The sequence below is a fragment of the Blautia sp. MSK17_66 genome (assembly GCF_020538025.1).
Classification (GTDB): domain Bacteria; phylum Bacillota; class Clostridia; order Lachnospirales; family Lachnospiraceae; genus Blautia_A.
This window is the reverse complement of record NZ_JAJBNQ010000027.1, coordinates 1-56,247: the sequence shown is the minus strand read 5'-3', so window position 1 is coordinate 56,247 and position 56,247 is coordinate 1. Positions and strand designations below refer to the sequence as shown.

The following is a 56,247-nucleotide window of genomic DNA, read 5'->3' as shown; positions in this document are numbered from 1 at the left end:
ATCCCGCATAAAATCAAGGTATATTAGAATGTAGAATTTACTTTTTCATTCAAGCTTTTCAAGACAGAGTTTTGACAGAATTTTGGGAATACAGGTAGAACAAAGCATATCTTTGGAAAAAAAAATAATCAGAGAAATCTCTGATTATTTGAAGCAGCCAGTACGGGAATCGAACCCGTGTTTTCGCCGTGAGAGGGCGACGTCTTAACCCCTTGACCAACTGGCCTTACTCTCTCTGCCGGTTCTATGCTCTCACTCCGACAGAATCGTATATGTAGTTTGTTTTAAGAAGTAAGAACTTCTTAAGCAGCCAGTACGGGAATCGAACCCGTGTTTTCGCCGTGAGAGGGCGACGTCTTAACCCCTTGACCAACTGGCCTTACTGCTCTCTGTCGGTTCTGTTCGCAACCGACTTGTTTAGTATATACCAGCCTTTTCAAAAATGCAAGTACTTTTTTTAATTTTTTTAAATTTTGAAAATGTCAATATTAAATGCGACACTTTTTTAACTTTTTTCAACTGATTTTCCGGATCTCTTCTTCAAACAGTTCGCCCGCCGAATGATAGTCGTGGATCTTCCGCGGATAATTATTCACCCAGCTTTCAATCGCAGATATTTCTTCATCCGTTTTTTCATCGAAGTTTGTTCCTTTCGGAATATGTCTTCTTATCATTTTATTTGTCACTTCGTTGCTTCCTCTTTCGTAGCTGCTGTATGGATGACAATAATATGTCTTTGTCCTGCTGCCTGCTCCCAGTGCTGAACGTTCAATTCCTTCACAGTCTGCAAATTCGCTTCCGTTATCCATTGTGATCGTTTTGAATACTTGTTTGAACATATCGCCCCACTTTCTTTCGATCGCGTCCAGCGCGTTGACAACTGCTGCCGCCGTATGTTCTGGCAACTTCATCACAATTTCATCGCGTGTTTTTCTTTCAGTCAATACCAGAAGACTGTTCTTCGATTTCCCGCGCTTTCCTTTTACTGTGTCCATTTCCCAGTGTCCAAACTCTTCGCGTGTTTCAATTTCTTCCGGTCTTTTTTCTATGCTTTCACCTGCTGATGCTCTCGCTTGTGTTTTCTTAACTTTTTTATATGTACGTTTCTTATTCTTTTTAACCGGAAGATTTTTATTTGTCAGGTGCAGAAAGATCCCTTTGTCAATATAGCTGTACAGTGTTGTTGTACAGATCATCACACTGAATTCACTTTCTTTTTGTTGCGCCTTAATTTCCCCCAGCACCGCCGCCGGACTGTAATCTTCTTTCATGATCTTTTCTTCAATATAATTCGCCAGTCTGATGTCATTCCCGATCTTCAGACTGCCCCCTTTGCTTTTCAGATTTTCTTCATATTTATCATGTGCAATATCAGGGCTGTATCTTTCTTCCGTTGTCAGATCTGAATTAAGCGCAGTAAAACGTCCTCTTTTTAACTCTCTGTATATCGTGCTTCTATGCACATGTAGCATGTCCGCGATCTCTTTGATTTTTACTCCCGCTTTTATCAATGCTTCAATTCTGATCCGGTCTGCTTTTGTCAAATGTTTGAACGTTCTTTCCATCTCCGCTTTCTCCTTCTATAAAAGAAGCCGCAGGCGATGATCATGATCGTCTGCGGTTCCTTGTAATTTATACAGCCTTATTTATCCCTTAATATTTTTTCGACAATTAGTTTTTCAATATAGTCAGGGCAACTTCTTTCCCCATTTTCCCAGTTTGTCAGCGTTCTATATGGAATTTCTAGCCACTCTGACAATTCTCTTCTGCTCATATTTTTCTGTTTGCGTGCTTCTTCTATTTTCATTCTATTCGCTTCCTTATATTCTGCATTCTTTTTCAATCATTTCATTGATAACGCTTTCGTCATACCCTCTTCCGTAATATTTGAAGATAACGCTTCCATCGTCAAATACTATCCAGTCACAATTAGTATCATTTAAAATTCCATCAAGTGCAACATCAGTCGGCAGTTCATGCCCGAACATTGAAAAATAACCAGCAGCTTCATCTATTGATGCAAAACTAAAAACTTCCCCGCCTTCTTCTTTGCATATCATGATATAATCATGCTTTGTGTATCCTTTTACAGCTTTCATTTTCTTTGCACCCCTTGTCTTTTATTTTTTTCCTGCTATAATCTAATTAAGCACTTGGGGCGGTTAGCAGGAATGTTTAGGTATCCGCCCCCTGTGTGATCCCTTATTCTATTTTATTTTCTTATTTCTTCAAGTATCTTGTCAATATGTTCCACGGTATGTATTTCTCCGTTTGTCCTTGCTACTTCTCTAATTGATACCAACATCGCTATTAAATCGGCTTTGCTCATTTCTTCGTTCTCCATTGTTTTCTCCTTTCCTGCTGTTCCCTTGTTACAATTATATTATATACCCATTGAGCCTATTTGTCAATCTTTTTTTACTCATTGAGCTACTTTTTTACAAAGAAAAAACACTATGATTCCATAGTGTCATCTTCTTCAAGCAGATCATCAACCGTCACATTCAAAACCTTTGCAAATAGCTTCAGTTCGTAATCGGTCACAAACCTTGTCCCTATTTCAATTCTGCTTATACTGTCGCGTTCCAGTGTTATCCCTTGCAGCTGAATTTTCGCAGCCAGTTCCATCTGCGTCATTCGCTTTTTCAATCGTTCAATCCGAATCCTGTCACCGCATAGATTCTTTTTGCCTTTATAGGTGTATATCTTCATCCTTCATTCTCAATCCCTTGTGTTAATGTTCAGCATCATTCTTGACATTAGCACTTTTTTCACCTATATTTGTGTTAATGATCAGAATTGCAGAAAACTGATCAAATATTATTATATAACGAAGGGGGCTTTTCCTATGTTTGGTAAAAAAGCAGATGACAAAATCGCCAAGAAACAGGCGGAGCAGGAAGCAAAAGACAAGGCGGCTATGGAAAAATTCGGTGTTGATTTCGACAGTTACACTTCGGACGACATCAAAGAAAAGAATGTCGCATCCCTTAAAGAAATCGCATCCAGTCTTGCAGGTTCAAAAATGTATTCTTTCGGAAGTCTTTTAAGTGGAAATTCAAATGAAACTTTCGCACTGGAAATGTCACGCGCACAGGTTGAACAGAATTTCATTCTTATGCGTCAGAATGAAGAAATCATCCGCCTGTTGAAACAGATCGCAGAAAAATAATTTTCTTCTTTTTTGTACATATTGTCATCGCATAGATTCCGATCAGCGTCATGTATTTGATCTGTTTTCGTGATATTGCACAAAAGGCAGCGACCGTTCTTTGATCGCTGCCTTTTCATTATTCCATTTTCTTACCTTTTAGGTACTCACAAAACAGCTTGTCTTCCTCTTCGTCCGCTTTCTTCGCTACCGCTGTTATTGATAACATGAAAATAGTTGTCACAGATCCAAACGCCGCAGACACGATTGCTGTGACGATGTATGATACCGGAACCATCGTTATTCCTCCGGAATAAATTCTGTGTGTTCTGGATCTCCCGAAATCCAGTATCCGTCTGTCGTCTTATAAAGTACCCTGTCACCGATCTTTGCTTTCTTCTCGACTTTCTTTTCATCAAACATCGTCACGCCACAAATCGCATCGTCTTCAAACGAAGGTCTTCTGCGAAGGCGAAGTCTTCCTTCAAACACTCTGCGGATCGTTCCATGTACTTCTTCTTCGCTTCTGGCTGCTGCCGCCGCTGCTTCAACGTCTTCTGCTGTGATTTCGTCCATTATTTCTTTCACTTCTTCAGCCGAAACTTCACCAACTTTTTCTCCGGTTTCATCATATGCATTCACAGATCCATCCGGTTTTTCTTCCAGTGCTGCATCATCTGGAACGTCATCTGTCACCTCAACTTTCAGCGGATACAGTTTTACACCTTCTTCATCCCATACTGACAAGCCATCCTTTTCTGCTGCCTTTTTTGCGTTCTGGATTGTTTTGTATCCCTTATTCGCTTTTTCATCGAAAGTGTTTCCAACATAAAACATCTGTTTCCCTCCTTCTTATTTTGCTTTCAGGTAACTGATTGAACTGAATCCGATATACTCCACTCCATCAAGCGTCACAGTAATGTATAACCATTTCGTTCCATTCGATGTATTATAATAGCCGTAATTATGCACTGTGGTTCCTTTCGGAATACAGCACAAAGCCTTTTTGTTCTTTCCAGCGTCGTTTCTGCAATACAGATCAGCTGTTGTGACGTAGGATCCCGCCAGCTTCTTGTCGTACTCTCTCGCATAGCATGTTGACTTGACGGTTTTGCTGATGGTCTGATCTGCCGGCTGTGGCTTCGTAGTTGTTGCCGCTGATCCATTCAGAATTCTGTTTACTTCTTTCTGAATAGCATCCGGATCATAACCACTTGCCGAAAGTGCTTTTCTTCTTGCTTCTCCGTTCCCCCACTGTCCCGCAATTACTTCATGCGCTACGGTTGACACGCTCTTTCCCGGTGTATTTACTGGCTTGCTTTCCGCCTGATCACTGTCATATTTTGGTGTGATAAATCCTCGAATATATCTTCCATTCAGTGATACGGTTCTTTTCTTAACGCTGTCGCTGTAATTGCCTTCGGTAACGACAAAATATCCTGCTGCCTGATTAACATATGTAACCGTTCCAACATGATCCGGTGTTCCGGTATTATCGCCCACGCCGTTATCCTGCCAATCATACAGCACCGCTTCGCCCAGCTTCGGAACGTGTGCGTCATTTTCTTCCCATACGCCCATCTGCTTCGCTCTTTCAATCAGATAATAGCAGCTGATTTCAATCGGCATAATTGCCGTATATTTCAACGCGACGGCAAGTGCTGACCAAGTGCAAGCGCACCACGCCCATCCATACGCCATTTTTGTCCCGCGCGGGAATGCACCTGTGAAACTATTGTAAATATCAATAATTGATTTATATGATCCATCCGCTTCATTTTTTCCGATCCAGCTTTCTACCAGATCCACAACCGCCTGTCTTGAATACATTTTTGTACCTTCTTCCCCTGATTTATCCACATTGTCCACAACATACTGTTTAATCCACCGCACGCAACACTGATGTCTGCTTTCAAACTTTTTATCCCCCACCTGATTATCATTGCTTGTATCCTTCTGATCTAAGATCAGCGATGCATACACTGTATCAGGTGTGTATGGCTTTTTCGCTCTCGCAAAAATTCGTTTTACTGGTTTTGAACCACCAAGATGTTCTACTTCGCACCACATCATCTGTGCCTGTATATTATCAACGCCGTATGCTTCAGCTTCAGCGATATATTTTTCCATCAGTTCCTTGAATAAATCATCCTGACACTTCTTTCCTGCATCCGTTGTGATAATCGCAATCAATGCAGCTTTTTCTTTTGCTGTCGGATTCCATCTTGTAGCTTCCCAGTCTACTGACAGTTTCTTTTCGATTCCTGCTGTGTCAGCAGTCCTGAAGGCTTTCGGATCTGCCTTCAGGATCATCTGACACAATCTTCGACCTTCATTCCCATAATTTTGCGCCCAGCCTAATGTACACGTTTTTTCATTGTCTGCATTTGCTGCCTTTCCGGCATACGCACCATATTTTCTTTTTCCATATGTCTGCCCGCCAGATTCCACGCCGCCTATAATGTTGGTTAAAATTGTCAGATATTCTTTTTTCATTACTGTTCACCATCCTTTGACACAGATGCTTTTCGTGTCAAAACTTCGATTGCATTCTGGATCACTGTCGGAAGTGGAATTCCCATCAGTCCGGCATTTTCCGTGATGCTGATCAATTCATTTGCCATGAATCCAATGATCACTGCATTGCGAATATAATTTACGCCCAGCGCAAGATCCAGACGGTATGCAATCAACACAAACAGTAATGTCACACCTTTTCTGCACAGCCCCTTCCATCCGGCTCTGCTTTCCAACGCTCCGTTTTCCGTTTTTCTGCTGTTATGAAAAATTCCCGCAACAATCAGCCCCGATAAATAGTCAATCACCATAAAGATCACCAACGTCACAAGTGCCTGATCCCATCCACCGAAAGCAGCTGCAATCGCGCTTCCTACTACTCCAACAGCAGTGCAGATTCCTTCTTTCATGTCATATCCTCCTTAGTTTCATTTCGATCCTGTCAAGATCATCTTCTGCCTGTTTTCTTTCTTCCGAAAGATCGGCAGGGAAGACCGCGCCCGCGATCCTCTCCTGCTCGATCAGGACAGCCTGTTTTCTGACGATGTCTGCCAGCTTTTCCGTTACGTCGCACATCATATCGACGATTTCCAGCAGACTTCCGGTTCCGCCTTCATACGGTTCCTTCACTTCGCCCATGTCTGCCACTCCTTACTGCTCTTCGCTCTCTTTGATCAGATCTTCGCATCCACTTTCGATCAGGATCTGTTCGACCTTATCTTTCAGAAGACGCGGCACTCTTTTGTACAGTGCAATCGCTTCTTCTTTTGTTTCCGCATACATGATCTTCTGCGCCCATAACATAGCCATCATCGTTTCACCCTCCTTCCCGAATAAAATTTTGTATATTGAATGCCTAACAAAATTAAGCATATACAAGCTCCGACATTTCCAGCAGGCAGGATTCCAGCATTTCATTCTTTTCCTGAAGTTTCTGAATTTCAACAGTCATTTCTGCCCGCGTCATTCCCCCGCTTTCCGGATCCGGTTCATCATCTTTCATGTCTTCGTCTTTTCCAGCCTGATCAGTCTTCCCGTACTCCCAGTATTTTTCAAAGTCATCTTCGATCTGTTTTGTCGTGATCGTACTGTCCGCCGGAAGTTCAAACACTACTTCATCAAAACGGTACATCTTCCGATCCTTTGCATCTTCCTGACGGTATTCCTTGATATTGTCCGCCATCCTGACGGTCATTGCGCCACCCGGAAGATTTTCCATCATTACCTTTTCCGGCTTCTGATCTGCATCTACGTTCAAGTAAATCATGCAATTCCTCCATTCTTTTCTGATATTCCAGTTGTCCATAGAATCCATTTACGCAATGCGCCACCTGAAGCAGTTCTTCCGTGTGGTATCTTTCTTGTAAATGGAATGAATCAGATTGTTCAATATAGCTGTTATACGATATTATCTTCTGCGCCCGTTCACGGCGCAGTGTTCCATCACGCTTCAGTTCTCTATATCCACGGATCAGCTGTCGTCTTGCCCTTTTGAATACGCGCCGCCGGATCGTGATGTGTGTTCTGCTGATTCTGTATCCTGCCATGTCCAGCATCGGTACGCCCCTTTGCCCCGGACGCGGCAGGTTCCGCCTTCGCTTTTCTTCTTCAATCGGCAACAGCTTGATAATTCCTGTCGTTTCTTTTATTTGCAAGTGCTGATTCTTTGTCATTCACTTGTCCAATGCTTTTACTGCCCGCTGTTCTCCTTTTATGGATCCGGATCCTATCGAAAAATCATCCATAAATGTTCCGCAGCGTATAACATACGGTATCTTTTTTCCTCTTCGCGTCGATCCCAGTGTATACAGATAGCGGATCGCATACGACATCGCAAAATTAAAGAGCCATGCATCAAGATACCCGCCGATGATCAGATGTCCGCCCGGTGCGACGCTCTTTAAATATTTCAGCAGCCCGATCGCATATCTTGCTTTCGGAATTTCCATCATCACCAGTTCTATACATACATCGTATTGAAGTGAAGCATATGCATGTACAACATCTGTTTTTCTCACATATTCAATTCCCAGCGATTCCTTCAGGAAATAACGCAACATCTGATCTTTCAGCATTGTCTGCCCGTGTCCCGGAATGCTTGCATGTTGCGTTGGAAGCAATCGCGCCTGAATCAATGGTTCTATCATCAGTTTCGTAATATGACCGATCAGCTGATGCATAATACACAGCAGTGCAATGTCCCTGATCTTTCCCGTCATTCCATCCGGACGCTGCCGGATCGTCACTGGTTCCATATCGTCCGGTTCTATTCCGTGATCGACCAGATCTTCCACAATCCCAAGCATTGCCAAGCCAATCGCTTCAACAGCTTCATTTTTGTACTTCCACGATCCGGATAAATCATCTATTTTTATATCGTCGCGTGGAATTCCTGCATACTTTTCAATAAACGTCAGTACATCGTTTCTTCTCCATTTTCCTTTGAAACATTCGACAACTGCCTGTTCGCACAGCTGTCTGCTTAACTTTTTATATCTCTTTTTATGTGCCATCTTATTTTTACTTTATGTGTGAAGCGGCTTTCGGTTGCGACAGATCCTTGAATCAGGATCCGTCTTGTTACTACTTGCCGCACGCATAACCCGCGGTTATACATGCCAGTTTCCCGGCTTCCGGTTTTACTGATTTTCGCTTATGCGCGGATATACAGACGCATTTCAGCAAGTTTTCACCTGCCTTCATAAATACATAAATTCGCGGACGACTGTTCCAGTTCGAGTTACCCGGCGCATTGTTGCCATTCTCCGCAGCCAGACCAGCATTCCCGCCATTGTTCAAGTTCGCAAAACGCCACGGGCAGCGAACCCCGGCGGAGTTGGTACCGTAGAAAGCCGATCCCGCGCCTGCATACCCTTTTTATTTTCTTTTCCTGTTAGGTGTGTATGAGTGGTCTTGCCCCTCTGGTCTGCTTACGCAGACCATTCACCCCGCTTTTTACCCGCGCCACAAAGCCGCGGACGACTGTGCCAGCTCGAGTAACCCGGCGCAGCGTTGCCATTCTCCGCAGCCAGACCAGCAAACCCGCCATAGTTCAAGCTCGCAAAACGCCACGGGCAGCGAACCCCGGCGGAGTAGGTACCGTAGAAAGCCGATTTAAAATAAGTCGTTGAAGATCCGCCGATCAGCTTCGGAAACAGCACACCCAACTTTGACTTGATAAATGCTTTCACATAGTTCCATCCGGACGGCATACTGGAATATACAATACCTGTATCTTCATAGTCCGCTGTGATTGATCCCGACAGTTTCTGACTGTCGCGGCACTGATACACAGTATAATCAAATCCTCCTGCTTCATTTGCAGTCGTGTCATACAGTGGATCCAGCCCGATCGTATATGATCCATCCAAAACTTCTACACCAGCAACACGAAGCGGTGTCTTTCCTGCTGTCAGGCTGAATGTGCATCCGTCTTTATGTCCCGGCAATGCTTCTGTTGCGCCCGAATGCCACGGCATAGTTGAAATACACGTTGTTGCTGTCGTTGTGATCGTTCCGCTGATGTCAAGATTGATCGCTGTGTATTCTGTTCCATTTACTGTTACTTTTTCGATTGAAGATACTTTCACCAGATCCGCAAGGTTACGCATCCATGCATTCCATCTGTCTTTATTCGACTGTGCGCCCATATCGCCAACCGATACCGTGGATCCGACAATGAATCCTGCTGCCTGACTTGCAGACAGAAGAACCCTTTTCACATTTTCTTCCGGCAACGCTACCATGTACTGACAGTTGTAACTTGTGCATCCTTCAGCGATGTTTGAGTTTTCCAGATCAAAATGTCTTAACTGCCACATACGAAGAATCCATCTTGTATCGCAGTCATTCCACAGTCCTTCATAAATTGTTTTCTGTCGTGCCTTCTGGATCCCCGCCGTTGCTGATGCGAAGTTATATGCCTTGATCCCTGCGCCGGATGTCAATGCGCCTTTGCTGTCCAGACCACCGGGGAATGTTGCGTGCCATGTGATCGGTCGCTTTTTATTTTTCGGATCCACATCCCCCGCATCTGGATAATAGCCGGATCCCCTTGTTGTTCTGAATGAAATATAATCATATGCACCGTCATTCCATTCTTTAATCCATAATGCAAGCGCAAATGTATATACTGGCGCATCTTCGCCAGTGATGTCAAAACCATCTTCACCTTCAAAATATGTGATATTCATGGTTCCGTCTTCCAGTGACAGCGCGTTTGCTCTGATATACCATGTCATCGGATCTTCATCCGCCCAGTCTTCGATCGCTTCAGTATTTTCTGTACACAGCTGTGCTGCCGCTTTATCTGCCAGATCATCCATCGGTGTCATTTTTGTTATTCCTGATACTGACGGATCATAGCTTCGCAGTGTGTACGTCTTTCCATTCCATGCCTGTGCTGCTGCTGTTGCAAACCTTGAAAGCAATTTATATTTGTCTGTTTCGCCCGCCGCCAGCGCACGCGGATACCATAACCAGAAAACCCGTGTTGTATTTGTTCCGTCAAGTAATTGTCTGCACGCAGCGTCAAGTGCTTCCGCCGAATTCTGTCCGCCGTTCAGTGCGATTGCTTCCAGTGCCGCCGCCATTCTCTCATGCTGTGCATAAGACGGAAATGATAAATCAATTCCTTCCATTCTTCTTTTCCTCCTGTTTACTCATTGATCAGTGTTAATACCAGATGTGGGATTCCCCGTTCTGTATAAATTGCGTATGCATATTTAATATTTGCATCTTTATCCAGCATATATGACGCTTCATTGATCTGCCCCGCTATTTTTACAGCTTCATTCGCCTTGTCCAGAACTTCTTGCGCCTGCTTCTGTCTTTCCTGTTCTGCTGTGACGCGATCGCTTTCCGCTGACACTCTGCCTTTTTCCGCGTTCACACGACCTGTTTCTGCCTGCACTCTGGCTTCCTCTGCCTTTACGCGACCTGTTTCTGCCTGCACTCTGTCTTCTTCTGCGTCCACGCGACCTGCTTCTGCCTTCGCTCTGGCTTCTTCTGCGTTCACACGTTTCGTTTCCTGATCAGCATACTGTTTCATTGTCTTATCGAAGATAGAAAGTTCATCGCCCGAAACGATCGCATCTTCATCTTTTACCTTTGCTTCAATCTCTATTTCAAAAGTGACCGATGTTACCACCTGCATCAGATCTGAAGATTTCACTTCTACTTCACACAATGCCGTTCCCGCTGCTGCCAGTGCCTGACTGTCCAATTCCACCATCACAACATTGTCCGTGAATTCACACGGTGTATATACCCTGTGTCTATCTGGTTTTCTGATGAAAGCTGTGACGCTGGATCCCGCTGGGATCGTGTATGGTTCCCCATGATCCAGTAGTACGGTTTCGACATATCTTGTTGCCCGATCTCCCTGTTTTGCAGACACCATATACTGTTTTGTCCCGCCCGACATTTCAATTTCAATTCGCTGAATTACTTTTTCAAGTGTCACTGTCTTCCCTCCTTTCTATAATCCGAGTTTTTTCAGGATCTGCTGCATTGTCACTTCGGATCCATCTGATTTTATGAATTTCACCCCATGCCTGAATATCGCATCAAACGTAAAATCCACTGCGTTTTCCACGGTTGCCTTCGATCCAAAAGCCACGCCGCGCCCACCATGCAAAAAATGCATTGCATATACCGCTGTTGATACGAAGTCAATGACGGTCACTGTATTGAATGTATCTTTCAGCACATAACGAACATCATATGAAAATTCTGTATTCAGATCCCCGCCGCAAACAGTTGTTGCTTCCCCGATCGGAAGTTCTTTTACTGCTGACGTATATACACCCTGACTTGAAAGTTTATACTGTATCTGAAGTGTTGCTTTATTCTTTCCGTTGCATGTTGAATATGTGCTGTCTGTCGTCGCTAAAAAATATACGCCTTCATTTTCCAGTGTTCCATCCTGTCCACACCTCATAGAATCCACCTGAATCGTCGGCGGGTTATATTCCACGACTGTCACTTTTGCAGTTTTTTCCGCCGTCCGTCCTCTTGTATCACGGATCTTCACCGTCACGTCCATGATCCCGTAGTCTTCCAACGTATATGACTGTGGCAACGCAGAAGGTGTTCCATAATATGTCCTGTCATTCAGTTCCATATTGACTGATACAATATCCGCACCGTATGACTTTGTGATATTCGCTGCGGTAATGGCTATATTGCTGTTATGTTCCACGAACATCCCCCACGCCGTAGGGACACGCCCTTTTGTATCTGCGATGGATATGGAATTGATCACCGGGACACAATCATCCGGGACTGTCGCCCTCACCGCAGTATCCCTTGATTGATATACCTGTGATCCAAACAGCACTTGAACTGAAAGTGTGCAGGATCCCGCTGTACTGTTTTTTATCTCTTCATTCCAGCTTTTCGGTATGGTGTAGCTTGTATTGATCTTTGTCGCCCCTGACGTTTTTTTGTCCAGCGTATACGACTTTGATCCAATCGCCCACTTGAATCTGTACGTTGCATCAGATGATAGTTTCACAGAAAACAGTGAATCTTCATTTGCATTTTCTATATTGATAGGAACTGCCGTCTTTCCATCAATTTCAAATTCCGAAGCCCCCGGATTAAATCCGTATGGTGTAAATGATCCCAGATCGTAAAATGAAAAGGTCATTTCTGTTCCTTCTTGTGTCGGATTCTGACCGTATACAATTTTGAAGAATGGTTTTCTGATTGTCAGCTTTGTTCCAATGTTCAGTGTTGCTTTTTTTACCCATATTTCTTGTGCTACGATGGTATTTAATGTAAAGTAGGAATTCACTGTCCATCTGTATTGTTTTCCATCAATGATCATGACTGATGGCATATCTTCTTTTTTTACACCCAGTAGCCAGTCATCTTCGTTTTGCGTGAATGTTACTGATGTGATTGTTGTTACATCTCCGCTGACATTCCCGGTGAAGACAGCCTTTGCATATATACTTGTGACTGGTACTTCTCTTCTTGTCGTACTCATACTTTTACTACCTCGAATATTCCATCATCGTCGATCAGCTGTTTGTATTCCTGTTTCTGTTTTTTCCTTTTGACGCTCTGTGTTGCCGTTTCTTCCACCTGCTCCGCTTCTCTCCATTTCACACCCATTCCGTACTGTGTAGATATGAAATCAAAGTATCCGCCGTCGTCTGCTGCTCCAACTGACCATCTTCGCACCGCTTCGACGTTTTCAATGTGCAGCTTATTGTACTGCACATATGCCACCGGAACGCCTTCCTGTCTGAATTCCAGTCTTTTGTCTGATAGCAATGTTGAAAACGGCAGTACCCCGCCATCTTGCTTTTTTCCGATCTCCATTCCATCATCCGTGTAATGGAAATACGTTTCATTCTCTCTTCTGAATTCTTCCAGTTCGTCGCCCTGCGATGTCACAGTTTCTTCGACCGACTTAATAGACATATCAAATGAATTTGCAGTCTGATTCAGTGCTGTTGAATATTCATTTGTCATTCTTTCAATGGTCTTTTCATTCAGCTGCGAAGCATAGTCTTTCGCTTCCTGTTCTGCTGCATAGGTCAGATCCCTTTGTTCTGTTCTGACCTGTTGAACCGATGTCATGATCCCGCTTTCTGAAGATTTAATTGCAGCCTGTGCCTGTTCGATTGTCCAGTATCCTTCATTCAGCGTTTTCTTTGTCCTTGCCTGTGCCTGATCCACTGCATCGGACTTCATTTTTTCTTCTGTTTCTTCCTGAAGCTGCGCAAAACTCTTTGTCACATTAGAAAGTTCACAGGTGTTTTTATCCGGATGCTGCGGATATTCCGTCATCTTCACGATCCGCTGTTTTTCTTTTGTAGCTTCCGTTTTTGAAATTAGATGCACTGTATCACCGATGTCATATTCCAAAATGCTGTATTCCTTTTTCTGCGATGCCAGATCCGCAACGTCAGCAGTATATGCTGTATACGGCTTCGATGCTGTGTCCAGCTTCGCAGTCGCGTCTTCGATCAGATTTTCAGTGATAGTGTATCGTTCATCTTTCCAATAGCGCGGAATCACTTTATCTGAATACTGATGATTGTCAATATACGGAACCCCCAGCATAATTTCCGGTGTGATCCCATCTTTTCCCACTGGATAAATTCTTGTGTAGAAATCATATGTATCTGATTTCAGTGTCAACTTCCGCAGGTTTAATCCTTCTATGAAATACGCTCCGCGATCCATTCCGATCGCTTCATATAGGTCTATTTTCTTCTGGATACTGTCGATCTTGCATTCGCATCTGTATGTGTCCATAACCTCCTGAAGTACATCCCAAGCATTGCACGTTTCATCAATGCTGACTGTTCTTCGCTTTGTTACTGTGCAATTTCCAACTGTCCAACCCGTTCCATCAAAAGCGAATTCCAAGCAGGCACGCGCCGTCTGTGTTACGCTCTCAAATCCATACAGAAATTCCTGTGATTCCAATTCTTCTATATTCAGCTGCGCTACATAACTGTTTTTATTTTCTCCTGTGCTTATTTCCTTCAGAACATATTCATCATCTTTTGTCCTGATATAATATTCAGCCCGCAGATTTTCAATTTCTGATCCTGTTTTCGGATAACTGAATGAAATCTGCTTATCTCCGGATGATAATGTTTTTTCAATTTTCAGATCATCCGGATCATCTATTCCTGCAATTCTCCGGTGCTGATCATCATATATTTGAAGCATATATCATCCCCCTTTATAACCACATCGGGGAATACCTAACTATCACCCTTGCGCCATTCGTTGAAAACGCAAGGTCATTTCTTCCCGTTTGCAGTTTAGGGAACGCCCACAGATCCACGGATCCGAAAGCGTTGCCCCCTTCCTTTGTTATTTTCCCGGTCTTCCCGTTAATCACAATCGTTTCGCCATTCATCAGGCTTTCAATAGTGTACGGTTCCCCGTTTAGTGTTATCTTATAGTTTGTCAGATCCGCTTTTGCTGTCACTTCAATGATGCAAGGTGTGTCCCTGCTTCCCTCTGCATACAGCTTTCCTTCCAGTTTCTGATCAAATAACGCTTCCGCTTCGTCGTCAAAAAAGAATCCATCAAATTCTAATGTCAGAATTCTTTTTTCCTTTTCAAGCGTTTTTTCGTAATCATCGCCAGTCAGAAACCCTTTATATTTTCCTTTGAATCCTCTGATTTCTTCCATAATGCAGGACGACCTGAAATTCTGCATAAAAGATGACATTGTTCTTTCCAGTGTCGCCCTGTTCTTTCCCCTGAAGTATATGGTCATTGTCATAGAACCCAGCGGAATATCTGTGTCGTACTCTGTCGGAAGAAGTGCTTTTGACATCATTTCATAGTTTGCCGTCATCTTCGGGGGCTTTGTTTCTGCCGTCAGCAATGTCGCCCCGTATCTTCTGACGTCAATCCCGTTTATGATCATGCTTTACCTCCTCCGTTTTATTTCATTTGTGAATTTTTCTTCCACTTTTGAATATACTTTCGTTGCCACGACTTCGCCGTCCATTGTTACATAGACATATACCGTTGTTCCTGTCATAATTGCATCCAGCTTTTTATCCAGCATGTCGCCCAGTCTGTCATAGAACTGTTTCAATGGAAGGATGGCTTCTGCTCCCGCTTCTCCTCCTGCCAGCAATGTGTCGCCTGCTGCCCCGAATGCGGTCGGTTTTGTCATAATACCGCCGTTCTTATACCAGCTAATGCTGAAATGTGGAACTGATGGCGGATTCAAACTGAATGATCCGCTGATAGACGGATGCGGCAGTTTCAAATACGGCAGTGACCAGCTGAAGTTGAATTTTGATCGGATCGCGCTGATCGCATTTCCTACCGCAGTTTTTGCTGCATTGATCGGTGTTGTGATCGCTGTCTTGATTGCGTTCCATGTTGAAGACGTTGCTGATTTCACGCTATTCCATACAGAACTTATCGTTGACTTAATCCCGTTAATCGCAGATGTCACTGCTGACTTTGCGGCATTGATCGGTGTTGTCACCGCAGTCTTCACTGCATTCCATGCCGTCGATGTTCCTGTTTTGATCGCGTTCCAGATTGTTGTCACTGTTGTCTTTACTGCATTGAATACAGTCTGCACCGTCGTTTTGATCGCATTTACGACAGTCTGCACTGCCGTTTTGATCGCATTCCACACTGTTGTGATGACTGTTTTTATTCCATTCATTACAGGCGTGATCACGCTGTCTTTCATGAAATTCCATGCCGTCTGTACTGCGGACTTTATTGCATTTATCACTGTCGTGAATGTTGTTTTGATGGTATTCCATACCGTCGTGATCGTTGTGCTGATCGCATTCATCACTGGTGTGATCACATTATCCTTCATGAAATTCCATGCCGTCTGTACCGCAGACTTTATTGCATTTATCACCGTTGTGAATGTCGTCTGAATCGCATTCCATACCGTCGTGATCGTTGTGCTGATCGCATTCATCACTGGCGTGATGATATTATCTTTCACAAAATTGATTGCTGTCTGTACCGCACTTTTGATTGTTTCCCATACGCTTATGATCGTATCTCGACAATTTTCCCAGATAAACCGGAACGGTACGGTTATCAATTCAAATGCGGCTTTGATAACTTCCACTATGAACATGATCGCAACCTGAACCACATTCTTTATTGTTTCCCACACATTAGACACGACATCTTTTACAGCATTAAAGATTGTGCTGATTGTATCGTGTACGGTCGTGCAGAACGCCGTCACGTTTGTAACAATTCCATTCCACACCGTTGTGCAGAATGTTGAAATCCCATTCCAGATTCCTTCAAAAAACGAAGATATTCCGTTCCAGATTCCTTCAAAAAAGGTTTTCACTCCATTCCAGACAGTTTCCCAGTTAGTTCCAAACCATCCAAGAAAAACATCCGCTACGCCTTTGACTGCTCCGATTATTGTTGAAAAATATTCTTTCAGACCATCCCAGACGCTTGAAAAAATTCCTTTTACAGCTTCCCACGCACCAGACCAGTCGCCACTGAATACAGCAGAAAATACATCCCATATTCCAAGAATGACATTGAAAGCTGTTTGTAATGCGATTGCAATCGTATTGAAAGCAGCTTCCAACACTGGTGCAAGTAAATTACAGAATCCGTCCCAGATTGTTTTTATTGCTGACGTCACATCACTGAATGTAATTCCCAACGCTGACAGTCTTTCACTGATTCCTGCCGCAAATGTCGTGAAGGCATCTTTGATCTTCTGCCAGATCGCCGTGATCGTATTTCTGAAATCTTCATTCGTATTCCATAAGTGAATAATAACCGCCGTAATTGCTGCAATCGCTCCCACTACAATCGCCGCTGGTGATGTAATCAATCCCAGTGCTTTCGTGAATACCCCTGAAAATCCGCCTGCTTTTACAAGCCCGGCTGACAGCGTTCCAAGTGCGCGTGATACATTTGCGCTGAACGTGATCACTTTTCCCAATCCCATCAGCATCGGTGCAAGTGCTGCCACAAACATTCCGATGCGAAGAATTGTTTCTTTTTGTCCTTCGTCCATTGCATTCAGCTTGTCCACAAAGTTCTGAATATGTGTCACAATATCACGGATTTTTGGCATCAGAATTTCCCCGAAGCTGATAGCAAGTTCCTGAAGCTGCGACATCAGGATCGTGATCTGTCCCTGAAGATTGTCGTTCATTGTGTTTGCCATCTTTTCAGATGATCCGTCACAGTTGTCGATCGCTCCTGCCAGCTTTTCAAAATCTTTATCTGATCCGTTTATAATCGCCAGCATTCCGGACATTGCATTCTTTCCGAACAATGCCGCTGCTGCCTGTGCCTGTTCCGCTTCTGACAGTCCGCCCAGTTTCTGACGCAACTGTTCCATCAATTCACGCAACGAAAGCATCTTACCGGAACTATCTGTCAATGATATTCCATACTTATCCATCGCAGCCGCAACAGTATCTGTTGGTTTTGCAAGGTTTGTGATGGCTCCTCGCAAAGACGTTCCCGCCTGACTTGACTTGATACCTGCATTCGCCATCAAACCGATCGCAAGTGCAGCATCTTCTGCTGTGTATCCTAACGATCCAAGAACCGGGGCTGCGTATTTAAACGTTTCCCCCATCATCGACACATTGGTATTTGCATTCGATGATGCTGCCGCCAAAATATCAGAAAAATGACTGGAATCTTTTGCCGAAAGTCCGAAGGCGGTCAGGGCATCTGTTACGATGTCAGATGTCGATGCAAGATCTTCACCTGATGCTGCCGCAAGATTCATGATGCCCTCCAAGCCGTCCATCATGTCCTGCGTCTTCCATCCAGCCATCGCCATATACTGCATACCCTGTGCAGCTTCTGATGCGCTGAACTTTGTTTTCGCGCCCATTTCACGGGCTTTTCCTCGCAGTTTATCAAGATCCGTTCCTGTTGCTCCGGAAATCGCTGATACTTTCGACATTTCACTGTCAAAATCTGCTGTCGTCTTAACAGCCGCAACTCCAAGTCCTGCGATACTGGTCGATAACGGAAGAAGTTTCTGCCCTACACTCGTTAATGTGCCGCCAACCTTTTCTGCTTTTGCTGCATATCCGTCAAACGGCGCGCGCGCAAGTTCTGCGTTCACATTTTTCAGTTCCGCTTCCATTTCAGTCAGCGCAGCTTTCGACTGATTCACTGCCGCTTCCTGCTTCGTGATCGCTGTTTCTGTTTTTGTGATCTGGCTTTCACTGGTGGACAGCTGTGAAGACAGTTTTTCATATTCCGCCTTCAGCTTCTGTGTTTCTTCGCTGTCTTCGCCTGTCGCTTTCGCACTATCTTCATATGCTTTTTTTGCTGCTTCAACCTTTGTCTTCAGCTGATCGTGCGCTGTTTTTTGCAGTTCCAACTTCTGTTTTAAGTTGTCATACTGCTGTCCATTCTGCTGCACGATCCCCTTTTGAACATCTATCTTCGATGTCAGTTCGGTCACTCTTGCACGCAGGGCGTCCTGCGCGGATCCGCTTAACTTTGCTTGTGCCGCAGCCAGCGAATGCTGTGCCGTCAGGTTTTTCATTTCTGCTGCTGCCTGACGCATCGCCTGCTGATACTGCGACGTTTCTGCCCTAATCTCAATTAAGGTTTTAGCCATGTTTCGCGTTCCTTTCTTTACTTCTCATCGACCGTCCTAATCTCGAATGCCGCATGATCCAAAAGGCTCATGATGTCCGCTTCCATGCACTGCTGATATGAGTTTTTCATAAGATTGATACAGATCTTCACTATCCGATCCACATTTTCCCTGCATATCTTCCACAGGTTTTCGCCCGGATCTTCATCGTTGTATCCATTTTCTTCGTCATATTCGTCGAAAGCAGATTTTTCTTTCTGTATCTTTTCAGGATGTTCTGGATTAAGATCCAGAAATTTCTTCGTGATCACATCCTGCATCATGAAATGGATTTCTTTCACAGCTGACAATACATCTTCCGGATCTGCTTCTTCCACCTCCCGCTGCCTTGCTCCGAATACTACCATTAAGATCTTCGTATTCGCTTCAAAAGCATCCCTGATCGAATCACTGTCATTCCGTTCCATGATTTCCGTATATCTGCGATACATTTCCACTGAAATCGTCGTGCAGACATATTCTTTGTGTCCACACGGCAGAATCAGTTCCGGCATCACTTGCCATTTGTAAAATTTTTCGCGAAGTCTTCCGTTCTTTTATCAACCTTTTCACCCACTGACACATCCATCAGTGCAAATTCCATCACGATCGAATCTGGTGTCATTCCGGTTTCAGCATCCAGCATGTCATCTGTTGTGAACTGGTTTCCGTACATTTCAACAATAACGTCCATCATATCCATGAACTGCTGTCTTGTGTACAACGCCCGTTTCGCTTCTGTGTCCATAATGCTGTCGCGCACTTCCAGATAGCGCAAATATGCCATCGTGGACATCTTCTGCGGCATCGTATATTCTTTGTTGCCGATGATAATTGATCTTTTCTTTGTTTTAGCTGCTGCCATTTCTTTTCCCTCCTGTTTTATGCTGCATCCGGTTTTTCCTTAACTTTTGAAAACCAGTCTTTGATCGCTGCCGCCGCTTCTGTATGTTCCGTAAGAAGATTGCTTTCATCAACGCTGCATTCATATCTTCCATCCATCTGACGGGCATAAAAATCGCCCTTCAATGTTGCTGTCTGCGTTGTTTTTGTTTCCCCTTCTGTTTCGTAATTGTCTTCAAATCCCTGACCGAATCTTCCACAGTACAGCCATTTGAATTCATACTTACCGTTCAGCTTCTTTGCACGCCATCCAAGCGCAAGTTCCGGTGCTTTGTCATCCTTTGTCTTGATCAGGAAGCCTTTTTCATACAGATGTCCGAACACCTGCGACTTATCCTGCGGTGCCAAACTGTTCACTTCCAATTCCACGCTTGTCCCTTTGTATGACATATTTACGTCTTCAACTGAATCATCACTGTAAATTTTTTCAGTTTCAAATTCATCGCTGATCTTTCCTGTGATCGCGCGTGCCAGCTTTGACGGTGTTTCTGCCGCGTATTCTGTTTCTGTATTCGTTGTAACTTTTGCGATATGAATATCTCTGAACGATACAGTCCTGCTTCGCACGATCTTTTCTTTTTCTGCTGCCATGTTTATTCCTCCGTTTCCTCTGCTTCTTTCAAAATTAAAAATCGCATCGCATTGATAAAGATCCCCGTATCTGTTTCAATCTGATCATTTCCTTCCTGAAATAGAAATCCGTTTTCCTTCATCAATTTTTTTATTCTTTTCACAAGTGCCTGCTGATCGCTCCGTGACCAGATATTCACTTGTATGCTTGCTGCTTCAATTTCACATTCATCATCTGAATGTGCATCTTCTGTGTCTTGTAGCTTCCACAGTGTCACATGAAGCCGTTTCAGGCTTTCGTCATACCATCCTTGCTGTACGATTGTTCCTTCATCTGAAATCGGCTTCAATGCTGCCGCCGCCAATCCAATAACATCCACTGTTTTATCCTCCCAGTTTTTCGTTCAATGCTTTCTGGTACTCTTGATCAGCTATCATGTGATATTCGCTTTCGCACTCCGATTTCGTATTATTCAGGAAGTCCCGTGGCGGCATTTTCGATGTCCCCCACTCCACAAACTTCATGTAAAACCAGTTTTGCGCGTCGCCATTCAATTCCCATCCGACTTCGCCTTTTTTGGTCGTTACCTTTTTAGGAATGTTATCCCGCGCATGTCCCGGCGGTCTGTATCCATTCCGTCCTGACTTTGAATTGTCAGCAGATCTTGCCATGTGTGCCTTCATCTTCGGTTCTGTAATATCGGCGGATCTCTGAAATATTTTTTTATTGATCGCTCCGATTTCAGCACTTGACGACAGGGCTTCCACGCCGCGCTGTACTTCTTCAAATCCTTCAAATCGGAACGATATTTCCATCTCTGTTTCCTCCTGTCAGTCGCGTCTGTTGGCTTTCAGTTGCACATACTGCCTGTCATTCTGTTTGAAATCCGTTGCATAAATGTCATATCTGTCGCCTTCAAATTCGATCAAGAAATCTTTTGCATGTGCTTTAATCTCTTTTATACGTCTGCAATATCTCACTTCAAATACGATTGCATTTTCCAGTCTGACATCAAGTGCTTCATATAATTCCTGCCCGTAAAGGTTTCTGATCTCACACCATGCTTCATAAAACAGTGTCGGTTCTTTTTCCTGCTGCCGTCCGTTTTCCAGACTTTTGTTTCGCTTATAAAATTTGATCCTTGCTGTTGCCATGCTATCCCCTTAACGTTTCTTTCAGCATCATTGACTGAATCGCGTACCTGATGCGTTCCGTTGAATCAGATGTGATTTTCCCGTTGTTGTACATTCGATCCCTGTGATCGTATAATTCCTTCACATATGAACAGATTAGTATTTTCTGCCTATTTGTTGGCTTTTCCGGATCGAATGACGGAATCAGTTCCTTCATTTCGTCGATGACAGCATCATGCATTAGTTCGATCATGCTGTCATCGTCTGTATAATCGACGCGCAGATACTGCTTCAATTCCTTTAGGCTCATATCATCACGCCCCTTTTGTGTTAGCCAGCCACAGCAACGCTGATTTCGCCTTTAACAACCGCAGTTTCATCAACGGACTGAACGTCAAATCTGTCACGAACCTTGATTCCCGTCAGATCCTTCGCCCACAGATCTCCCGCTTCAGTAGAAAGTTCGATCGTCATTTTCTCGCGGTCGAACAGGGTAACAGCTTCCTTCAGATCTCCCATGTATACCGGATATTTGTAACCAGTCACATCGTTTTTGTCAGATCCCGATCCGCCTTTTAATACATTTGTGCTTTTCAGCGTCTTATTGCTCACAACCTTTACCGGATACTTGCCAAAAAGAAGTGTCTTTGTTGCATCTGTCGGATCCGGCTGCATGATGTACTTGCCATCCTTATCCTTCAGTTTGTCCATGTAGTTAAAGCCATCCTGATTCGTCAATACAATAGAACTTACTGCAATCGCCGGATCCAGCTTCACGTTGAATACGTCTTTGAAATCATCAAAAGTCGCAACCGCAACTTCTTTTCCTTTTGTGATCGTGTTAATCACATTCAAAATTGCAGCATTTCTTGTCGCTCTCGACTTCTTTGCGATCCATTTATTCAGGTATGCAAGGATATTCACAGCAGTATCCTGAAGCAGTTCGCGTGTTGTCTTCAGAATTCCCCCCTTTTTCTTGATTGCATACTTGATCTGTTTCAGGTTCGGTGTTTCTTCCTCTTCAAATTCTCCGCCTTCATCCACATCGCCCCAAGGTGTACTGTCTGCATCAACCTCGATCACACGGGATCCACTCATTGTTGCTACTTTTTCAACATTGACGTACTGTTCCAGATCGTTTTCTGTACGGCGCAGTTCAATGATGTCTGTGCTTACATCCTCCGGAACCGTAAACCCTCCATCCTCGTCTTCGCCTTCCTTCATCATGTTTTTAAAGCTGTCCATGATCTCCTGATCTTCTTCCGGCATAGCACGTTTACGAAGACCACATACGATCCTGTTTACAAATGCTTTGCACACCTGCGCTTTGCTGTACTTTTTAGACTTCTGACCATCTTCAATTTTCTTCACTTTCCCATTGTGTAAAGAACCTTTGATTCCATCGTCATCGTCTTCTTCCATTTCCATCAGCATGTCGAATTCTTCCTGCATTCCACGAAGTTCCGCCATCTGATCCTTCATTTCCTGTGTTTTTCCCTGTCCCTGAAGACCTCTGATCGCATTTTTCTTGTCATTGATCTTCTTCAGCAATGCCCTTGCTTCTTTGCTCATTCTGTTTTCCTCCTTAGATTCCGAAAAGTTCCATTTCTTCGATGATCGCTTCTTCTTCGGCTGTAATCTTCGCCGTCACATCATCTGCGCTTTGTGTTTTAATGCCTTCCGGTGCTTTTTTGAAATTCTCCATCATCCAGCCAACACAGGCGGCGACCGCCGGACGTTCTTCGATCTGCACATCGAAGATTTCCTTTGCTTCCTCTGCCGTCATCCATGTTTCAGCATTGATCAGATCTGTGACCTGTTCTTCTGTCACACCTTCTTTCACCCGTCCCATATATATGTCCGTGATGCTTTTCTGACATTTATCCAGTTCACTGATCAGCCGCTGAAAATCATCCGCATTTCCATACGCCCATGACAACGGTTTGTGAATCATGATCTGCGCACCCGATGACATTACAATCGAATCACAAGCCATCAGGATCACGGATGCGATCGACGCAGCCATTCCGTCCACGATGCCTGTTTTATGTCCGGTATGCCGTGATAAAATGCTGTGAATCGCTATCCCGGCAAATACATCACCGCCGCCGCTGTTGATGTACACCGTCAGTTCTGCCCCCGGTTCAATCTGATTCATAAAGTCTGATATGTCCTGCGGGCATGTATCTTCATCGCACCATGCTTCCCATGTTGAAGAAACAATGTCGCCGTATATATACAGATCCGCTGCATTATTCGATACATTTCTGAATTCCATAAACCCAGTATTTTCAATCTTCTTTGTTTTTGGATTTCTCCGTGAAAAATTGAATTTATTCTTCATCGTTTTCCCCTCCTTCCTGCGATTCTTTTTCATCAGGTTCTGTTCCGGTCGTGTCTGCCCGATCTCCTTCTTCCGGATCCTTCTGCGTTTTCTGATCCGTTTCCAGCTGTATAGGAAGCACGCTTTGCTACTGTGCATTTCCTGCTTTTTCGTACTGCTTTCCAACTTCTGTGATCGGAATATAATTTCCGTTCACGATCAGCTGATCGCCGCCTTCTGCATCCATCAGATCCAGTTTTCGTCGGCATTCATTCACTTTTTGAATTCCGTTCTGGACACCTGTTGCGAAAATCTCCATCTGTGTCTTGCTGTCAGTTCTTAGTAAAACTTTTTCGTTCAGTTTGTAATATTTTCCTTCGCTGAAAGCTTCTTCATCTGTCAATAACTTATAATTGACTTCTTCTTCGTACTGCTTTAACACAAAAAGCATCGTATCTGTCAGGAATGACAACTGCTGCATTTCGCTGTTGCTGTACGAAGATTTTGTATAATCATTGATCTGATTCGGCTTGATTCCGAATGCAGCTGCAATCTGAAGTGCTGAATATTTCTTTAATTCGATGAACTGGCTGTCCGAAAGTTTAATATCCAGCGGCGTCAGTTTCATCCCAAGTGGAACCGGAATGATTTTTCCGGCATTTTTTGCACCTGATCCGAATTCTTCAAATGCCTGCACCAGTTTTTCTTTCAAATCTTTGTTCAGATCTCCTGTGTATTCCAGCGTTGCTTTCCCAGTCAGTCCGCTTTCATATAAACTGTTCAGATAGTCCTGTGATGCCGCTGCGCCCTCCACAGTTGTCTTCAATATTGCCTGCACAGGAAGCCCCGTAATACCATCCAAGCTGTGTGATGTCTTGAAATGCAGGACTTCATCTGTCCCGAACACATATTGCTGCCCGCTGTATTTATCGTTGTAGACGTACCAGATCTTTCCCCTTCCTCCGAAGTATCCTTCATCATCCACTACGATCTGCACGCAGTTCGACGGCATGATCCACAAGTCCATGACTTTGTATTCTCCGCCGTATTTTTTTCTTTTGAACTTCGACCTGACATATACATACGCATTTCCGAAGTGGTTTCGGTTCATCTCCACAGCATTCCAGAAAGCTGTGGGCGTCATAAATGGATTCGGTCTGTTTTTCAGCAGTTTCGCAACATCCGACAGTTCTGGTTCAATGATCCCTTTGTCTGTTTTTTGATAATATTTCCACGGTATTTTTGCCAGCGTTTCAGACATCATTTTCAAGCATGTGAAGTACGTTACTTCCGCCATCACATCCTTGTTTTTTCTTTTCACACCAAGCCATTCAAGAAATGATTCTTCCTTCATCGCTGGCGATGTTTCCACGGTGAAGTTCATTTTTTTCGCAATCCATCCTTTGAACTTCTGCCATACATTCAACCTGCATCACCCCCTCGCCTGTTTTTTCTTGCTTGCTTCATATAGTTTCAGCCATTCTTCGACCGATTCTGCTGTATTCTGTTTCACTTCACCTTTCATTGCAGCTGTCCATGCGTCAATAATCGCATCTATCACGTCGATTCGTTCTGTCTGATACTCTTTGTCGATCTTGATTTCTCCGAAACTGTTGGAAGTTGTCTTTGCATTCGCGATCGACCATTTGATCATCGCGTTTCCATCGTGTTCCACATTTCCGGATTCAATTTCAAGTTTGAAATCAACCGTTGCATCATTCAGTGCCTTTGCTGACTGTGTTACAGCCACGCTGTCGAATCCCAATGCTTCCAGATCAGTCAGGAAAGCTGACGCATTATGCGGATCGTAAAGAATAAATTGCACATCCAGTTCATAATCGGTGATGATTTTTTCCAAGTAGGTTAAAATATACCGATAGTCAGTTTTTACCCCGCCCATCGTTTCTGTTACCGTTACAAGTCCGTCGCGGATCCATAAGTCATATTCCGTCCGGTCTGTTTTGATATGTTCTTCAACCCTTCTTTTTGGTATGAAACTGTGTGCATGAACAAAATATTTTCTGACATCATCTTTCAAGAACGGAAATACGATCGCCAGTGATGTCAAATCTCCACCAGCAGAAAGATCCAGTCCCACATAGCACTTCTGTCCCCGAAAATCCTCTAGTGTCTTCTTTGTTGCGCCATTTTGCCACAATTCCATGTCTTTCAAATAGACATCATTCGTCCATTGAATCCACATGTTCAGCTGTTTCACAATGAAATCGCGCAAACTGGATCCGCCCATTTCTTTCGCTGTTTCAGCAATCGGAACCATGTTTTCAAGTGCTTCCGGATCATATTGCAGAATCGGATTCGCCTTGATCCAGTTCTTCGGTGTCCACATGTCGTCTGTTTCATCCATTTGTGCGATGTATATGAACTGCGAATCATTGTGTGCAATGCCTTTCAGCACCTTCACGCAATATTCATACAATGCATAACATGGTGACTTCAGATCGAACCCTGCTGTCGTGATCACACTGATCAGCGCAGATTTCATCTTCTTGATTCCGCCTTCCAGAAGTTTGTACATCTGGTCGTTTTTGTGTGCATGGTATTCATCAACAATTCCAAGATACGGGCGGAATCCGTCGATTGACTTCGTATCTCCTGAAAGTGCCTTTATTTTGCTATGTGTCAGCAAACAATCTATTGTGCTGTTGTGTTCGTGGACGCAGAAGCATTCATCCAGATCAGGATCTGACCGGATAAACTTCACAATTTCATTGAATACGATCAGCGACTGATCTTTTTTCGTTGCTGTGCAGTATATCTGACCGTATTTGTACTTCTCAAAATTTCCGTAATATGCAGCCAGAATTCCATTCAGAAAAGATTTACCGTTCTGTCTTCCAAGTTGCACATATGATGTTCGGAATCTTCTGTGTCCGCCTGTTTTTGTCCGCCATCCGTTCAGATTTCCGAGAATAAAACACTGGAATGCGTAACATTCGACCTGTTCTTCCTCTTCGCCTTCTGCGATGGTCAATGTTTCAGCGAATTCAATGATTCTTTCCGCCTGCTCCACATCAAAATAGTATTTATATGGCGCAGCCTTTGACTTTTCGATGTCGTCCAGATGACGCTTGCAGGCAAGTTTTACCAGATCCCCGGCAATTATTTTTCCCGCAAGGACATCCGCAGCGTACTGTGTCGTTCTGTCCTGCATCGCATCATCACGCAAACTTGTCTTTAAATTTGTTTGTCTTCGGTGCTTCCGGTGCTTTTGGAATAATCAGGCGGCATCTTGACGATACTGTCAGTCCAAAATCTGCTGCACCCTGTCGGCACTGTTTGAAATACCTGTCCTGAATGATCGCCAGACGTTCCACCTGACTGTTCACAACCTCATGTTCTGCCATGATCGGATTGCCTTCTGCATCTTTTTTCCCTGTGTCATATGCCACAGTTACCATCAGCGGCTGCTTTGCGATCGTTTCTGTCACTTCTCTGTATTTCTCCTGCGCGATCACTAACCGCGCCAGTGCTTCCACGTCCAAGTTTGAAATCAGGTCGATCGCCCGCAGTTCTTTCACCGTTTTTCTGAATGCCTTTTTCTGCGTAGCTGTCAGGTATGACGGCGGCGTCACTCTGTCCGACGGTGCTTTCACTTCCGTCCGTTCTCTTTCTGCGATCTCTGCCTTTGTCAGATGTTTCTTTCCTTTTGCTTGTACCAGCGCGATCGGCTGTCGTTGTCCTGCCATTATATCGACCTCCTTTCCCGCTGCTTTTCCTTGCGGATTGTGTCAGAATCTGACACATGACCGTTTGCCCTTATATCTGAAATTTCCGTGGGGAGTTTTCTCCACAGAATAGAGGGAGCGCGACTAATCCAGCCCGGTCAAAACTTTTTCGATACCCCCTGCCCCTTTCCAGTGCTGCCGGATAATGTTCCGCAACAGCTCCTGCGTCTGTCTTTTCGTTGCTTCGTCCTTCTTGTACAGCGCACTGATGATACCGTGGTTTCCATTGCTTAACGGGAATAGGTTTTCCACATTCAAACGCTGCGTCCAGTCTTCTTCTATCTCCGTGATGTGGTGTACCATGTCAGCCACAACAATCTTGTGTTGAACATAGTACGCATACATGTCCAAGTCGTCATATAAAGACAGTGCAAACGCCCGTACTTTGCGCCATTCTGCCGACACATAGAAAGCCGCTGCTTTCTTATTTCTTCGGCGCAGATTGTATTCCATATGCCTTGACATCTTGTCGCTTTCCTTTGCTTCACAGTCCGGACACAGGCGTAATTCCTGCGGTATCAATACCCCGCATTTACATCTGTGTAATAGCACTATGTACCACCTTCTTTCGTGCTATATATGCACTGCACGCAGGCATCTTTGCAGATGCCCGTTGCAGTGTTCAGAAGGGCGTGGAAACGGCAATAAAAAAGCGACTGCACATTTCTGTACAATCGCTTCTTGCAACTTTCCACGCTATCAGTTTACATCTTTCATCCCACCATTAAAACCCCAGCTTTTCCCCAACTTTTCCCCAAAAAGAAAAGCAAAAAGGATTTCTTTTTAATATTTTTCAACGCCATCTATCCCGAATAACTTCACTGACATTTTCCTGATCAATTCTTTTGACCATCTGGACGGTGTGTTCTTTCCGCAGTTCTGGATGTCTGCAATCTCTTCATACGATACCCCATCAATATAATGCATCTTAAAGGCATCGTATTTGTATACCATTTCTTTCGTTTCATATTCTGCCCGCAATTCTTCCATTGCTCTGTCAATATTCGCAATCATCATCGCTGTCTTCATTTTTGATCTGCGAACACTTCCAAGATGTGCGCCTTCTCCTCTGAATACATCATACTGTTCTTCCTTTAGTTCTTCTTCCTCTGATACTGCGCTTTCAATATGTCTTTTCATTTCGATGTATTCTTCCATCAGCATCCGTGTGTTGTGCAGCACCTGCTGCCTGCGGATCTGTCTTTCCGCTTCCAGTGCTGTCTGCACCACCTTCTTCACGAAGGTTTCTTCATTCTTTTCCTTTTCCTGCTCCATATTTGCCACACCATCCTTCCTTTATTATCCTTTTGTCGTCTTCTTTTTCGGCGGTCTATACTGCTGCCGTTTTGGTCGTTTTACCATCGGAATCCCTCGCCTTCTGCGCTCATTGTTTGACATCCGGCTTTTCTCCTCATAATATCGCCGCCATAACTCTCTTTTTCTGATCTGTGTTTCTGTCATCGTATTATTTTCATGTATACGCCTGAAAACCTCTGATATTTTGTCAGCCACCTGCCGTATATTCTCCATCATTTCCGCAAATGTCATATTCAGCTTCACGGCTGCATCACTGATCATTTTCAATGTTTCTGCTGCCTTATCCGGCGACAGATTCCATTCTGCTTCTGTTTTTCTGATCACTTTTTCCACTTCCTCCGGTTCAACCTGCATTTTAGCCGCAATATAGAATTTTCTGTCTTCATATGCTGGAAGATCTTCGATTTTTCGGATTTCTGCATCTTCTGTTTTCTTTTTTTCTTCCGGTAGTGAAATATCATTTACAGGAATTACCATTTCCGGCTTCTGGTCTTTTTCTTCGATCTGAATTCCGCCTTTTTTATATTTTTTCATTCCGATCTTCATTTTTGTTTCTTCGATTGCCTGTCCTACTTTTCTAAACGCTTCTTTCAGCCCCATATCGTCACATCCTTCCTTTTCGCCTAATTGAAAGGTAATTCTTCGTCGATGCCTTCCGGTATATTCATAAATCCATCATTTTCCGTCTGATCCGGTTTTTGATGTCCTCCTGCTCCGCCGGATCCCTCTGCTGTCGCTTTGCTTTCTGCGAATTCAATGTCTTCCGCGATCACTTCCGTCGTGTATACTTTGATATTGTCTTTATTTGTGTAGCTTCCCGTCTGGATCCGCCCGGTCAATACAATCTTCGTTCCCTGATGCACATACTTTTCCACAAATTCCGCACTTTTTCCAAAAGCAACGCAAGAAGGAAAGTCAGCATCTTGCTGACCTTCCTGTTTTCTGCCCCTTCGATCGACCGCAAGCGTAAATCTTACAATCGCCATCGGATCCTGTCCCTGTGTGTATCTCACCTGCGGATCCCGTGTTAAACGTCCCATCAAAATCACTTTGTTCATGTTTTTCTTCCTCCTGCTTTATATATCCCACTGGAATTAGTATTCTTCTTTCTCCTTTGTCTTCAACGTCGTATACTTCCCCTGTTGCAAGTACAATCTGTGTTTTGCTCATTCTCGCCTTTCTAACAGCCTTTCGGTCATCTGTTCATACAGCTTTTTGAATATATCTCTTTCCGTCCTTGTCTTGATCAGTTCTTCATTTGTTTCCGTCTGTACTTTTTCTTCCGTCTTTTTCTCCTCTGCTTTTTTCTCTTCTTTCTGATCAGTGACAACTGTTTTGTCCTTCGTCGCCCCCCCCCCCCGCATCGCCTAAACCGATCGAGATCATCAGTCCTATGTCGATGTTCTGCATCTCCTGCGCTGTACACACCCCGATGTATTTTCCAATGCGTTCCACAGCGACTGTGTGGATCTGTTCACACAAAACAGTGCTGACGCGCCCTGTTGATCGGATCGTGCAATGTGTCGGAAGTTCATTCTTCGGCTGCGTTGTCAAATATACAACTTCCAGCGTCTGACTGTTTTTATTATTTTTATCATTGCTGACAATCACGCCCGGTCTGTCTGCCTGCTGTTCGCTCCCTGTGTTGTATCCGCCCCGGCTTATATAATAGATTTCTCCTCTTTTTACATCATCTTTCGGAAGTGTTGTTATCTGCATCTTTCTTTTCCCCTTTCCTGTCCATTTCTTTAATACCCTGACCGATTGCATTTACTGCAATTACGATCAGTCCCACAAGAATCACTGCTGCCAGTATCATCACAAGCCAGATCAGCAACGATCCTGTTGCATTTATCACTCTTTCGATGTTCATCTGCATCATGATCCGACTTCCTCCTTGTATTGTTCCTTCAGCATAATCATTCTTTCTTCCTGCTGCTTCTTGATTTTTTCATCCTTCATGATCAAACGCTGGATTGTCTGCGCCCTGCTCCGGATCTGTCTATGCAATTTGATCTGTCGTTCTACCTGCTGCCGTTTCTGAATCAGGAACTGCATTTCATGGTCTACAATCAGCACTGTGTATTTCTTTCCGCATTCCTGACAGGTAAAATACTGTTCTGTTACGTTGAAGCCCTCCGCCTGTCTTGCAATAACTCTAGTTTTCACATTTATGTGTTCAATTACAGATCCGCAGACATCGCAGACAACTTCTGATCCGTTTCTGTACGCTTCTTCATTGAATTTCTTTTCCATGTCGTTCTCCTTTCCTATGTCGCAGGCATCAGGATGTCTTGACTGTTTTCTTGATCCAGCTGCGCGTGTGCGGGCATTACCCCGCACATATGCGCCATCATTGCAGCGATTGCTGTGTCAAATTCCGGTTCCAGCTTTTCGTACTGATCATCCGGCATCGTTTCCCACAGCTTCGTCTGAATTTCTCTGATTCCGATCATAGCGTTCATCAATCTATCCTGTGTCAACAGCTTCTTCGCACTGTATTTCTTCAATTCTGGCTTTACAAATTTGTTTCTATCTGCCATCAGTCTTCATCCTCCAAGTCAATCAGTCCCAATGCTTCCGCATCGTAGACATCCATAATCCCGATGACAGCATATCCTTCAATGATCGCACTGGATGTCTGTGCATCGTCGGCGCATGTGATGCATACACGCATCTGTTCACCTGTTGATCTTCCATCACGGAATGCAAGCAGTGTCAAAATGTCCTTTTCTCTGTATCCTGCCTGATCCTCTTTCACAATCATGTGGCGGATCTTTCCTTCTTTGATGTCTTTGAATAATTCCGCTGACACTCGCATCATTCGCGCTTTCTTTTCATCCGAAGGCAGGTTCTGCATCTTTTCTTCCTGCTCCATTTCAGTCAGCTTTTTCGCCGTTTCCCTGTCGATTGCCGCCTGTTCTTCGTCATACCGCTGTTCCGGCGTCTTTTCAGCTTCCGCTTTATCAACATAACGATCACAATCCTGACATGTCCCTGTTTTCACGTTGCATTCTGAATATCGCTGGCATGAATAGCAAAGCGATGTAATGCTTTCCGGATGTGCCTGCTGCCATTCTTCTTCCTGCTCCTCTGCCGTTTCCTCCTTTCCCCATTCCTCCGGATCTTCCGGCAAATTCATCTGTCCCGGAATCTCTGCTTTTTCTGCTGCTTCTTCGATCTCTTTCTTTGCCTGCTTCACTTCTTTTAATGACAGCCCGTCTTCTTTGTACTTTTCCAGCAGTTCCATCTGCTTGTCCTCTGCCATTCCGCTAATTTCATATGCTGCCGAAAAGGTCAGGCGACCTTCTTTCAGTTCTGCCGAAAATTCCGGAATCAAATGCTTGTTAATACTTTCAATCTGTGCAATCTTCGTTCCGGTCGTGTTCATAATTGAAGCGATCACGTCACGCAGACGCCCGCTGTCCAGTTTGTACCCCTGAAGCGTCAATCCATTATCCTTCATGTACTGAAGTGATTCCTTCAGGCGTTTTTCCTCTTCCAACATGTCCGCGATCGTCTTATCGCGATACGCATTCGCAATGATCAGCTGTACCATTTCTTCATTCTCTTCAGCTGCGCTTTTGATCTGGCATGTCACCGTTTCAAAATCTTCATATCCCTTTTCCAGTAACAAATTCAATGCACGCCATCTTCTTTCCCCGGCGATGATCTTATATTCTCCGCGTTCACAGGGCGCATATGCTACTGTCATATTCTCCATCAAACCGACCGCCAAGATTTCCTGTGCCAGCTGTTCAATTCCCGGCATCGAATAAAAATTCCTGTCATTGCTGTAAATCTTCCGGATGCTAATGTCCCGTGTCCGGAATCTTGCTTTCGGTTTCTCTTCTGCTGCTGCCTTGCTGTTTTTATTTAAGGCATCCATTACGCTCCATCCTGCTGCCATGTTTATTCCTCCTCTGCTTTTATCGTGATCGTTATCTGTTCCAGCACCTTCCGGCTTGCGTTCTTCACATCCGCGTGTGAATCACTTCTGTCTTTTTCTATGTACTTCTGAATCAAACGCTTTGTCTTCTCCGGATCCAGAATGATCTTAAACTTCGCAATCGCTTCATCGAACCTTTTCTGTATCTGTTTATCCGTCATATTGTTATCATCAATTTCACGAAATATCGGTTCCGCTTCCGATTCGTCGATCTGATCAATAATGTCTGTGATCTCCTCTTGTAGATCCTGCATTTTCTTTTTCAGTTCGTCCGCCTGCTTTGCTCTGTCCTGAAGCTGATTAAATGTCTTCAGGCTGATCGTTACCTGTCCATCAATTTCCATGTCTATCCCTCCATATCTTTCAGCAGTTCCGTCACAACATTCCGATAGTCCTGTGTGACAATACAATTTTTAGAAAACTTCGGAAGCGGTACGCGCTGCATGGTTGCCTTTTCCGCAATGATGGATCTTCTAACAGCCGTCACGAAGCAATCCTGTCCAGATGATTCTTTCAGCCATGCTTCCACCTGAAGGCTTGTCTGGTTCTTCTGTCGCATAGTCATTAAAATCTTCATGCGGATCCGGTCGTTCAGGCTTCGCAGATCTTCCAGCTGTTCATCCATATTCGCAATCGCTTCAATTTCAAATCCGCCGATCTTAACCGGAAGGATCACAAGATCTGTCGCCACCAAAACATTCGTCACGGTCATATCCAGCAGCAGCCCACAATCAACCACGCAATAATCATATACGTCCTGCACTTCCAGCATTGCAGCCGCAAAGCGAAGGATCTGATCTTCTTTTTCGTTCAGCAGCAGATTCATGTTAGTCCGCATTAAATATCCATTTGCTGTGATGATGTCAATATTGTGATACGGTGTTGTCTGGATCAGGTCTGTTGTCTTGTAAGATCCTCCGACGCTTCTGTGTCTTTCCAATAATTCAGACATCCCGATCCCTTCCGGTTTATATCTGTCATACAGCATTGATACATTGCCTTGCTGATCCGCATCGACCAGCAACACCTTCTTCCCCTGTTCTTCTCCCAGCAGGTAAGCGATCGAAGCCGCCGTCATTGTTTTGCCGATCCCGCCCTTCTGGTTCATAATTGCGATTGTTTTCATGATGTGTACCTCCTATTTCACAATTTTGAATTTTTTTCTGTTTCTTTTTGCCTGTTCCTCCGTGATGATATATTCATCACATTCCTGTTTCCACTTATCCGGATTCTTCGTATCTCCGTCATACCATCTGCACCACTCGCAGGCGTCGCAAAATATCTTTGCATCTCCTGCCGTTTTATCTTCGCTGTATAGATTGTTCGCGCAGTGATTGCATATGCAGCCGCCGCAAGGAAAAGCATAATCACTTCGCTTCATAGTATTCGTTATACTTGCAACGCTTGCACTTTCGATCCAGCGTCCCATCATCCGGATTTCTGCACCCGGTACATTCTCCGCGGCTGCTGATCATTGCTTCCTTGAATCCGAATTTTTTGTGCCTTTGTGCCAGTTCACAGTTCTTCAGTGCTTTCCTTGCCTGTTTGGATCTTTCTTCTACTCTTTGAAAATAATACATTTCACTTTCCCGTTCTTTCTGATCATCAGGTTCTGTTCTGACATTGCATCTTCTCTGTTTCCAGTATCAATTTTCTTCAGGTTGATATATTCTTGTAGCACCCGGATCGCTTCTTCTGCCCCATAGCAAACTGTGCAGTAATGTCCTGCTGCCGCCAGTGCCTTCAGCATTTTCTTCTGACTGTCTTCCAGTCTTCCGGTATCGTATTTCATTTCAATGTACAAACCGTTGTACATTCCCATCGGAACCGGAAGACACAGATCCGGAATCCCAGCTTTCACGCCCATCTGCTTCAATTTCACTGCTTCCGCTTTGTTGCGGCTCCCCCCATTCGGGCAATGATGCAGCAGTTCCAGTTCCGGATGCGCGTTCTGGTTCCATCGCGCCCAGTCCATGACGCTCATTTGCTCTGTATCCTCGCTTCTTCTTGCGTATCTTCGATTCACTCTTCTTCCTCCTTGCATATGTTCCAATATTTGCAGAACAGGCAGCAGTGATGACATTGCTGGATCCTGATCATATGGATCATGTGTCTGATCTTCTTCGTGATGTTCCTGATCATCCGCGCCCCTCCTCTGCTTTCTTTTTCTCTTCTTTCAGCTGTTGCGCTCGATCCATAATCTTTGTGTTGTATGTATACTTCACAACGCCCTGATCCCACAGATTCGCTTTTGCGCCCTGCTTCCCGTAGTTATAAACTGCCAGCGTATAGTACGGAAGATCTTCATCTGGTACTGTTCCGCGAAGATCGTTCTGGATTTCTGACAGATAATTCACGCCAACCAGCACATTCTGATATGGATTCTTCAAGTCATACGCTCCCAGTTCTTCCATCCTTTGCATATGCCATTTTTCCGACACCTGCATCAAACCGATTGACGTTCCATTGTCGCCTTCAGCGTCCCATCTGCATCGGGATTCCTGTTCGATCAATGCAAAAACCATTTCATAATCGACGCCATTCTGTTCGCATACAATGTATGTATATACCTGAATGATCGTCGGCAACTCTCCGCCTGCTGCCTTGCATTCTTCAGATATTTCATGATAATAAAATCCTGTCACTTGATCGCTCCCCCAGTCCTGCGACATTGTATTCCACGGAAAATCATATGTACCGTACAGACTTTTGCATCCATATACATCCGTCATGTCTGTCTGCTCCACTGGATCCTGCCGATCATACAATTCTTCGATCTGCTCCTGCTGCTGCCGGATCTCCTGATCCCATGCCTGCACCTGCTTTTCAAATTCGTGCATTTGTATTGTCAGCACCAGCAGAAAAATGATCAGCGGCATCGCAAGCATTGCCGGATGCCTTGCAATGAAATCCCATACAGCACATACGATCTTCAAAGTCTTCCTGATCAGTCTTTTGATCTTTCTTCGTGCTGTTCTCCTACTTCTTGCCCTTGTCATGTGCCGTTCCTTTCCTCAACCGCATCCGCCCGTATATGTAGAACCTGCCGTTGAACGTGTTATATTTCACTTCTGCTTCAGCAAAATCATATTTATCGCCATACCATTTCATCAAATGATCGCAGACATTCAGATCTCCTTTTACGATCCTGTCCACATCCTTCTGTTTCGTTTTGTAATGATTGACTTTTTCTTTCGGTTTCCGCAGTCCCTTTGATGCACACCATGTCTTTTGATACTTTCCTTTTTTGCTTTTCTCTTTCGTGATGTACCTTGCCATTCCGACCAGACCGTTTTCATCCCTCTGAAGCCTTCTGATCTCATTTCTTTTTCCAAGATTCCAGACTGCTTCAACCGTGTCCATATCCACATCGCCATCCATAACGATGTGATGATGCCAGCGTCCTTTTTCACTGCATTCTGTGACATACACATATCTTGCATTACTCAATCCCTGCTTCTTCCGCTGGTAATTCAGTCGCCTGATATAGTTCTGCATGTTCTTCGTTGTCACTTCCATCGAAGCAGGCATATTGTCATCCGTGTATGTGAATGTCGCCCATATATCTCTATCCGTGAAGTTCTCACTGATCACCCTTTCGCACATCTTTTTACTGTTTTTATCATTCAGATTCTTCTGTGCCTGTCTTTGCCTTTTTCTTTTCCCTTCATCCGGGATCTGATCTTTCTGTCCCTTTGTAAACTCTGGATAGATTTTCACTTCCAGCTGATCACCTGATCGAATCTCCTTCGTTGCATAGATGCTTTTCACCTTGCCTTCCTTCAGGATCCTTTCTTCGTTTGCTTCCTCCATCTTATCCAAACTATTCTTATACGCTGCTTCATAGTCATAAGGGACATATACAGCCTTCCTTCTTTTCTTTCTCATTCCCTTTACTTCCTTTAGTTGAATTGTTAGTATCCATTACAAGGTCGTTTTAGGAAGTTCAGAAAAGCGCGGATTCATTGACTTTTCAGGCTGTCCGGTGTACAATATCTTTGATGTGTACTATGGTTTTCGGGCATCGTCCTGAAGCCACTGTGAAGCCTTCTGGTGCCGCCAAGCATACCAGAGGGCTTTTATATTACCCTGCTTTTCTAACGTCCTGCATCGCCTTCCTGACGTTCACTGTCATCCTTCTTTCTCTTCTCCTCTCCCAGAATTATCTTTCGGAAGATGCTTTCAAATATCGGAACCGCTATGCTATTCCCCGCCTGTTTATACAGTGTCATGTAATATCTTCCTTTTCTCTCATGTACAGCTTTTGCTGCTTCAAATTCTTCGTCTGTATATCCCATCAGCCGCCAGCATTCCCGTTCTGTCAAATATCTGTATCGTCCTGATCCACAATCAATCACCTGTGCTGGTGTTCTATCCTGCCGTGTTGTAATCGTGTAGGCAAAATCTTTGATCACCGTCGCCCTTTTTATCCCTGACGCGCCGATCACGTTATATACAGATGGCTGTGTGACGTTATATACTTCTGGAACATTTTCGTTATCTTCCAAAAAATCGCTGATCTTACGCATAGGCGTCCTGATCAGACTTGTGAAATCAAATTTTTCACCATTCAGGCAGCTGATTGTAAACACTCTTTCGCGTGCTTGCGGCAGCCCGAATTCTCTTGCATCTAAAACATCGTAATTATTTGTATAGCCCATTCGTTCCATCTCTTTTTGATAACGCACAAAATTCGCAATCATATGTTTCGATGTCACATTTTTCACATTTTCCCAGATCACATATTTCGGTTTCCATTCCCCCATCTGGTCAATAATGTGAATCGTTTCCCACATTAAACTTGATCTTGTTTCGCTTCCTTCGTCCGCCCCTCTTTGATGTCCGGCTATACTGAAATCTTGACACGGACTTCCATGTATCAAAATATCCGGCTTCAGGTTCCACCCCACGACAGACTGTGTTTTATATGGCAGTTCTTCACTAAACATATTGTTATAAGATCGGACTGCTTTTTCATCAATTTCAACGTAGTCGATCGCTTTTGTTGGTATCTTTAGATTTCGCAATGCACATCGCGGGCTTCCTATTCCTCCGAATAGTTCCAAAATCTGCACTGGTCTTTCTTCTGTTGCTGTCATCTGTTCATTTTCCTTTCTATGTACCGCCTTCCGGCATAATCAATCTGCGCTGATCAGCGCAGTCATATATATCACCACATCCCTTCCGGCAACATCTGACGCTGCGTTGTTGCTTTTCGCATTAAAAAGCATCTGAAAACCTGTTGGACATCCGCATAGAATTCTGGCAGTCTATGCCCGCCGCTATTTTTCCACAGTGTTCATCGGACGGCTATCAGCTTGCCATCGTCAGCGATCACGTTGCCATCGTGACCGGACGGGGCTTGCGCCCCGTTTCGGCTTCACTCTCCGTTGAACATTTCTTTCAGAAGATCTTTGATGCCTGCTGCCACTTCCTGCCCTGCTTCCGCAAGCTGTTTGATCAGATCTTTCTGTTTTTCCATTTCTTCCTGTGTCGGAATCTCTACTGCTTTGCTATCCTGTTCCATCCCTTTAAAGATCGCATATATCACCAACATACAATCTTCTTTCGTTTTGAACTCCGCGATCTCCTCTGCGCATCCATCAAATACCTGAATCGTATGCCTGATGTTTTCACTCTTTCTTTGTTTGTAGTCTTTTGATTCTTCATATCCGATCCCTTCTATGTGACCAGACATGTTATAAATCCGCGTTTTGTCCTGCGATAAAATGTACATTTCTTCACCTTCTTAATAGTCATAATCAATATTTTCATCTGCTTCTGTGTAATATTCCCCGTCATAGCCTTTCGCCATTAGTTGATCGTAGCAGTCCCAGCAAACCAGTCTGAACGGGATCCCATTGCAATCCCGTGTGAACTGCATGTCACTTCGTTGCACCGGATGCCCGCACACGGGACATGTCCGGATGTCAGTCGATCTTTTCTTTGTCACTGTCGTTCCTCCTTTCTGTTCTCTTTCATCAGCCAGATAGTTTCATCATCGTTACAAATTCCGAAGTATTCATCTGTCCGTGTAAAGTTGAATTCAATTCCATAAAACTGTCTGATTGCTAACTTGAAAACTTCCCATCTATCCTGGCAGCTTTTGCATGTACGATCCCAATATCCGAAGCCTATTCCCTGATCTGGATCACCAATTCCCGGCGTCGCTTTTCTTCGTTCTTCCAGCGCCTGATCCCATGCCTTGATCGTTTCTTCCAGTTCTCCGCCCATTTCTGTCATCATAAATTTTTTAATATTCAGCTTCATATTCTTCCGCCTTTCATATGTACTTCCCCGATCCTTTTCGGGGAACAAATTATATTGCCTTCTGTGCCATGTCTGCGCTGTACTGCTTCCGGTTTCCGTTTTCTGCGCCACCTCTTTTCAGTTCGTGGTAGATGGTGGCTCTGTGAACGTCCATTGCTTCCGCGATCTCTTCTGCACACTTTCCCTGCTTGCACATCGCTTCAATGGCTTTCCGGTCTTCATAATTCAATCTTTTATATTTCCTTGCCACGTTCTCATTCTCCTTTCCTTTGTAAATAAAAAATGCGGTAAGAGTTTTTACGCTCTACCGCATTCTGCTTTTTGAGTAAAAAAAATAAATGCGGCAGAGGTTTAATGCCTCTTGTCGCATTTAATTTTAAAACTTATAAATTTTTTTAAATTTTTTTAAAAAAAGAGAAAACAGGCCTGTTTTTCCGTAAAAATCCACTGCAGACCTGTTTCCTTTTTACTTATTCCCTTTGAAAAATCAGCCAAGATCGATCTTGAGGTCACCTGGTTTGATAATTCCTTTTGCACGGAAAACCTTACCGATCGCCCAGGTAATCGCCAGCGGCAGCACAAAACAGATCAGGATCATTCCGATCCAGTCAGCTGCTCCCGTGGTATAACCTTCTGGCATCTGTGTCCAGCCGGTAATAACGCCGATCGGGCCTACCAGCCCGGAAGTTCCCATTCCGGAAGAGATGGCCGGACCATTGTTGCGCATATGGAACACGCAGGTTGCGATCGGACCGGTGATCGCAGAAGTGATCACCGGCGGAAGCCAGAGAACCGGTTTTTTCATAAGATTCGGAACCTGAAGCATGGACGTTCCAAGCCCCTGAGCCACAAATCCGCCGATCCCGTTATCCGGAAAACTTAAGATTGCAAAGCCCAGCATATGTGCACAGCAGCCCGCTGTGGCCGCTCCGCCTGCCAGTGCCAGTCCGTTCCAGACCTCCATCGTCACGCTTCCGTCCGCGATGCCTGCAAGAACCGCACCTCCACTGATTCCGATCGCAGCACAGATCGCTGCCGAACTGATCGGAAGGGTCAGCACCACGCCAACTACCACCGATACGATGATTCCCATCCAGAACGGTTTTAGATCGGTTGCCCAGCCGATAAAAGAGCCAAGGGCATCACACACATTCTTGCATACAGGAGCCAGAAGCATCGCAAGAACCACGCCGACAATAACAGTCACTGCCGGTGTCACAATAATATCGACCTTCGTCTCCTTGGAAACCAGTTTTCCGATCTCACAGGTGATGACAGCCACAAAAAACACTGCCAGCGGGCCGCCGGAACCACCGATCGCATTGCAGGCTGCTCCCACTGCACATAAAGAATACATGACCAGCGGCGGTGCCTGCAGGGCATGACCGATTGCAAGTGCCATTGCAGCACCTGTCACACTGGTTGCATAACCACCGATCTCCAGAAGTTTTTCTGAGACGAAGCTTCCCGGACACACATTCTGCCCGATCGTATTGATGATCGTACCAATCAACAGTGACGCAAAAAGTCCCAGTGCCATGGATCCCATCGCATCAATGCCGTAGCGTTTGAACGATATGATCACATTCTTTCGTTTCAGAAAGCTTTGTTTTTCGCTTTTCATAATAACTTTCCCCTCGTAAGTTTATTTGTTATCCGGAATTTTATTCTTCCGGATCTTTGACCGGCTCTGCCGGAACAAACACTCTGGAATGATTTTTTTCTGCTTTTTTCTGCTTCCTGGCTTCTTTCTGTGCCTCATCGCAGAATTCCATCTGAGAATTAACAAGGACCTTACCCCTCTTATCCTGCTTTTCGTAAGTTCCGTCAGGCTTAAGAAGGTGTGCCTTTACATTATCACGGAATTCCAGATCCAGGACGTGTTCGATTTCTTTTTTGATCTTTTCATCCTCTACAGGGAATACGATCTCCACACGACGGTCCAGATTTCGCGGCATCCAGTCCGCACTTCCCATATAAATCTCTTCCGTGCCGCCATTCTGGAAATAAAAGATCCTGCTGTGTTCCAGGAATTCTCCCACGATAGAGCGGACATGGATATTTTCACTGACTCCCGGAATTCCCACCTTCATACAGCAGATTCCACGAACCAGCAGATAAATCTGTACGCCACAGGAAGAAGCATGATACAGTGCCGCTATGATTGCCGGATCACACAGCGAATTCATCTTTGCGACAATACATGCCGGAATCCCCTGTTTTGCATGCTCTGCTTCTCTTTCGATCAGCTGAAGAAAACGGTTTTTCATCCAGATCGGAGCCACGATCAGACGATTCCAGCGTTTCGGTTCCGAATATCCGGAAAGCATATTAAACACTGCCGTCGCATCCTCTCCAAAACGCTCGTCGCAGGTAAAAATACCACAGTCTGTATACAGCTTCGCTGTAGAATCATTGTAGTTACCGGTCGCCAGATGCACATAGCGGCGGATGCCGGTTTCTTCTCTTCTGACAACCAGAGTGATCTTGCTGTGTGTCTTAAGCCCTACCAGACCGTAGATAACATGGCAGCCTGCTTTTTCCAGCATCTTCGCCCAGACAATGTTGTTCTCCTCATCAAATCTAGCCTTAAGTTCTACCAGAACTGAAACCTGCTTTCCGTTCTCTGCTGCCTGTGCAAGTGCCGCAATGATTGGCGAGTGTCCACTGACACGGTAAAGCGTCTGCTTGATCGCCAGAACTCCCGGATCCTTTGCTGCCTGACGCACAAAATCAACAACCGGATCAAAGCTCATATATGGATGATGAAGGAATACATCGCCCTCACGGATCACCTCAAAAATATCCTTGTCATTCTGAAACTGCACTACCGGAGCCGGCGTATATTTCGGGCTCTTGTACTCGTCAAAGCCGTCCAGTCCATATACCTTCATCAGCATGGTAAGATCCAGAGGTCCGTTGATACTGTAAATATCCGCATCCCTGATCTCGAATTCCATCTTGAGGATATCAAGAAGACGCTTATCCATCTTTTCTTCTGCTTCCAGACGAATGACCTCTCCCCACTGACGTTTCTTAAGCTGTTTCTGGATCTCTACCAGAAGATCCTCTGCCTCATCCTCATCGATCGTAAGGTCTGCATTACGCATGATACGGTACGGATGTGCACATACAACGTCATTGCTCAGAAAAAGCTTTCCAATGTTGCGTTCAATGATCTCCTCCAGAAGAATCACGGTACGGTCTCCCTTCTTCACAGACGGGATCTCCACGATCCTCGGAAGCACAGACGGAACCTGTACCGTCGCAAATTCCAGTTCCTTTGTATGCTTCTTATTGTTTTTCTTCGCGATCAGCGCACCGATATTCAGTGTCTTATTGCGGATCAGAGGAAACGGTCTGGAAGAATCCATTGCCATAGGTGTCAGGACCGGATATACATTATCCTCAAAATACCGGTCAACGAATTCCTGCTGCTTCTGATTCAGGTTTTCATGCTCCGCAATAAGATGAAGCCCTGTCTTTTCAAGTGCCGGAAGAACCGAACGGTTAAAGGTATTGTACTGTACCTTCACCAGTTCATGTGTCTGTCTGCTGATCTCCTTGAGCTGTTCCTCTGAGGTCATTCCTGCAATATCCTTCTTCTTATAGCCTGCATGCACCTGGTCTTTCAGAGATGCAACACGAACCATAAAAAACTCATCCAGATTCGAAGAAGTGATGCTCAGAAATTTCAGTCTCTCAAACAGCGGAAGTGTTTTGTCCCGTGCCTCACTCAGAACTCTCTCATCAAATTTCAGCCAGCTCAGCTCTCTGTTTACATAGTATTCTGGTTTTTCAAATCTGCTTAAATCCATATTTTCCCTCCTCTACGCTCTGCGTCTGCGTTTCAGCACAAGATGTATTCCAAAGACTTCCTCAAAGAAGTTTACCTTATCCTTAAGAAGTCCAAGCTCCAGTGAAATGTCACGGCTGGAATCGATCATAACCTGCAGTTCTCTGTCTTTAAGCACGGCTTTGAGCCCCTGCACCTTCTGATAATGGCTTCGGTCCATGGCATTCGCAAGTCGAAGGATCGCGGTCAGTTTTGCCACCAGAAGATACCGTTCCTTATCAAGCCCCGGACCATCGTCATAATTTCCATAATAGACAAATTCCGTCGTGTTATATCTCACCGCACTGGCGATCACACGCCGCTCCTCTGTAGAAAGTCCGATGATCTCTGTTGCCATGATAATACGATAAGAGCATTCCGCAACATCACCCATGCTGATGTATTTTCCGCAGTCATGCAGCTGCACTGCGATCTGCAGAAGAAGCCGTTCTCTGCTTCCCATACCATGGACTTTCTTCATGCTGTCAAAGATCGCCAGTGCGATCTCTGTTGTACCCTGGATATGGTTTTTGCCGCTGGAATAACGTTTTGCAATATTTCTGGAAGCTACCAGAATATCATTTTCGAAGTTATGGACACTCTTGATAAATTTTTTCTTCTCACCATAATCATAGGCAATTCCGTCAAGAAGCGAAACTCCGGGAACCCAGACAGCCTCCGCCTGAAAAATATCCAAAAAGTTTTTGCAGATGACCATCGTCGGAACGATCAGGGATGCATATTCCAGATCTACACCCATATCATCCGCCAGCGTCTGTTCCGTCTTGTTGAGTGTATCTTCATAGTATGTCCGGAATTCATCCATCGTAAGAATATGTTCGCCGTTATGTCCCTGAAGAATCGTATCTGTAAGAAAATCCCCCATCAGGATCACATTTTTGATCTCCCGTTCCTTCAGATACAGTCTCTGAAATGCAGTCAGGTCATTTCGGATAAACTCCAGAATCAGCTGGTCATAGTGTGTCGTAGCCTTTTCGAGTTCTTTGAGCCGTTCACGGATGCGCATGCTTCCCATCTTAAGGCTCTGCGTCGTTACAAGTGTGTCCTTGTCAAACAGAGACACCTGCAGTCCGCCTCCGCCTACGTCCAGGATCGCCGTTCCCTTCTGGATCATTTTTTTGAATCCGGCTTCCTTTGCCGCAATAGATTTGTAGCCAAGGAAATGCTGCTCTGCATTGCTGAGGATTTCAACCCGGATTCCGGTGCGGCAATAAATCTGTTCCTGTACGATCAGAGGATTTATCATCTCACGAAACGCACTGGTCGCACAGGCACGATAATCCGAAACTCCGAACTCCTTCATCATCTTGCTGAAATCGTTGAGGATCATACAGATAGAATCCACGATCTCCGGCTCAAGACGTCCTGATGAATAAGCTCCCTTTCCGATCTCCAGGCGATATCTCACATCGTTCAGCTGACGAAAACCAATCTTCTTTGACAGTTCAAAGATTTTCATGCTGACCTCATAGGATCCGATGTCAATCGCTGCAAATGTTGTTATTGCCATATCCCATACCCCTTCCTGCTTTTGTTATTTGGATTCCTCTTTTCCGAGAAGGTGATCAATAAACTGCTGTGCCGTTCTTCCGGTAAGACCTCCATGAGAGATTTCCCACTTTCCAGCCTCCAGAAGCAGCTGGTCTTCCGGCATCTGAATGCCATGACGGGCAGCCAGTGTCTTCACGATCGTGTGGAATTCTTTGCGGTCCGGTGCGCCAAAGTAAATACGAACACCAAAACGGTATACCAGAGAGAGTTTCTCCTGTACGGTATCAGAGGAATGAATATCATCATCTGCTCCGACCTCCAGCTTATCACCTGCTCTCTCCCGAACCAGATGACGGCGGTTACTGGTCGCATAGATCAGAATATTGTCCGGCTTTCTCTCCAGGCCTCCCTCGATCACTGCTTTCAGATATTTATATTCAATTTCAAATTCTTCGAAGGAAAGGTCATCCATATAAATAATAAATCTGTAATTACGGTCTTTGATCTGGGCGATCACCTGATTCAGGTCCTGGAACTGATGCTTGTATACCTCGATGATACGAAGTCCCTCATCATAATACTGATTCAGGATTCCCTTAATGCTGGAAGACTTTCCTGTACCGGCATCACCAAACAGGAGACAGTTGTTTGCTTTTCTTCCATGGACAAAAGCCTCCGTATTCTCGATCAGCTTCTGCTTCGGGATCTCATATCCTACAAGGTCATCCAGACGCACATGGGCAATCCTTGTGATTGGAACGATCTGTGCCTTTCCTTTCTCATCACGCTCAATACGGAAGGCCTTATGAAGTCCCAGCTTGCCTACACCAAAATCCTTATAGAACTGGACCATATCCTCCATAAATTCCTCTGTATCCTGTGCTGCCGCCAAAGTGCAGCTCATCTCACAGATACGGTCGCGGATTCGTTTATTAAACATCTTTCCTGTATCCTGCGGTGCCTGGTAATTGCAGAGAATACTGCAGCAGGAAGTATGAAAAATCTTATCCAACATGTTCAGATCAAAGTCATACAGTTCCTTAAAGATTGTAAAATCATGCCGTGCAAGCTCATTGATGCTGCCATCAATATGTCCGCGGATCTCACTTGCCGTGCTAAAAGCATTCTCATTATTTACAAGAAGCAGTGTCAGATAGTTGTGCCACAGATTCCCCGCAAATCCATAGGAGCCTGCGATCTCGATCAGACCATTGACACATTCATAAAAATCTTCTTCCATCTCCCTTGCATTTACGGCTGACTTCTCACAGGCATCCATAAGTGCTGTCATTTTGTCAAGGATTTCTCCATGTTCAAACTCTCTGTATAATACGCATTCTTTTATTCTGGTCATTTTTAAATCTCCTCCTGCTGTCCGTAATTCCCAAGTACACGTACACCAATTGCCTCTGACTCAAGACCTCTGAGTGCATTTTTGACTGCCGGTTCTTCCAGATTTCCCTCGAAATCTACAAAGAAACGGTACTTCCAGTTCTGTCCCGGTATCGGTCTGGACTCAATCTTTGTCATACTCAGACTGTTATAAATAAAGTGAGACAACATATGATACAGAGTACCGCTTGCATGAGGCAGTTCAAAGCAAACGCTGATCTTTCCGGCATTTTTCTCATAGATTGGCTTGCTGCTGACAATAATAAAACGCGTCACATTCTGGTCATTATGACAGATATTTTCTGCAAGAACAGAAAGCCCGTAAAGTTCACCTGCCGCACGGCTTGCGATCGCAGCCTGATTTCTCTTCTGCTCCTCCTTAACTCTCTTGGCGGAAGCAGCTGTATTTTCTGTTTTGACGGTTTTCCAGGACGGATGGTCCTCCAGATAATGTTTGCACTGTGCAAGCGCCTGCGGATGAGAATAAACGGTATCGATCTCCTCCACAGAAACTCCCGGAAGTCCCAGAAGCACATGCTGTACTCTCACACCCTGCTCGCCCACAATATAAAGCTGATATTCTGTCAGAAGATCATAAATATCTGTTACAATCCCTTCTGTAGAATTCTCGATCGGAAGCACCGCATAATCGGCCTTTCCAAAAGCGACCTCTTCCATCGCCGCCCGAAAGGTTCTGACATGGTAGCTGTTGATCTCATCCGGAAAATATGCCCGCATGGCTGCATAGCTGTATGCGCCCTCCACGCCCTGAAAAACCACATTGACATTCTTAAGTGGAAGCTCATCTACCATTTCGTAGTTTTTCTCCATATCAATGCCATTCTTGGTCAGAAGCTGGTACTGACGCTTGCGGCTGATCGCCATGATCTGCTGAAACAGTTCCTGGGCGCCAAGGCTGTTAAAGCTTCCATGTGCCTGATTCTTCAGGACATCAAGCTTATCCTGCTCTCTCTTTGGATCCAAAACCTGTTTTCCTGTATGTATCTTGTATTCTGCAACATCCTCACAGACTTCCATTCGTTTCTCAAACAACCGTAAGATCTCTTTGTCGATGACATCGATCTCTTTGCGGCATTCCTGTAAATCTATCATTCGTTATTCCCTTCCGGTGCCGATACCTTTGACACCTCTTTTCTTGTATTTACGATCCGGGTAATCTCCCCGATGAAAGACAGTGAACCAAAAGATAAGATCACATCGTCCTTCCCCGCCATCTCAAACAGTTCCTCTACTGCTCTTGGAATGTTTTTCTCTGCCCGGACATTTGCATTGCACGGACGGATTGCCTTGGCAAGTTCCTCTGCCGGAAGTGCTCTTGGATTATCCGGTGTCTCGATCGCAAGAATCTGCTCTGCGTAAGGACAGAGCTTTCTGATAATATACGGGTAGTCCTTATCCTTAAAAACTCCCATGATAAAGAACAGCCTGCGGTCTTTGAAATATTTTCTTACAGAGTCCTCAAGCATGTCTGCCGCTGCAGGATTATGCGCACCATCCACGATAAACAACGGATCCTTATGGATAATGGTAAGCCTTCCGTTCCAGCGAGTTGCCCAAAGCCCCTCTTTGCGCTGTTCCAGAGTCGTATGATATCCTCTCTCATCCAGGATCCGAAGAGCCTCCAGTGCAAGAACTGCATTCTCCGTCTGGTAGGAGCCGGCAAGCGAAAGGGTATATTCCTCTCCTTTATAGCAGAAACGCTGTCCGGTAAAATCTGCCTCCAGAACCTCTGCTTCAGAGACATCTGCCACACAGACATCCGCGCCTGCCTCTGCCCCTGTCTTCTTTATAACCTCCAGGGCCTCCGTCTCCTGTCCGATCGTCACCACACTGCTTCCCGGTTTAATGATCCCGGCCTTTTTCTCGGCGATCTCGGAAATCGTATTTCCAAGGAAGGACTGATGATCCATACTGATCGGCACAAGCACTGCAAGCTCTGTTGTAGTGATCAGATTTGTGGCATCGGTGATACCGCCCATTCCGACCTCCAGAATGACCGGATCACATTTTTCCTCTGCAAAAAACAAAAATGCCACCGCCGTTTCGATTTCAAATGGGGTGGGATGCGCAAGACCTTCTGCGGTCATTTCTTCAATCACTGCGGCAACCCTCGTCGTCTGCTCGGCAAACTTTTCCCTGCTGATCGGCTTTCCTTCTGTTTCGATCTTTTCCCGATAGGAATACACCGAAGGAGAGATATACCGTCCAACATGATATCCGGCTTTCATCAGCGTCGTATATAAATATGCGATCACAGATCCCTTGCCGTTGGTTCCTGCCACATGAATATATTTAAGCTGATCCTGAGGATTCCCAAGACGCTTCATGAGTTCCTTTATATTTGTAAGATCCATGGCTCCGCCTGCGTACTGCTCCGCGTCTCTTATGTATGCCCTGCTTTGCTGATAATCCATCTTTTATGCTCCTGTTTCTTAAGTATATTCCGCCCCAGTAAGGGACGATTTCATTAAGTTAAACTATACCATCTGTGTATCGTTTTTTCAAGAGTCGTGCATACTATCTGTAACTAAAATTATTGTAAGTTACAAGGAGTTTTCTTTTATGAACCAGAATCTGGCAAACTTTCTTCTCTGCGGCTCTGTCGGATGGAATATGGAAATCTTGTGGACCGGATTTCATTCACTCTTATCCGGCCAGTGGACCCTGACGGGCAAAAGTTCTCTTCTCATGTTTCCGATCTACGGCTGCGCTGCCATTATCGCGCCTTTATATTCCCGGATATCTTCGCTCTCTTTTGTATACCGGGGAATCCTCTATATGACAGGATTTTATCTGATTGAATTCATAAGCGGCAGTTTTTTCAGGGCATTCGGCATCTGTCCCTGGGATTATTCAGCCGCCCGTTTTCAGTACAGAGGAATCATACGGCTGGATTATGCGCCTCTCTGGTTCGCCGCCGGACTTATTTTTGAAAAAATACTTGCGAAATCTGCTTGAAAAATCGATTCTACTAGTATATGATTGTGCAAGAGAGAAAATTTGTAAATTTTCCGTATCAAAGGGAGGTATTACATGAGACACTTAATGAGCCCGCTGGACTTTTCCAAAGAAGAACTTGATACTCTTCTGGATCTGGCCAGCGACATTGAAAAAAATCCGTCAAAATACGCGCATGTCTGCGATGATAAGCGACTTGCCACCTGTTTTTACGAACCAAGCACACGTACACGTTTAAGCTTTGAGGCAGCCATGATGAATCTCGGCGGCAAGGTTTTAGGTTTCTCCTCTGCCGGTTCAAGTTCCGCTTCCAAGGGCGAAAGTGTTGCCGACACCATCCGTGTCGTTTCCTGTTATGCTGATATCTGCGCTATGCGTCATCCGAAGGAAGGTGCTCCGCTCGTAGCTTCTATGGCTTCTTCTATTCCTGTTATCAACGCCGGTGACGGTGGTCATCAGCATCCTACTCAGACCCTCACTGACCTGCTTACCATTCGTTCCCTCAAGGGAAGACTTGACAACCTTACCATTGGTCTGTGCGGCGATCTGAAATTCGGACGTACTGTTCATTCTCTGATCGAAGCACTGGTGCTTCGTTATTCCAACGTGAAGTTCATTCTGATCTCACCTGAAGAACTCCGTGTGCCAAGCTACATCCGTGAGGATATTCTTGAGAAAAACAACGTTGAGTTCGAAGAAGTGGAACGTCTGGAAGATGCACTTCCGAAACTTGACATTCTCTACATGACACGTGTGCAGAAAGAGCGTTTCTTCAACGAGGAAGATTATGTCCGCATGAAGGATTTCTACATCCTCGACAAACAGAAAATGGAGCTTGCTCCGAAGGATATGTACATTCTTCATCCGCTTCCGCGTGTAAATGAAATTTCTGTTGAAGTAGATGATGATCCTCGTGCTGCATACTTCAGACAGGCACAGTATGGTGTTTATGTCCGTATGGCACTGATTCTTACATTACTGGAGGTGGAAGTATAATGTTAAATGTTGGAGCACTTCACGAAGGTTTCGTACTCGACCACATCAAGGCCGGCAAAGCTATGACCATCTATCATGATCTGAAGCTTGATAAGCTTGACTGCACCGTTGCCATCATCAAGAATGCCAAGAGCAACAAAATGGGTGTCAAGGACATCATCAAGGTAGAATGCCCTATCGAAAACCTTGACCTGGACATTCTCGGTTTCATCGATCACAACATCACCGTCAACATCATCAAGGACGAGAAGATCGTTGAAAAAAGAATCCTGAAGCTTCCAAAGCAGATCACAAATGTTATCAAATGCAAGAACCCTCGCTGCATCACTTCCATCGAACAGGGTCTGGATCAGGTATTTATCCTTGCCGACCCGGAGAAAGAAGTTTACAGATGTAAATACTGCGAAGAGAAATATCGCGGCAAACGCAATAAATAAGCTGCCAGAAGCACAAAAAAAGAAACGCTCCGAAATGAGCGTTTCTTTTTTGTGCGAGCCGGTCGATAAGCCGGGTTATGTCGTTGAGTGATCATCTATCTAGGCCAGCCGTTGCCAGCTGGCTCGAGCGACCCACCTGAAAGCACGACGGGCAGCCGTATCGCTTTCGTTTCGGTCTTGCTTCAAATGGAGTTTACATGTGCCCGTTCTGTTACCACAACGGCGGTAGTCTCTTACACTGCCTTTCCACCCTTACCTCCAAAGGAGGCGGTTTATTTCTGTTGCACTGGTCTGGGAGTCACCTCCACCGGACGTTATCCGGCATCCTGCCCTGTGAAGCCCGGACTTTCCTCGTCTGTACCCTTTCGTCTGTACAGCCGCGATCACCTGGCCTGCTCGCACGAATGCTATTCTAACACGAATCCCGCTTTAAGTAAAGTACTATAAATAAGTAAATTGAAAAATTATAACCGGCTGCTTTACTTAACCTTTACAGTCACTCTTTTATATACACCGTTGCTGGCAAGAATATATATGCTGCAGCTTCCCTTAGCCTTTGCCCGGATCACCCCGTTTTGGCTTACCGTTGCAACTTTGCTGTCGGTAGTGTAATAGCGGTAGGAACTTGGGTGGGAAAGCAGCTTCTTTTTACGGTTCTCACTTGTAAGCTGACACTTCAGCCTGAAGGTTTTGCCAGGTTTTAGAATAACTGTGGTCCTGTTTACTTTAATCGAAAAAGCATTTGTTGTACGTGCCTTTTTCATGGCAACATGCACTTCATTGGATTTGGCAATGTAGATTTTTCTGCCTTTCACCATTTTATAAGCAGCAACAAAATACTTATACTCACGGTTCGACTTCAGATTCTTATGTGTCATCGAAAGCTTTCCATTTTTAACCGTTCCGGCCTTTTTATAATTTATACTTCCGTTACAGTAGCACCAGAAAACATCATAACCGGCTGCACCAGGATACTTTCTCCAGGAAACGACAATGCTGTTCTTCTGTGCCTTGCCCGTTGCAAAAAATATCGGAAGTTTCAGGCGATAAACGTCCTTTCCGCTCAGTTTGGACTGATCGGCCTGCTCGATCGTGAAGATACCTTTCCTGAAAGTAATCCTGTAATTTGGATTAGAACCGGAAGCCTGAGAAACTGTGATCGGATAGATTCCCACCTTTTCACCGGCTTTTCGTCTTACTGTAATTCCTGATAAAGTGTCTTTTCCCACCAGACCTTTTGCCGTATAAGTAAGGACAGGATCTGCTTTACCGACAATTTTATTCTTATTGTCAGCAGTTACCGTGATATTTTTCGGAGCGACCGTTATGATCACTTCTCTGGAAACAGCGAGATAATTCTGGCTCTCATCCATGGAAACTGTGATCTTCGCTGTTCCTGCATTTCTGATCGTCACGGTTCCATCCTCACTTACTGTGGCGACTTCTTTATTATCACTTGCAAACCGAATATCAGACTCTGTGTCTTTCGCCTTTGCCGTGATCTTAAACGCCGGGGCTCCGTAAGTCACTTTATAGGATAGCCTGTCTATAACAAGACTGCGTCCAAGCTTTCTTACTGTTATGGTAACTTCTTTCTGATCTGCTGTATAGTTTGCACTCTCTGCAAGAGAAACAGTCAGCGTTGCCGTGCCGGTTCCCACGATCGTTACCATGCCGTTTTCGTCCACTGCTGCAACCTTGTCGTCGCTGCTTGCATAAGTTTTCAGTCCATCACCCTTATTGCTTACATTCAGCCTGAAAGTCTCTTCTCCATAATCCTTATCTGTGACCTCAGATACGCTGAGTGCCGGATCTGCCTTTGCTACGACAAATTCAGCGGATGAACCTTCTGATTTCAGGCTGTAATTCTTATCTTTGATCGTTGCTGTCACAATATAAGTTCCTGCAAGAGACGGTACTTCCGTTCCATTCACCTCGGTTCCGTCGTTTGCTTTGCCTGTGTATGTCAGGGTGATCTCCGGGTTATCTTTTCCCACCAGTCCGTCCAGAACTGCGGTCGCAGGAGTGATCGTTCCTTCATATGTTCCGCCATTTGGTGTGATCTTTGCACTGATCTCTTTCGGAACAACCGTCACGGTCACTTCTTTCTGATCTGCTGTATAGTTTGCACTCTGTGCAAGGGAAACGGTCAAGGTTGCGGTGCCGGCTCCAACGATCGTTACCACACCATTTTTGTCCACCGTCACAACTTTATTGTTGCTGCTTGCATAAGTTTTCACGCCATCGCCTTTGTTGCTCACTTCCAGTTTAAAGGCTTCTTCCCCATATTTTTTGTCTTTGACTGCGGGTACGCTGAGTGTCGAATCTGCCTTTGCTACGACAAATGCTGCGGATGAACCTTCTGGTTTCAGGCTGTAATTCTTATCTTTGATCGTTGCTGTCACAATATAAGTTCCTGCAAGAGACGGTACTTCCGTTCCATTTACCTCGGTACCATCGTTTGCCCTGCCTGTGTATGTCAGAGTAATCTCCGGATCATCTTCTCCCACCAGTCCGTCCAGAACTGCGGTAGCAGGAGTGATCGTTCCTTCATATGTTCCGCCGTTCGGTGTGATCTTAACTGTAATCTCTTTCGGAGCAACCGTTATGGTGACTTCTTTCTGATCTGCTGTATAGTTTGCAGTCTCTGCAAGGGAAACGGTCAGGGTTGCGGTGCCGGCTCCAACGATCGTTACCACACCGTTTTTGTCCACCGTCACAACCTTGTCGTTACTGCTTGCGTAAGATTTCACGCCATTACCTTTGTTGCTTACTTCCAGCTTAAAGGCTTCTTCTCCATATTTTCTGTCTTTGACTGCGGATACGCTGAGTGCCGGATACGCCTTTGCCACAATAAATGCTGCAGAGGCACCCTCTGTTTTCAGGCTGTAATTCTTATCTTTGATCGTTGCTGTCACGGTATAGATTCCTGCAAGAGATGGCACCTTCGTTCCATTTACCTCTGTTCCGTCGTTTGCCCTGCCTGTGTATGTCAGAGTGATCTCCGGATCATCCTCTCCCACCAGTCCGTCCAGAGCTGCCACTGCCGGGACAATGATTTCTCCATAGATCCCGCCGTTCGGTGCGATCTTCGCACTGATCTCTTTCGGAACAACCGTCACTGTCACTTCTCTGGAAACAGCGAGATAATTCTGGCTCTCATCCATGGAAACTGTGATCTTCGCTGTTCCTGTATTTCCGATGTTTACAGTTCCATCTTTGCTTACTGTGGCAACCTCTTTATTATCACTTGCAAACTGGATACCGGATTCTTTATCTCCTGCCTTCGCTGTGATCTTAAATGCCGGATCTCCGTAAGTTACCCTGTAAGAAATCTTATCTACCACAAGGCTGTGTTCGATCTTTCCGACAGCTAAGGTGACTTCTTTCTGATCTGCTGTATAGTTTGCACTCTCTGCAAGGGAAACGGTCAGCGTTGCGGTACCGGTTCCAATGATCGTTACCACACCGTTTTTGTCCACTGTCACAACCTTGTCGTCACTGCTTGCGTAAGATTTCACGCCATCGCCTTTGTTGCTCACTTCCAGTTTAAAGGCTTCTTCCCCATATTTTTTGTCTTTGACTGCGGATACGCTCAACTGTGGATCTGCTCTCTTTATTGTAAATTCAGCAGAGCTGCCGTCTTCTTTCAGACTGTAATTGCTATCTTTGATGGAAGCAGTCACCGTGTAGGTTCCAGCTTTGGACGGCACTTTTCCGTCTGCTGCAGCACCGTCGTTTGCCCTGCCTGCATATGTCAGAATGATCTCCGGATCATCCTCTCCCACCAGTCCGTCCAGAACCGCGGTCGCAGGAGTGATCGTTCCTTCATATATCCCGCCGTTTGGTGTGATCTTAACTGTGATCTCTTTCGGGCTGATATCTGCTGTGGTACTTGTCTGCTGCCCGTTATCTGCCAGGATATAATCCCCTGCCGATCCGCCGCCCAGCACAGGCTTTGTGATCGTAACAGTTTTCCCTTTGGCTGCATTGCTGTCTGCAAAAGTACCTTCTGCTCTTACTGTAAGGCTGTCACCTTTCACTGCTCCTGCAAACATGGCTTTGCTGTAATCCAGTTCCGCATCCGCTGTTCCGTCATATACCTTACCTTTTGCAGTGATTCCGGAGATCACAACTTCCCGCTGCCGGATCGTATAAGCCTTCGTATCGGAAGCAGCGGTAAAATCACCATTTTCGGATACACTGACCCTGACTTCATAAGTTCCTGCGTGCATCGGGGCTTCTGTCTGCCAGGTTCCATTTACGTTGTATTCAACTTTAATATTGACATTGCTGTTTGTTGTATATGCCAGATCTGCCGGCTGTCCGTCGTATTCCTTATCCAGCGTACCTGTGATTTTTACATTTGCTGTCTGACGGCTGACATTTACTGCGATCTGGCTGTCGGCAGGTTTGTCACCGCCTTTGTATTCTGTCACGCCCTGCAGATGATATGCAACTGTCAGTTTATAAGTGCCTGCTTCCAGAGTATCCAGATATTCTCCGCTGAATGTGATCTTATCTGCGGAAACTGTATAATCTTCCCCCTCTGTCAGAGTGGTTTCTCCGTTTCTTACAGACGCTACGGTGTTTCCATTCAATTCCACTGGCACTATCTGCACCTGTGATGTCAACAGAAACATTATCCTTGAACCAGTAACCATAAGTAATATCCTTCAGGGAACTGTCAAATGTATTTTCTCCGATCCGGATACTGCCTGACGGCATTCCGGTATCAATTTTGAAGGTTACTGTTTTTTTATCGGTAACGGCACCTGTTGCAGTCTCTTTCAGATAATATCCTGCAGACTGTTCTCCCTGCTCTGTGTAATCCCCAAGCGAATCCTTCCAGTCTGTTTTGTCCGTCGATATCTGGTATCCACTGTCCGGTACAAGTTTCACAGGACTTATGTACCAGTCATTGTTACCTTTCGTTCCGGAAACCTGCGCAGCCGCTGAACTCTGCAGATAACTGATGCTCCAGTTCTGGGAAACACCCGTGGCACCGGTAAGTGTATAGTTATCATTTCCAAGGTCTGTTACCGTTGCAGTATAGCTGTCACCTGCTTCTGTCTGTGTATTGCCTTTATAGGCAATTGCAAAAGAATCGCCCTCTACTGCATTCGCAACTGTCGCCGATACGCTCTGCTCACTTCCTGTATAAATCAGATCTGTTTTCGACCAGGTTAAGTCTGCCGGAAGTGGTGCGATCGTGAAGGAAGTTTCCGCTTCTGCCCCTGCATAATTTCCATTTTCTGCCACAACCGCTTTCACATAGTAAGGACCTGCGTTCTTTGGTACTCCTCCATTTGTGGCTGCACCATCTGCTGCGGTCGTCATATCTGTACAGCCGGCATCTTTATAGTACGTACAGGTAAATCCGGAGGCGTCGTATAAAGCCGTGATGTCACTTTCACCTGACTTAACTGTTATGCTTGGTGTGTTCGCCTTCTGTCCATAGGTCCAGTCATCCATGGTCACTGTCGGATCAATTTCCATTTTTTTAATCTCAAAATCAGCACTTATGGTCTGGCCGCCAAGCGTGACTTTTACCGTATATTGTCCCGGATTTACCGGTGCAGCTCCCTCACTCGCAGCACCGCTGTTGCTGCTGGTTGTCTTCATGCCATCTTTCAGATAATATACGATATCCGCTTCATTATCTGTCTGATAAGCAATGCCATTTGTCACGGTTGCTCCGGTATAAGTATTGCCGGAATAGTATGCATCAGCTGCTGCCAGGGTTAAATCTAATTTACCGGGATTAAATTCACAATCTGGCTTCGCCGTACATGTTGCAATGATTTTATTAGCACTTGTTGAATAACTCCATGAATGAAGATGATCACTTACGTACAGACACTTTTCAGTTGTATCATAACTTATAGAATGAAAGCCATCATCATAAGTAATCCTTTTGCACATCTCCGGAGACGTTCCAGGGGTTGTAATTGTACATGGGAAACTAAGTTAGCAACCACCAGTTCAACTGGTGGTTTATCCCTGGCCCTCCAAAGGGCCATTGTTACTGCTCGCCCCAAAGAGCGGTATCGCAAGCACTTTTACTGGCCCGCTATAAAGCGGTACTACTGGAATCTT

At 44.9% G+C, this 56,247-nt stretch carries 66 protein-coding genes, 2 tRNA genes and 1 other RNA gene; 4 read left to right on the top strand and 65 right to left on the bottom strand.

The genetic code is table 11. The features are described 5' to 3' along the window. Nucleotides 1-154 precede the first annotated feature (154 nt). From LIR34_RS14125 to LIR34_RS14095, 7 genes are all read right to left on the bottom strand, one after another. A tRNA-Glu gene (locus LIR34_RS14125) sits at nucleotides 155-226 on the bottom strand. Nucleotides 227-307: 81 nt separating this feature from the next. Continuing rightward, nucleotides 308-379: transfer RNA gene (locus tag LIR34_RS14120), tRNA-Glu, on the bottom strand. Nucleotides 380-515: 136 nt separating this feature from the next. Beyond that, nucleotides 516-1,565, bottom strand: a complete 1,050-nt coding sequence (locus tag LIR34_RS14115) for an IS30 family transposase (RefSeq protein ID WP_173903049.1) — start codon at nucleotides 1,563-1,565, stop codon at nucleotides 516-518. Nucleotides 1,566-1,642: 77 nt separating this feature from the next. Continuing rightward, nucleotides 1,643-1,807 carry a helix-turn-helix domain-containing protein gene (locus LIR34_RS14110; RefSeq protein ID WP_161169758.1) on the bottom strand — a complete coding sequence of 55 codons (165 nt, stop codon included), beginning with the start codon at nucleotides 1,805-1,807 and terminating at the stop codon, nucleotides 1,643-1,645. A gap of 13 nt (nucleotides 1,808-1,820) precedes the next feature. Further along, the gene (locus LIR34_RS14105) at nucleotides 1,821-2,099 is read right to left on the bottom strand and encodes a hypothetical protein (protein ID WP_173903048.1); all 279 of its coding nucleotides are present in this window, start codon (nucleotides 2,097-2,099) and stop codon (nucleotides 1,821-1,823) included. A 113-nt stretch (nucleotides 2,100-2,212) separates the two neighbouring features. Next, nucleotides 2,213-2,344, bottom strand: a complete 132-nt coding sequence (locus LIR34_RS14100) for a hypothetical protein (protein WP_005422810.1) — start codon at nucleotides 2,342-2,344, stop codon at nucleotides 2,213-2,215. A gap of 110 nt (nucleotides 2,345-2,454) precedes the next feature. Further along, the gene (locus LIR34_RS14095; protein ID WP_005422811.1) at nucleotides 2,455-2,712 is read right to left on the bottom strand and encodes a helix-turn-helix domain-containing protein; all 258 of its coding nucleotides are present in this window, start codon (nucleotides 2,710-2,712) and stop codon (nucleotides 2,455-2,457) included. A gap of 136 nt (nucleotides 2,713-2,848) precedes the next feature. Here LIR34_RS14095 and LIR34_RS14090 point away from each other — a divergent pair, with 136 nt between their 5' ends. Further along, entirely contained in the window at nucleotides 2,849-3,172 is a 324-nt protein-coding gene (locus LIR34_RS14090; protein WP_055218497.1) for a hypothetical protein, read from the top strand. Between the two features lie 118 nt (nucleotides 3,173-3,290). On the opposite strand, the gene LIR34_RS14085 is transcribed toward LIR34_RS14090, so the two are convergent. From LIR34_RS14085 to LIR34_RS13815, 55 genes are all read right to left on the bottom strand, one after another. After that, entirely contained in the window at nucleotides 3,291-3,449 is a 159-nt protein-coding gene (locus LIR34_RS14085) for a hypothetical protein (RefSeq protein WP_173903047.1), read from the bottom strand. Nucleotides 3,450-3,451: 2 nt separating this feature from the next. Further along, entirely contained in the window at nucleotides 3,452-3,988 is a 537-nt protein-coding gene (locus LIR34_RS14080; RefSeq protein WP_173903046.1) for a hypothetical protein, read from the bottom strand. 15 nt (nucleotides 3,989-4,003) lie between these two features. Next, the gene (locus tag LIR34_RS14075; RefSeq protein WP_173903045.1) at nucleotides 4,004-5,647 is read right to left on the bottom strand and encodes a hypothetical protein; all 1,644 of its coding nucleotides are present in this window, start codon (nucleotides 5,645-5,647) and stop codon (nucleotides 4,004-4,006) included. Beyond that, the gene (locus LIR34_RS14070; RefSeq protein ID WP_005422817.1) at nucleotides 5,647-6,078 is read right to left on the bottom strand and encodes a phage holin family protein; all 432 of its coding nucleotides are present in this window, start codon (nucleotides 6,076-6,078) and stop codon (nucleotides 5,647-5,649) included. Before LIR34_RS14070 ends, LIR34_RS14075 begins: the two co-directional genes overlap by 1 nt. A gap of 1 nt (nucleotide 6,079) precedes the next feature. Then, the gene (locus tag LIR34_RS14065; RefSeq protein WP_173903044.1) at nucleotides 6,080-6,307 is read right to left on the bottom strand and encodes a hypothetical protein; all 228 of its coding nucleotides are present in this window, start codon (nucleotides 6,305-6,307) and stop codon (nucleotides 6,080-6,082) included. A 12-nt stretch (nucleotides 6,308-6,319) separates the two neighbouring features. Further along, nucleotides 6,320-6,481, bottom strand: coding sequence for a hypothetical protein (locus LIR34_RS14060; RefSeq protein WP_167531105.1), 162 nt, complete (start codon nucleotides 6,479-6,481; stop codon nucleotides 6,320-6,322). A gap of 52 nt (nucleotides 6,482-6,533) precedes the next feature. Beyond that, nucleotides 6,534-6,800, bottom strand: a complete 267-nt coding sequence (locus LIR34_RS14055; RefSeq protein ID WP_005422823.1) for a hypothetical protein — start codon at nucleotides 6,798-6,800, stop codon at nucleotides 6,534-6,536. Then, nucleotides 6,787-7,341, bottom strand: coding sequence for a hypothetical protein (locus tag LIR34_RS14050; RefSeq protein WP_173903043.1), 555 nt, complete (start codon nucleotides 7,339-7,341; stop codon nucleotides 6,787-6,789). Before LIR34_RS14050 ends, LIR34_RS14055 begins: the two co-directional genes overlap by 14 nt. Beyond that, entirely contained in the window at nucleotides 7,342-8,181 is an 840-nt protein-coding gene (locus LIR34_RS14045; protein WP_173903042.1) for a hypothetical protein, read from the bottom strand. It abuts the gene before it with no gap. A gap of 417 nt (nucleotides 8,182-8,598) precedes the next feature. After that, nucleotides 8,599-10,308, bottom strand: a complete 1,710-nt coding sequence (locus LIR34_RS14040) for a hypothetical protein (RefSeq protein WP_173903041.1) — start codon at nucleotides 10,306-10,308, stop codon at nucleotides 8,599-8,601. A 17-nt stretch (nucleotides 10,309-10,325) separates the two neighbouring features. After that, entirely contained in the window at nucleotides 10,326-11,132 is an 807-nt protein-coding gene (locus LIR34_RS14035; RefSeq protein WP_173903040.1) for a BppU family phage baseplate upper protein, read from the bottom strand. Nucleotides 11,133-11,147: 15 nt separating this feature from the next. Beyond that, nucleotides 11,148-12,662, bottom strand: a complete 1,515-nt coding sequence (locus tag LIR34_RS14030; protein ID WP_173903039.1) for a DUF859 family phage minor structural protein — start codon at nucleotides 12,660-12,662, stop codon at nucleotides 11,148-11,150. Beyond that, entirely contained in the window at nucleotides 12,659-14,365 is a 1,707-nt protein-coding gene (locus tag LIR34_RS14025) for a phage tail protein (RefSeq protein WP_173903038.1), read from the bottom strand. Before LIR34_RS14025 ends, LIR34_RS14030 begins: the two co-directional genes overlap by 4 nt. A gap of 13 nt (nucleotides 14,366-14,378) precedes the next feature. After that, nucleotides 14,379-15,077, bottom strand: a complete 699-nt coding sequence (locus tag LIR34_RS14020; RefSeq protein WP_173903037.1) for a phage distal tail protein — start codon at nucleotides 15,075-15,077, stop codon at nucleotides 14,379-14,381. A gap of 3 nt (nucleotides 15,078-15,080) precedes the next feature. Beyond that, complete coding sequence (locus LIR34_RS14015; protein ID WP_173903036.1) at nucleotides 15,081-18,767, bottom strand: phage tail tape measure protein; 3,687 nt, start codon at nucleotides 18,765-18,767, stop codon at nucleotides 15,081-15,083. A gap of 17 nt (nucleotides 18,768-18,784) precedes the next feature. After that, nucleotides 18,785-19,300, bottom strand: coding sequence for a hypothetical protein (locus tag LIR34_RS14010; protein ID WP_173903035.1), 516 nt, complete (start codon nucleotides 19,298-19,300; stop codon nucleotides 18,785-18,787). Then, on the bottom strand, nucleotides 19,300-19,650 hold the full coding sequence (gene gpG, locus LIR34_RS14005) for a phage tail assembly chaperone G (protein ID WP_173903034.1): 351 nt from the start codon (nucleotides 19,648-19,650) through the stop codon (nucleotides 19,300-19,302). Before gpG ends, LIR34_RS14010 begins: the two co-directional genes overlap by 1 nt. Before the next feature lie 17 nt (nucleotides 19,651-19,667). Then, nucleotides 19,668-20,279 carry a major tail protein gene (locus LIR34_RS14000; RefSeq protein WP_173903033.1) on the bottom strand — a complete coding sequence of 204 codons (612 nt, stop codon included), beginning with the start codon at nucleotides 20,277-20,279 and terminating at the stop codon, nucleotides 19,668-19,670. Nucleotides 20,280-20,281: 2 nt separating this feature from the next. After that, on the bottom strand, nucleotides 20,282-20,638 hold the full coding sequence (locus tag LIR34_RS13995) for a hypothetical protein (RefSeq protein ID WP_173903032.1): 357 nt from the start codon (nucleotides 20,636-20,638) through the stop codon (nucleotides 20,282-20,284). Nucleotides 20,639-20,642: 4 nt separating this feature from the next. Beyond that, a complete protein-coding gene (locus tag LIR34_RS13990) occupies nucleotides 20,643-21,074 on the bottom strand; it encodes an HK97-gp10 family putative phage morphogenesis protein (RefSeq protein WP_005422849.1) in 432 nt (143 codons plus the stop codon). Between the two features lie 15 nt (nucleotides 21,075-21,089). Beyond that, nucleotides 21,090-21,413 (bottom strand): phage head closure protein, encoded by a 324-nt coding sequence (locus LIR34_RS13985; RefSeq protein WP_173903031.1) that lies wholly within the window; start codon nucleotides 21,411-21,413, stop codon nucleotides 21,090-21,092. Nucleotide 21,414: 1 nt separating this feature from the next. Further along, nucleotides 21,415-21,702 carry a head-tail connector protein gene (locus tag LIR34_RS13980; RefSeq protein ID WP_005422851.1) on the bottom strand — a complete coding sequence of 96 codons (288 nt, stop codon included), beginning with the start codon at nucleotides 21,700-21,702 and terminating at the stop codon, nucleotides 21,415-21,417. Between the two features lie 20 nt (nucleotides 21,703-21,722). Then, on the bottom strand, nucleotides 21,723-22,964 hold the full coding sequence (locus LIR34_RS13975; RefSeq protein ID WP_173903030.1) for a phage major capsid protein: 1,242 nt from the start codon (nucleotides 22,962-22,964) through the stop codon (nucleotides 21,723-21,725). Between the two features lie 13 nt (nucleotides 22,965-22,977). Further along, on the bottom strand, nucleotides 22,978-23,736 hold the full coding sequence (locus tag LIR34_RS13970; RefSeq protein ID WP_005422853.1) for a head maturation protease, ClpP-related: 759 nt from the start codon (nucleotides 23,734-23,736) through the stop codon (nucleotides 22,978-22,980). Beyond that, nucleotides 23,726-23,857, bottom strand: a complete 132-nt coding sequence (locus LIR34_RS13965; protein WP_265107738.1) for a hypothetical protein — start codon at nucleotides 23,855-23,857, stop codon at nucleotides 23,726-23,728. The genes LIR34_RS13970 and LIR34_RS13965 overlap by 11 nt, the downstream gene beginning before the upstream one ends. 6 nt (nucleotides 23,858-23,863) lie before the next feature. Beyond that, nucleotides 23,864-25,141 (bottom strand): phage portal protein, encoded by a 1,278-nt coding sequence (locus tag LIR34_RS13960; protein WP_244092330.1) that lies wholly within the window; start codon nucleotides 25,139-25,141, stop codon nucleotides 23,864-23,866. A 6-nt stretch (nucleotides 25,142-25,147) separates the two neighbouring features. Next, entirely contained in the window at nucleotides 25,148-26,902 is a 1,755-nt protein-coding gene (locus LIR34_RS13955) for a terminase large subunit (protein WP_244092329.1), read from the bottom strand. Next, nucleotides 26,895-27,422 (bottom strand): phage terminase small subunit P27 family, encoded by a 528-nt coding sequence (locus tag LIR34_RS13950; protein ID WP_173903029.1) that lies wholly within the window; start codon nucleotides 27,420-27,422, stop codon nucleotides 26,895-26,897. Before LIR34_RS13950 ends, LIR34_RS13955 begins: the two co-directional genes overlap by 8 nt. 123 nt (nucleotides 27,423-27,545) lie before the next feature. Further along, on the bottom strand, nucleotides 27,546-28,013 hold the full coding sequence (locus LIR34_RS13945) for a hypothetical protein (RefSeq protein WP_173903028.1): 468 nt from the start codon (nucleotides 28,011-28,013) through the stop codon (nucleotides 27,546-27,548). A gap of 231 nt (nucleotides 28,014-28,244) precedes the next feature. Then, nucleotides 28,245-28,745, bottom strand: coding sequence for a hypothetical protein (locus LIR34_RS13940; protein WP_173903027.1), 501 nt, complete (start codon nucleotides 28,743-28,745; stop codon nucleotides 28,245-28,247). A gap of 15 nt (nucleotides 28,746-28,760) precedes the next feature. Beyond that, nucleotides 28,761-29,378 carry a hypothetical protein gene (locus tag LIR34_RS13935; RefSeq protein ID WP_173903026.1) on the bottom strand — a complete coding sequence of 206 codons (618 nt, stop codon included), beginning with the start codon at nucleotides 29,376-29,378 and terminating at the stop codon, nucleotides 28,761-28,763. A gap of 23 nt (nucleotides 29,379-29,401) precedes the next feature. Continuing rightward, nucleotides 29,402-29,836, bottom strand: a complete 435-nt coding sequence (locus tag LIR34_RS13930) for a single-stranded DNA-binding protein (protein ID WP_173903025.1) — start codon at nucleotides 29,834-29,836, stop codon at nucleotides 29,402-29,404. A gap of 262 nt (nucleotides 29,837-30,098) precedes the next feature. Continuing rightward, nucleotides 30,099-30,497 carry a type II toxin-antitoxin system PemK/MazF family toxin gene (locus tag LIR34_RS13925; protein WP_265107737.1) on the bottom strand — a complete coding sequence of 133 codons (399 nt, stop codon included), beginning with the start codon at nucleotides 30,495-30,497 and terminating at the stop codon, nucleotides 30,099-30,101. Continuing rightward, entirely contained in the window at nucleotides 30,469-30,660 is a 192-nt protein-coding gene (locus LIR34_RS13920; protein WP_173903023.1) for a hypothetical protein, read from the bottom strand. The genes LIR34_RS13925 and LIR34_RS13920 overlap by 29 nt, the downstream gene beginning before the upstream one ends. Further along, on the bottom strand, nucleotides 30,657-31,034 hold the full coding sequence (locus tag LIR34_RS13915; protein WP_173903022.1) for a hypothetical protein: 378 nt from the start codon (nucleotides 31,032-31,034) through the stop codon (nucleotides 30,657-30,659). Before LIR34_RS13915 ends, LIR34_RS13920 begins: the two co-directional genes overlap by 4 nt. 14 nt (nucleotides 31,035-31,048) lie before the next feature. Then, nucleotides 31,049-31,321: a hypothetical protein gene (locus LIR34_RS13910; RefSeq protein WP_173903021.1), complete on the bottom strand. Its 273-nt coding sequence runs from the start codon at nucleotides 31,319-31,321 to the stop codon at nucleotides 31,049-31,051. After that, nucleotides 31,321-32,688, bottom strand: a complete 1,368-nt coding sequence (locus LIR34_RS13905; RefSeq protein WP_227239618.1) for a ParB/RepB/Spo0J family partition protein — start codon at nucleotides 32,686-32,688, stop codon at nucleotides 31,321-31,323. The genes LIR34_RS13910 and LIR34_RS13905 overlap by 1 nt, the downstream gene beginning before the upstream one ends. Before the next feature lie 2 nt (nucleotides 32,689-32,690). Next, complete coding sequence (locus LIR34_RS13900; RefSeq protein ID WP_173903020.1) at nucleotides 32,691-33,071, bottom strand: hypothetical protein; 381 nt, start codon at nucleotides 33,069-33,071, stop codon at nucleotides 32,691-32,693. A gap of 2 nt (nucleotides 33,072-33,073) precedes the next feature. Next, complete coding sequence (locus LIR34_RS13895) at nucleotides 33,074-33,853, bottom strand: ParA family protein (protein WP_055218464.1); 780 nt, start codon at nucleotides 33,851-33,853, stop codon at nucleotides 33,074-33,076. Nucleotides 33,854-33,865: 12 nt separating this feature from the next. Further along, nucleotides 33,866-34,108, bottom strand: a complete 243-nt coding sequence (locus LIR34_RS13890; protein ID WP_173903019.1) for a hypothetical protein — start codon at nucleotides 34,106-34,108, stop codon at nucleotides 33,866-33,868. After that, complete coding sequence (locus tag LIR34_RS13885; protein ID WP_173903018.1) at nucleotides 34,095-34,307, bottom strand: hypothetical protein; 213 nt, start codon at nucleotides 34,305-34,307, stop codon at nucleotides 34,095-34,097. The genes LIR34_RS13890 and LIR34_RS13885 overlap by 14 nt, the downstream gene beginning before the upstream one ends. Then, on the bottom strand, nucleotides 34,286-34,753 hold the full coding sequence (locus LIR34_RS13880; RefSeq protein ID WP_265107736.1) for a VRR-NUC domain-containing protein: 468 nt from the start codon (nucleotides 34,751-34,753) through the stop codon (nucleotides 34,286-34,288). Before LIR34_RS13880 ends, LIR34_RS13885 begins: the two co-directional genes overlap by 22 nt. A gap of 112 nt (nucleotides 34,754-34,865) precedes the next feature. After that, nucleotides 34,866-35,726 (bottom strand): transglycosylase SLT domain-containing protein, encoded by an 861-nt coding sequence (locus LIR34_RS13875; protein ID WP_173903016.1) that lies wholly within the window; start codon nucleotides 35,724-35,726, stop codon nucleotides 34,866-34,868. Then, the gene (locus LIR34_RS13870) at nucleotides 35,707-36,615 is read right to left on the bottom strand and encodes a rolling circle replication-associated protein (protein ID WP_173903015.1); all 909 of its coding nucleotides are present in this window, start codon (nucleotides 36,613-36,615) and stop codon (nucleotides 35,707-35,709) included. Before LIR34_RS13870 ends, LIR34_RS13875 begins: the two co-directional genes overlap by 20 nt. A 209-nt stretch (nucleotides 36,616-36,824) precedes the next feature. Beyond that, on the bottom strand, nucleotides 36,825-37,826 hold the full coding sequence (locus tag LIR34_RS13865; protein ID WP_173903014.1) for a DNA cytosine methyltransferase: 1,002 nt from the start codon (nucleotides 37,824-37,826) through the stop codon (nucleotides 36,825-36,827). Between the two features lie 281 nt (nucleotides 37,827-38,107). Then, a complete protein-coding gene (locus LIR34_RS13860; protein ID WP_244092327.1) occupies nucleotides 38,108-38,425 on the bottom strand; it encodes a hypothetical protein in 318 nt (105 codons plus the stop codon). Nucleotides 38,426-38,476: 51 nt separating this feature from the next. Further along, entirely contained in the window at nucleotides 38,477-38,680 is a 204-nt protein-coding gene (locus LIR34_RS13855) for a hypothetical protein (protein WP_227239612.1), read from the bottom strand. Beyond that, on the bottom strand, nucleotides 38,677-38,997 hold the full coding sequence (locus tag LIR34_RS13850) for a hypothetical protein (protein WP_173903012.1): 321 nt from the start codon (nucleotides 38,995-38,997) through the stop codon (nucleotides 38,677-38,679). Before LIR34_RS13850 ends, LIR34_RS13855 begins: the two co-directional genes overlap by 4 nt. Before the next feature lie 49 nt (nucleotides 38,998-39,046). Further along, nucleotides 39,047-39,247 (bottom strand): helix-turn-helix domain-containing protein, encoded by a 201-nt coding sequence (locus LIR34_RS13845; RefSeq protein ID WP_173903011.1) that lies wholly within the window; start codon nucleotides 39,245-39,247, stop codon nucleotides 39,047-39,049. Between the two features lie 237 nt (nucleotides 39,248-39,484). Then, a complete protein-coding gene (locus LIR34_RS13840) occupies nucleotides 39,485-40,621 on the bottom strand; it encodes a PTS transporter subunit IIC (protein ID WP_161284759.1) in 1,137 nt (378 codons plus the stop codon). A 40-nt stretch (nucleotides 40,622-40,661) separates the two neighbouring features. Next, entirely contained in the window at nucleotides 40,662-42,815 is a 2,154-nt protein-coding gene (locus LIR34_RS13835; RefSeq protein WP_173903010.1) for an RNA degradosome polyphosphate kinase, read from the bottom strand. A 12-nt stretch (nucleotides 42,816-42,827) separates the two neighbouring features. Next, complete coding sequence (locus LIR34_RS13830) at nucleotides 42,828-44,363, bottom strand: Ppx/GppA phosphatase family protein (RefSeq protein ID WP_161284761.1); 1,536 nt, start codon at nucleotides 44,361-44,363, stop codon at nucleotides 42,828-42,830. A gap of 24 nt (nucleotides 44,364-44,387) precedes the next feature. Further along, nucleotides 44,388-45,698 (bottom strand): ATP-binding protein, encoded by a 1,311-nt coding sequence (locus tag LIR34_RS13825; RefSeq protein ID WP_161284762.1) that lies wholly within the window; start codon nucleotides 45,696-45,698, stop codon nucleotides 44,388-44,390. Nucleotides 45,699-45,700: 2 nt separating this feature from the next. Beyond that, nucleotides 45,701-46,849, bottom strand: coding sequence for a prephenate dehydratase (gene pheA, locus LIR34_RS13820; RefSeq protein WP_173903009.1), 1,149 nt, complete (start codon nucleotides 46,847-46,849; stop codon nucleotides 45,701-45,703). Further along, nucleotides 46,846-48,171, bottom strand: a complete 1,326-nt coding sequence (locus tag LIR34_RS13815) for a bifunctional folylpolyglutamate synthase/dihydrofolate synthase (RefSeq protein ID WP_173903008.1) — start codon at nucleotides 48,169-48,171, stop codon at nucleotides 46,846-46,848. The genes pheA and LIR34_RS13815 overlap by 4 nt, the downstream gene beginning before the upstream one ends. A 148-nt stretch (nucleotides 48,172-48,319) precedes the next feature. Between LIR34_RS13815 and LIR34_RS13810 the strand changes: the two genes are divergently transcribed. From LIR34_RS13810 to LIR34_RS13800, 3 genes are all read left to right on the top strand, one after another. Then, nucleotides 48,320-48,715 carry a putative ABC transporter permease gene (locus LIR34_RS13810; RefSeq protein ID WP_161284765.1) on the top strand — a complete coding sequence of 132 codons (396 nt, stop codon included), beginning with the start codon at nucleotides 48,320-48,322 and terminating at the stop codon, nucleotides 48,713-48,715. 75 nt (nucleotides 48,716-48,790) lie between these two features. Continuing rightward, entirely contained in the window at nucleotides 48,791-49,711 is a 921-nt protein-coding gene (gene pyrB, locus LIR34_RS13805; RefSeq protein ID WP_161284766.1) for an aspartate carbamoyltransferase, read from the top strand. Next, nucleotides 49,711-50,148 carry an aspartate carbamoyltransferase regulatory subunit gene (locus LIR34_RS13800; RefSeq protein ID WP_005425617.1) on the top strand — a complete coding sequence of 146 codons (438 nt, stop codon included), beginning with the start codon at nucleotides 49,711-49,713 and terminating at the stop codon, nucleotides 50,146-50,148. Before pyrB ends, LIR34_RS13800 begins: the two co-directional genes overlap by 1 nt. Nucleotides 50,149-50,198: 50 nt before the next feature. Here the strand turns inward: LIR34_RS13800 and rnpB are convergent. The 3 genes from rnpB to LIR34_RS13785 all read right to left on the bottom strand — a co-directional run bounded on the left by rnpB (nucleotide 50,199) and on the right by LIR34_RS13785 (nucleotide 56,073). Further along, nucleotides 50,199-50,547, bottom strand: an RNA gene (gene rnpB, locus LIR34_RS13795) — RNase P RNA component class A. 80 nt (nucleotides 50,548-50,627) lie between these two features. Next, a complete protein-coding gene (locus LIR34_RS13790; protein ID WP_207718749.1) occupies nucleotides 50,628-54,749 on the bottom strand; it encodes an Ig-like domain-containing protein in 4,122 nt (1,373 codons plus the stop codon). Then, nucleotides 54,667-56,073 (bottom strand): hypothetical protein, encoded by a 1,407-nt coding sequence (locus LIR34_RS13785; protein ID WP_173903006.1) that lies wholly within the window; start codon nucleotides 56,071-56,073, stop codon nucleotides 54,667-54,669. The genes LIR34_RS13790 and LIR34_RS13785 overlap by 83 nt, the downstream gene beginning before the upstream one ends. Nucleotides 56,074-56,247: the final 174 nt, after the last annotated feature.

Coding starts and splice junctions, on each gene's coding strand:
- LIR34_RS14115 (WP_173903049.1), bottom strand. CDS start 1,565: ATGGAAAGAACGTTCAAACATTTGACAAAAGCAGACCGGATCAGAATT.
- LIR34_RS14110 (WP_161169758.1), bottom strand. CDS start 1,807: ATGAAAATAGAAGAAGCACGCAAACAGAAAAATATGAGCAGAAGAGAA.
- LIR34_RS14105 (WP_173903048.1), bottom strand. CDS start 2,099: ATGAAAGCTGTAAAAGGATACACAAAGCATGATTATATCATGATATGC.
- LIR34_RS14100 (WP_005422810.1), bottom strand. CDS start 2,344: ATGGAGAACGAAGAAATGAGCAAAGCCGATTTAATAGCGATGTTGGTA.
- LIR34_RS14095 (WP_005422811.1), bottom strand. CDS start 2,712: ATGAAGATATACACCTATAAAGGCAAAAAGAATCTATGCGGTGACAGG.
- LIR34_RS14090 (WP_055218497.1), top strand. CDS start 2,849: ATGTTTGGTAAAAAAGCAGATGACAAAATCGCCAAGAAACAGGCGGAG.
- LIR34_RS14085 (WP_173903047.1), bottom strand. CDS start 3,449: ATGGTTCCGGTATCATACATCGTCACAGCAATCGTGTCTGCGGCGTTT.
- LIR34_RS14080 (WP_173903046.1), bottom strand. CDS start 3,988: ATGTTTTATGTTGGAAACACTTTCGATGAAAAAGCGAATAAGGGATAC.
- LIR34_RS14075 (WP_173903045.1), bottom strand. CDS start 5,647: ATGAAAAAAGAATATCTGACAATTTTAACCAACATTATAGGCGGCGTG.
- LIR34_RS14070 (WP_005422817.1), bottom strand. CDS start 6,078: ATGAAAGAAGGAATCTGCACTGCTGTTGGAGTAGTAGGAAGCGCGATT.
- LIR34_RS14065 (WP_173903044.1), bottom strand. CDS start 6,307: ATGGGCGAAGTGAAGGAACCGTATGAAGGCGGAACCGGAAGTCTGCTG.
- LIR34_RS14060 (WP_167531105.1), bottom strand. CDS start 6,481: ATGATGGCTATGTTATGGGCGCAGAAGATCATGTATGCGGAAACAAAA.
- LIR34_RS14055 (WP_005422823.1), bottom strand. CDS start 6,800: ATGTACCGTTTTGATGAAGTAGTGTTTGAACTTCCGGCGGACAGTACG.
- LIR34_RS14050 (WP_173903043.1), bottom strand. CDS start 7,341: ATGACAAAGAATCAGCACTTGCAAATAAAAGAAACGACAGGAATTATC.
- LIR34_RS14045 (WP_173903042.1), bottom strand. CDS start 8,181: ATGGCACATAAAAAGAGATATAAAAAGTTAAGCAGACAGCTGTGCGAA.
- LIR34_RS14040 (WP_173903041.1), bottom strand. CDS start 10,308: ATGGAAGGAATTGATTTATCATTTCCGTCTTATGCACAGCATGAGAGA.
- LIR34_RS14030 (WP_173903039.1), bottom strand. CDS start 12,662: ATGAGTACGACAAGAAGAGAAGTACCAGTCACAAGTATATATGCAAAG.
- LIR34_RS14025 (WP_173903038.1), bottom strand. CDS start 14,365: ATGCTTCAAATATATGATGATCAGCACCGGAGAATTGCAGGAATAGAT.
- LIR34_RS14020 (WP_173903037.1), bottom strand. CDS start 15,077: ATGATCATAAACGGGATTGACGTCAGAAGATACGGGGCGACATTGCTG.
- LIR34_RS14015 (WP_173903036.1), bottom strand. CDS start 18,767: ATGGCTAAAACCTTAATTGAGATTAGGGCAGAAACGTCGCAGTATCAG.
- LIR34_RS14010 (WP_173903035.1), bottom strand. CDS start 19,300: ATGCCGGAACTGATTCTGCCGTGTGGACACAAAGAATATGTCTGCACG.
- gpG (WP_173903034.1), bottom strand. CDS start 19,650: ATGGCAGCAGCTAAAACAAAGAAAAGATCAATTATCATCGGCAACAAA.
- LIR34_RS14000 (WP_173903033.1), bottom strand. CDS start 20,279: ATGGCAGCAGAAAAAGAAAAGATCGTGCGAAGCAGGACTGTATCGTTC.
- LIR34_RS13990 (WP_005422849.1), bottom strand. CDS start 21,074: ATGGAAATATCGTTCCGATTTGAAGGATTTGAAGAAGTACAGCGCGGC.
- LIR34_RS13985 (WP_173903031.1), bottom strand. CDS start 21,413: ATGGCAACAGCAAGGATCAAATTTTATAAGCGAAACAAAAGTCTGGAA.
- LIR34_RS13980 (WP_005422851.1), bottom strand. CDS start 21,702: ATGAGCCTAAAGGAATTGAAGCAGTATCTGCGCGTCGATTATACAGAC.
- LIR34_RS13975 (WP_173903030.1), bottom strand. CDS start 22,964: ATGAGCAAAGAAGCAAGGGCATTGCTGAAGAAGATCAATGACAAGAAA.
- LIR34_RS13970 (WP_005422853.1), bottom strand. CDS start 23,736: ATGAAGAATAAATTCAATTTTTCACGGAGAAATCCAAAAACAAAGAAG.
- LIR34_RS13950 (WP_173903029.1), bottom strand. CDS start 27,422: ATGGCAGGACAACGACAGCCGATCGCGCTGGTACAAGCAAAAGGAAAG.
- LIR34_RS13935 (WP_173903026.1), bottom strand. CDS start 29,378: ATGGGGCTGAAAGAAGCGTTTAGAAAAGTAGGACAGGCAATCGAAGAA.
- LIR34_RS13930 (WP_173903025.1), bottom strand. CDS start 29,836: ATGAACAAAGTGATTTTGATGGGACGTTTAACACGGGATCCGCAGGTG.
- LIR34_RS13925 (WP_265107737.1), bottom strand. CDS start 30,497: ATGCAGATAACAACACTTCCGAAAGATGATGTAAAAAGAGGAGAAATC.
- LIR34_RS13920 (WP_173903023.1), bottom strand. CDS start 30,660: ATGATGCAGATGAACATCGAAAGAGTGATAAATGCAACAGGATCGTTG.
- LIR34_RS13915 (WP_173903022.1), bottom strand. CDS start 31,034: ATGGAAAAGAAATTCAATGAAGAAGCGTACAGAAACGGATCAGAAGTT.
- LIR34_RS13910 (WP_173903021.1), bottom strand. CDS start 31,321: ATGGCAGATAGAAACAAATTTGTAAAGCCAGAATTGAAGAAATACAGT.
- LIR34_RS13905 (WP_227239618.1), bottom strand. CDS start 32,688: ATGGCAGCAGGATGGAGCGTAATGGATGCCTTAAATAAAAACAGCAAG.
- LIR34_RS13900 (WP_173903020.1), bottom strand. CDS start 33,071: ATGGAAATTGATGGACAGGTAACGATCAGCCTGAAGACATTTAATCAG.
- LIR34_RS13895 (WP_055218464.1), bottom strand. CDS start 33,853: ATGAAAACAATCGCAATTATGAACCAGAAGGGCGGGATCGGCAAAACA.
- LIR34_RS13890 (WP_173903019.1), bottom strand. CDS start 34,108: ATGAAGCGAAGTGATTATGCTTTTCCTTGCGGCGGCTGCATATGCAAT.
- LIR34_RS13885 (WP_173903018.1), bottom strand. CDS start 34,307: ATGTATTATTTTCAAAGAGTAGAAGAAAGATCCAAACAGGCAAGGAAA.
- LIR34_RS13875 (WP_173903016.1), bottom strand. CDS start 35,726: ATGACAAGGGCAAGAAGTAGGAGAACAGCACGAAGAAAGATCAAAAGA.
- LIR34_RS13870 (WP_173903015.1), bottom strand. CDS start 36,615: ATGAGAAAGAAAAGAAGGAAGGCTGTATATGTCCCTTATGACTATGAA.
- LIR34_RS13865 (WP_173903014.1), bottom strand. CDS start 37,826: ATGACAGCAACAGAAGAAAGACCAGTGCAGATTTTGGAACTATTCGGA.
- LIR34_RS13860 (WP_244092327.1), bottom strand. CDS start 38,425: ATGTCTGGTCACATAGAAGGGATCGGATATGAAGAATCAAAAGACTAC.
- LIR34_RS13850 (WP_173903012.1), bottom strand. CDS start 38,997: ATGAAGCTGAATATTAAAAAATTTATGATGACAGAAATGGGCGGAGAA.
- LIR34_RS13840 (WP_161284759.1), bottom strand. CDS start 40,621: ATGAAAAGCGAAAAACAAAGCTTTCTGAAACGAAAGAATGTGATCATA.
- LIR34_RS13835 (WP_173903010.1), bottom strand. CDS start 42,815: ATGGATTTAAGCAGATTTGAAAAACCAGAATACTATGTAAACAGAGAG.
- LIR34_RS13830 (WP_161284761.1), bottom strand. CDS start 44,363: ATGGCAATAACAACATTTGCAGCGATTGACATCGGATCCTATGAGGTC.
- LIR34_RS13825 (WP_161284762.1), bottom strand. CDS start 45,698: ATGACCAGAATAAAAGAATGCGTATTATACAGAGAGTTTGAACATGGA.
- pheA (WP_173903009.1), bottom strand. CDS start 46,849: ATGATAGATTTACAGGAATGCCGCAAAGAGATCGATGTCATCGACAAA.
- LIR34_RS13815 (WP_173903008.1), bottom strand. CDS start 48,171: ATGGATTATCAGCAAAGCAGGGCATACATAAGAGACGCGGAGCAGTAC.
- LIR34_RS13810 (WP_161284765.1), top strand. CDS start 48,320: ATGAACCAGAATCTGGCAAACTTTCTTCTCTGCGGCTCTGTCGGATGG.
- pyrB (WP_161284766.1), top strand. CDS start 48,791: ATGAGACACTTAATGAGCCCGCTGGACTTTTCCAAAGAAGAACTTGAT.
- LIR34_RS13800 (WP_005425617.1), top strand. CDS start 49,711: ATGTTAAATGTTGGAGCACTTCACGAAGGTTTCGTACTCGACCACATC.
- LIR34_RS13785 (WP_173903006.1), bottom strand. CDS start 56,073: ATGTGCAAAAGGATTACTTATGATGATGGCTTTCATTCTATAAGTTAT.